This is a genomic window from Pseudonocardia cypriaca (assembly GCF_006717045.1).
In the GTDB taxonomy this organism is placed as follows: domain Bacteria; phylum Actinomycetota; class Actinomycetes; order Mycobacteriales; family Pseudonocardiaceae; genus Pseudonocardia; species Pseudonocardia cypriaca.
This window is the reverse complement of the sequence record NZ_VFPH01000001.1, coordinates 3632045-3688283: the sequence shown is the minus strand read 5'-3', so window position 1 is coordinate 3688283 and position 56239 is coordinate 3632045. Positions and strand designations below refer to the sequence as shown.

Here is a 56239-nt window from a genome sequence, read left to right as displayed (position 1 = left end):
TGCGCGAGCTGACCCGGCATGGCCCGGCGGAGGTCGAGCTGGAGGCCGGTTCCCAGGCGCTCGTCGCGCGCCGCCAGGACCTTCCCGACGGCTGGACGGCCTGGCACCTGCGCGAGGTCAGCGAGCAGCGCGCCCGCGTGGACGCGCTGCTGGCCGAGCGGGCGCGCTCGCGGTTCCTCGCCGCGGCGAGCAGCCGGCTCGGCCTGTCGCTGCACCCCGGGCGCACCGCCCGCGCGGTCGTCGAGCTCGTGGCGGCCGAGCTGGCGGACGCGGCCGTGGTCGTGCTGCCGGTGCGGACCGGAGCGGTGGAGTGGTACCGGCACGAGCGCGGGGGTGTGGTCGCCTCGGGGCGGCTGTCCGCGCGCGGGCTGCCGGAACCGGTGGCCGCGGCGCTGTCCGGGCTGGCCCCCGGCCCGGAACCGTTGCTGGTCACCCGGCTGACCGGCGCCCCGTGGGGCCAGGACGACCGGCGCGGCTCGCAGAGCGCGGCCGTGCGCGCACTGCCCGGGAACGGCATGCCGGCGGGGGCGCTCGTGCTGTTGCGGGACGCGGGATCGCCGGACGATCCGGATGCCGCGCTGGTGGACGAGTTCGCGCAGCGGGCGGGGATCGCGCTCGCCGCGGCCGCACTGTACGCGCAACAGACCCGCACCACGGCCGTGCTGAAGCGCAACCTGCTCGAGCCCGACCTGCCGGCGGTCGACGGCATGGTGTTCGGGGCGAGCTACCGACCCGCCGAGGAGGCGCTGCTGATCGGCGGCGACTTCTTCGACGTCCACGTCGGGGCCGACGGGGACGAGGCGATGTTCCTGCTCGGGGACGTCTGCGGCAAGGGCGTCGACGCCGCCGTCGAGAGCGGCAGGCTGCGTCAGGCCGTGCAGGCGCTGCGCCGGCTCGAGCGCGACCCGGTGCGGCTCCTGGAGCTGCTGAACGAGTCCATGCTCGACGCGGCGCCGCCCGACGCGGGCCCGCGCTTCGCCACCCTCGTGCTCGGCACCGCCGCGCCGCTCCCGGGGGGCGGGCTCAGGGTGCGCCTCGCCGCCGGGGGGCACCCGCCCCCGATGGTGGTGCGCGCCGGCGGGGTCGAACCGGTCGAGATCCCGGGAATGCTGGTGGGCGGCGTGCGGGAGGCGCACTTCGCCACGCGCACCGTCGACCTCGGACCCGGTGAGGCCTGCGTGCTCTACACGGACGGCGTCACCGAGGCCCGCGGCGGTGTTGACGGCGACGAGGAGTTCGGCGAGGACCGGGTGCTCCGGCTGCTCCACGGTTGCCACGTGCTGCCGGCGCCGGGCATCGCCGAGCGCGTCGCCCTGCACGCCACCGCGTGGCGCACCACGGGTCGCGACGACATCGCCGTGCTCGTCGTGCAGGCGCCCCTCTCCGTCGCGCCGGCCAGCCGCCACGCGCACACCGCGCAGCCGAACCCCGAGGAGCAGACCGCGTGACCACCGCACCCCCCGTCCGGCCCGCCGACGCGGCGGTCGCGGAGGCGTTCTTCGACGCACTGGTCCGGGCCGACGAGCAGGCCGCGGTCGACCTCGCCCTCGGGCTCGTCGACGCGGGCACCCCGGCGCAGGACGTGCTGCTGCACCTCGTCGGCCCGGCGCAGGTGCGGGTCGGGCAGCTGTGGGCCGACGGTGACTGGAGCGTTGCGCAGGAGCACGCCGCGACCTGCATCAACGAGCGGGTCGTCGCGGCGGTCGGGGTCCGGAGCCGCGCCCCGGGGCAGCGCGGTCACGTCGTGCTCGGCTGCCTCGACGGCGAGTGGCACTCGCTGCCGGCGCGGATCGCGGGCGAGGTGCTGCGGCTGGCCGGGTGGCGCGTCACCTTCCTCGGCGCGAGTGTGCCGCCCGCGCACCTCATCTCCTACCTGCACGAACACGGCCCGGACCTGGTGGCGGTGAGCTGCGCGTTGCCGATCCACCTGCCGCAGGCCCACCGGACGATCGCGGCGGCGCAGCGCACCGGCACCCCGGTGCTCGCCGGCGGGCCCGGCTTCGGGCCGGACGGCCGGTGGGCGGTGCGCCTCGGCGTCGACGCGTGGGTGCCCACCGCGGCCGACGCCGTCGTGCTGCTCGAGAGCCCGTCGTGGTCGGACCGGGCCGTGCCCGGCCGGACGGCCGACGGGGGTTCCGAGTACGCCGGGCTGCGCGATCGGCGTGCCGAGCTCGTCCGCGCCGCTCTGGACCGGCTGGGCGGCGCGTCCCCGCTCGCCGACCCGGACGGCTCAGGTGGCGGGAACGGGCTCGACGGGCAGGCGCACGACGACGTCGGGCAGCTGGTGGACTACCTCGCGGCCGCGGTCTACCTCTGTGACGCCGACCTGTTCACCGAACACGTCCGGTGGCTCGGCGCGGTGCTGTCCGCGCGGGGCCTGCCGCGCACCGGCGTCGCCGTCGTGCTCGACGTGCTGGCCGCCGAGCTGCACGACTTCCCCGTGGCGCAGCGTTGCCTGCGGGAGGGGTGCGACGTCCTGGCCGCGGTATGAGCAGGGGGCCGGGTTGCGACGCCCGGTAGGCTCCTCGTCACGGGTCGAGAGGCGCTGCAACGGACGCGAGTCCGCCACGCTCGACCCGGTAGACGTGCAGCAAGGGCGCCTCCGATCACTCGGAGGTGCACGCGGATGTCCGATCGTGTGAAGGCCCTGTCCCAGCTGTTCGACCAGCGGATCGCCGTGCTCGACGGCGCGTGGGGCACGATGCTGCAAGGCGCGGGCCTCACTGCGGCCGACTACCGCGGCGACCGGTTCGCCGACCACCCCCACGAGGTGGCGGGCGACCCGGACCTGCTCAACCTGACCCGGCCCGACGTGGTGCTGGACGTCCACCGCCGCTACCTCGCCGCGGGCGCGGACATCACCACCACGAACACCTTCACGGCCACCTCCATCGGCCAGGCCGACTACGGCATGCAGGCCGCCGTGCGGGAGATGAACGTCCGCGGCGCGCAGCTCGCCCGCCAGGCCGCCGACGAGGCGGGCGGGCGGTTCGTCGCCGGCTCGATCGGCCCGCTCAACGTCACCCTGTCGCTCTCGCCGGACGTCAACGACCCGGCCCACCGGGCGGTGAGCTTCGACGAGGTCCGCGCGAGCTACGCCGAGCAGATCGAAGGGCTCGCCGAGGGCGGCGTCGACCTGCTGCTCATCGAGACGATCTTCGACACCCTCAACGCGAAGGCCGCGATCGCCGCGGCCCGCGACGTGGCGCCCGACCTGCCGCTGTGGATCTCGGTGACGATCGTCGACCTCTCCGGCCGCACCCTGTCCGGGCAGACCGTCGAGGCGTTCTGGAACTCGGTCCGCCACGCCGACCCGCTCGTCGTCGGCGTCAACTGCTCGCTCGGCGCCGCCGAGATGCGCCCGCACGTCGCGGAGCTCGCCCGCTTCGCCGACACCTACGTCGCCTGCCACCCCAACGCGGGCCTGCCGAACGCCTTCGGCGGCTACGACCAGACCCCCGACGAGACCGCAGGGCTCCTGCGCGAGTTCGCGGGCGAGGGGATGGTCAACATCGTGGGCGGGTGCTGCGGCACCACCCCCGACCACATCGCGCAGATCGCGTCGGCGGTGGCGGAGCTGGCGCCGCGCACGCTGGCGGCGCCCCCGGAGACGGCGCGGTTCAGCGGCCTCGAGCCGCTCACGATCGGCCCGGACACCGGGTTCCTGATGATCGGTGAGCGCACCAACGTCACCGGCTCCGCGCGGTTCCGCCGGCTCATCGAGGCAGGAGACCACCAGGCCGCCGTCGACGTCGCCCTCGAACAGGTGCGCGGCGGGGCCAACCTCATCGACGTCAACATGGACGCCGACCTGCTCGACAGTGAGCGGGAGATGACCACGTTCCTCAACCTGATCGCCACCGAGCCGGAGGCGGCCCGCGTCCCGGTGATGATCGACAGCTCCCGGTGGAGCGTGCTCGAGGCCGGGCTGAAGTGCGTGCAGGGCAAGGGGATCGTCAACTCGATCAGCCTCAAGGAGGGCGAGGAGGTCTTCCTCGACCACGCCCGCCGCATCCGCGGCTACGGCGCGGGCGTCGTCGTGATGGCGTTCGACGAGAAGGGGCAGGCCGACACCGCCGAGCGCAAGGTCGCGATCTGCGGGCGGGCCTACGACCTGCTCACCCGGGAGGTCGGCTTCCCGCCGGAAGACATCGTGTTCGACCCCAACGTGCTGGCCGTGGCCACCGGGATGGCCGAGCACAACGGCTACGCGAAGGCGTTCCTCGACGCGCTGCCTCTGATCAAGCAGCGTTGCCCGGGGGCGCGGACGTCCGGCGGGATCTCGAACCTGTCGTTCTCCTTCCGGGGCAACGACGTGGTGCGTGAGGCGATCCACTCCGCGTTCCTGTTCCACGCGGTGCAGGCCGGTCTGGACATGGGCATCGTCAACGCCGGCCAGCTCGCGGTCTACCAGGACATCCCCGCCGACCTGCTGGAGCTGGTCGAGGACGTGCTGTTCGACCGGCGCGAGGACGCCACCGACCGGCTGGTCACGTTCGCCGGCACCGTCACCGGGTCCGGGACCAAGCGCGAGGTCGACCTGTCGTGGCGCGAGGCCCCCGTGGCGCAGCGGCTGTCCCACGCGCTCGTGCACGGCATCGTCGACTTCGTGGAGGCCGACACGGAGGAGGCCCGCGCAGAGGCCGCCCGGCCGCTCGACGTGATCGAGGGTCCGCTGATGGACGGCATGAAGGTCGTCGGCGACCTGTTCGGCGCGGGGAAGATGTTCCTCCCGCAGGTGGTGAAGAGCGCGCGGGTGATGAAGCGCGCCGTCGCCTACCTGGAGCCGTTCATGGAGGCGGAGAAGGAGCGGCTGCGGCTCGCCGGACATGTCGACGAGGGGCGCGGACAGGGCAAGGTCGTGCTCGCCACCGTCAAGGGCGACGTGCACGACATCGGCAAGAACATCGTCGGTGTAGTGCTCGCCTGCAACAACTACGAGGTGATCGACCTCGGCGTGATGGTGCCGGCGAGCGTCATCCTGGACACCGCCGTGACCGAGGGCGCCGATGTCGTCGGCCTGTCCGGGCTGATCACGCCCTCGCTGGACGAGATGGTCGGCGTGGCGCAGGAGATGCAACGGCGCGGCCTCAAGCTGCCGCTGCTCATCGGCGGTGCCACCACCTCGCGCCAGCACACCGCCGTGCGGATCGCCCCCGAGTATGCATCGAGCACCGTCCACGTGCTCGACGCGTCCCGGGTGACCGGCGTGGTGTCGCAGCTGCTCGACCCCGAGCGCGCGGAGCTGCTCGACGCCGACAACCGCGTCGAGCAGGAGCGCCTGCGCGTGCAGCACGCGGCCCGCCAGAAGCGACCGATGCTCAACATCGCGCAGGCCCGGGCCAACCGCGAGGAGGTCACGTTCGACGACCTGCCGGTGCCCGCGTTCACCGGTGTCCGCACGGTCACCCCCACGCTCGAGGTCCTGCGGGAGTTCATCGACTGGCAGTTCTTCTTCCTCGCCTGGGAGCTGAAGGGGAAGTTCCCCGCGATCCTCGACGAGCCGGCCGCCCGCGAGCTGTTCGACGACGGCAACCGGCTCCTCGACGAGATCGTCGCGGACGCGTCGCTGCAGGCCAGGGGGGTGTACGGCTTCTGGCCGGCCCACGCCGACGGCGACGACATCGTCGTGGCGGGCCCCGACGAGGTGCGCTTCCCGATGCTGCGCCAGCAGACGGTGAAGCCGAAGGGCCGGGCCAACCGCTGCCTCGCCGACTACGTCGCGCCGGCCGGTGACCACCTCGGCGGCTTCGCCGTCTCCGTGCACGGCGCCGACCAGCTCGCCGCCCGGTTCGAGGCCGAGCACGACGACTACCGGGCGATCATGGTCAAGGCTCTGGCCGACCGGCTGGCCGAGGCGTTCGCCGAGCAGGTGCACCTGGAGGCCCGGCGGGCCTGGTTCGAGCCGGACGCCGACCCGGCCCTCGCCGACCTGCACGCCGAGCGCTTCCGCGGCATCCGGCCCGCGCTCGGCTACCCGGCGAGCCCCGACCACAGCCTCAAGAAGGAGCTGTTCGAGCTGCTCGACGCCGAGCGCGCCGGCATCGGCCTCACCACGTCGTACGCGATGACGCCCGCCGCGAGCGTCAGCGGGCTGATCTTCGCCCACCCCGACTCGCGGTACTTCACCGTCGGCCGGATCGGGGCGGACCAGCTGCGCGACTACGCCGAGCGCCGCATGCTCCCGCAGGCCGAGGTCGAGGACTGGCTGCGGCCGAACCTGGACTAGCACCCACGGACGGGGGCCGGCTACCCCTCCAGGAGGCCGGCCAGCATGCGCGGCAGGATCCGATCGAGGAGGGCGTCCTCGGGCGCCGGCCGCGCGTCGGCCAGCGCCGCAGCCAGGTGCGGGTGGCCCCCCGCTGAGACGACCGCCCCGAGGAACTCGGCCTGGGCGGCGCTCCAGGACGCCGTGGTGCCGCCGACGGCCAGCTCCGTGCGCACCGCGAGCGCGACGATGCCGTTCAGCATCGCCACCGCCTCCAGCTTGAGCCCAGCGGCTACGTCCAGGGCCGCCAGCGCGGCGAGGGCGTGCTCGAGCTGGTCGACGGCTCGTGGGCCGATCCCGACGCGGCCGGGGGTGAGGTCGAGCAGCCAGGGGTGGCGGCGGTAGGCGTCGCGCAGCTGGTGGGCGAGCGCGACGAGGTCGGCCCGCCAGTCCCCGGACGGTGGCCGGCTCAGGTCGAGCTCGCCCGCGACGGCGTCGGCCATCAGCTCCAGCAACTCGTCGCGGGAGTCGACGTAGCGGTACAGCGACGCGGGTCCCGTACCGAGCACCGAGGCGATCCTGCGCATCGAGACGGCCGCGAGGCCGTCCGCGTCGGCCAGCGCGACCGCGGCGGCGGAGATCCGGGCGCGGTCGTGCTCGGGGACGGGGCCCCGACCGGTCCGCTCCGGGCGCAGCCAGATGCTGCGCGGCCGGTCCGGCATGTGACCTCCCTCGTTTTGCGAACAGCGTACCCAGTCACGTAACCTCGTATCTGCGAACGTCGATCGCAGAAGAGGAGAGGGTCGTCGTGAACACGCACTACGCCCGCAACGGCACCGTCCGGATCGCCTACTCCGACCTCGGGGGTGCGGGTGGCGACCCGCTGCTGCTCGTGATGGGCCTCGGCGTCTCCCGGGCGTGGTGGCCGCAGGGTTTCGTGTCCGCGCTGGTCGAGCAGGGGTTCCACGTCGTCGCGTACGACCAGCGCGACTCCGGGGAGTCGACCCGGTTCCCCGACGAGGACCACGTCCACCCGTTCACGGCGCTGTTCCGGCGGCGGTCGGCGCCCTACTCGGCCGAGGACATGACCGACGACGCCGTGGCCGTCCTCGACGCGGTCGGCTGGAGCTCGGCGCACGTGTTCGGCCACTCGCTGGGCGGCCTGCTCGCGCAGCGCATCGCACTGCGCCACCCGGGCCGGGTCCGCAGCATCACGGTGTCCGGCGCGATGCCCAGCGACGCGGCCGGGCTGAGCCAGCTGCGGCACGTCCGGCTCGGCTTCGTGGTTCGGATGTCGCGGCTGAAGTTCCCCGACGGGCCCGAGGGTGACGTCGCGGCCGGGCTCGCGCTGGCCCGTGCCATCGCGTCGCCGGGCTACCCGTTCGACGAGGCAGAGGTGCGCGCCGCGGTCGAGCGCGAGGTCACGAGCGGGATCCGGGACGTGAGGGCGCAGAGCCGCCAGACCGGCGCCCCGTGGCACGGCGGCCGGCTGGCCGGGCTGACCGTTCCCGCACTCGTGCTGCACGGCGAGCAGGACCCGGTGCTGCGGCCGTCGGCGGCACGGGCCACGGCCGCCGCCGTGCCGGGCGCCCGGCTCGTGCTGCTGCCCGGGGTGGGCCACGACCTGCCTCGCGCGGTCTGGCCCCGCATCGCGGGCGACGTGCGGGCGCTCGCCGATTCCGTCAGCACGTGTCCGTCAGGAACTCCCGCACGGCCGGACCTGCGACGTCGCGGTACTCCTCGAAGTAGGCGTGCCGGGCGCCTGCGATCACGTGCAGCCGGGCCCCGGGTATCCGGTCCGCGAGCAGCCGTGCGTTGGCCGTGGGGTTGAGCTCGTCCTCGTCGCCGTGCAGGACGAGGGTGGGGGCGGCGATCCGGGGGAGCACGTCCCACGCGTCGTGGCCGTTGCTCGCCAGCAGGTGCTGGTGGCGGGCGTGCCGGGACATCGTCGGGTCGCCGAGCGTCCAGTACGGCTCGGGGTTCCGCGCGAGCCACTCCGGGGAGTACATGAGGCCGAGCAGGGTCCGCCGGGCGGCCGCGGGGTCGGGCTCGGCGAGCGCCCTGCGTACCGCGGCCGAGCGCTCGACGGCCTGCGGACCGCCGGGTGAGGTGCAGCCGAGCACCAGGCGCCGCACCCGGTGCGGGTGCGTCACGGCGAGCCACTGCGCGACCCGACCGCCCATCGAGGTGCCGTAGACGTCGGCGCATTCGATGTCGAGGTGGTTCAGCACGGCGATCGCGTCCTCGGCGAAGCCCTGGGTGCTGTAGGGGCCGGGTGGCGCGTCGCTGTCGCCGGTGCCGCGGTAGTCGAGCGTGATGACCTGGCGGTAGGCGTCGAAGTCCGGGCGGACCCGGGTCCACCACCGGTGCGAGCTCGCCTGGCCGCTGAGCATCAGGAGCGGCGCTCCCGCGCCGGAGGTCTGGTACGCGATGCGGGTGCCGTCGGAGGTCGCTGCGTGGGTCACGTGGGGATCGTCGCAGGGGGGATGCGCAGCCTGCCGGCGGTCGGGCGTCACTCCAGCCGGTAGACCCGGCGGGCGTTGCCGCCGCCGATCATGTCGACCACCCGCAGGGCGTCGGCCGCCGACCAGTCGCCGTCGTCCACCCAGCGACCGAGGACCCTCCCGACAGCCCGGCGCCACAGCACGGCGCCGAGGTGGTGCAGCTCCGGCGGGCCCCATGCGTCGGAGGAGTAGAGCTGCTTCGCGAACGGCGCCAGCTCGAGGGACTCCGCCACCACCTGGGTGCTGCGCACCCCGATGTGGTTGATCGCGAGACCGACGTCGAAGTGGACGTTCGCGAACGCCTGCGCGAGGTAGCCGGCCTCGCGGTGGTACGGGTAGCAGTGCAGCAGCATGATCGGCACGTCCGCCACGCCCGGCGAGCGCAGGAAGTCCAGCAGGTGGATCGGGTTGGCGCGGTGCAGGTCCAGGTCGCGGTCGCCGAAGCCGGTGTGGATCTGGATCGGCAGGCCGAGGCGCACCGCGGCGTGCAGGCCGTGGCGCAGTAGCACCGGGTCGGCGAGCCGCGTCCCCCCGCTGTCCAGCCAGCGCCCGGCCGCGGTAGCGACCGCCTGCGGGGTGGGCGGCGAGAGGTCGATGTCGAAGCCGCAGCGGTAGGCGAGGATCGACTTGACGCCCACGGCGTGCCGGGCGGCGCGCTCCAGGCGAGCCCCGAACTCGTCGGCGTAGTCCCGCCCGGACACCCCGTCCGCGGCCATCCCCTCGGCGAGCGACTCCAGCCGGACGATCAGGTGGCCGCGTCCGCCCGACGCGGCGGCCATCCCGTCGACGTCGAGGATCGCGTCGGCGCCGTACCCGGTGTCGACCAGCCAGTCCGACACGCCTGCTGCCCGCAGGAACCGCTCGGTGACGGTGCGGACGCCGAGCTCGGCGCGGCGGGCCCAGTACTCGTCCGCGGTCGCGTGCGCCGGGAGGTCGAGCACGGGCGCGCACCAGCGGCGGATCGCGAAGCCGAGCTGCGAGTCGAACTGCGTCATCCACTCGGGGACCGGCTCGGGCGAGCCCTCGTTGAGGTGGGTCTCGAAGTCCGCGCGGTCGAGGTCGGCGGTGAACGCGCCGTGCACGTGGTGGTCGACGAGCCGTACCGCCGAGACGTGTTCGGCGAGCTCGGAGGTCATCAGGCGGACCAGGCGTACCGCAGCGTCTCGGCCACCGCCTCCACGTCCTGCCCGCCGTACGTCTCGACCTCGTGGCGGCGCACGGCGAGGAGCGCTTCGAGCAGCTCCTCCCCGAGCAGCCGGCCGGCGAGCTCCGAGCCCTCCAGCGCGTCCAGCGCGGCGGACTGGTCCGCCGGGAGCCGTACGGCGCCGGTGCGCTCCGACTCCTCGCGGGTCAGCGCCGCGGGCGCCACGGTGACCTCGGGCGGCAGCGGCGCGGCGCCCGCGAGGCCCTCCAGCGCGAGCCCGAGGAACACGGCGGTGGCGAGGTACGGGTTCGTGGACGGGTCGATGCACTTGAGCTCCACGCTCGCGCCGTGCGGATTGCCGGCCGTCGCCGCGCAGAGGCGCACCGCCGCCTCGCGGTTCTCGCACCCCCAGCAGGCGTACGCGCCGGACCAGTGCCCCGGCTGGAGCCGGTGCGCGGACAGCACGGACCCGGCGAACACCGCGGTGAGCTCGGGCAGCCCGGCGACGATCCCGCCGATCGTGGCGCTCCCGTCGTCGGTCAGCCCGTAGGGCCCGCGGCCACCGGAGAGGAGCGGCGCCCCGTTGAGGAACAGCGAGAGGTGCTGGTGCGCCCCGTTCCCGCTGCCGCCCGCGAACGGCAGCGGCGAGAACGACACCGCGACGTCGTGGCTGCGGGCCACGCGGCAGGCGATCAGGCGGGCCAGCACGACGTGGTCGGCCGCCGTGAGCGGATCGGTCGGGCTGATCGAGAGCTCGAGCTGGCTGTCGCCGTACTCGGCGTGGACCTGCTCGATCGGGAGGCCGGCGCGGTCGGCGGCGGCGAGGAGGTCGAGCACGAACGGCTCGACGTCCAGCAGGGCGCCCAGGCCGTATGCGTTCCAGCCCGGACCGCTACGCGGCGTGAGCACCATCTCCAGCTCGCACCCGACCTGCGCGTCGAGGCCCCGCTCGCCGAGCCCGGCCACCGTCCTGCGCAGCAGCCCCCGGGTGCAGACCGGGGCGGGTGTGCCGTCCTGGTCGAACATCTCGGCGGGCGCCCACGCGAGCCCGCCGCCGAGCACGCGGAGGGCGACGAGGTCGGCGCGCAGCCGCAGGTCACCGACCACCCCGAACCGCGGGGTGAACGCGATGGCGTTGTCGACGCAGAACACGTTCCAGCTCGGTGAGGCGCCCATGCCGTTGACGTGGAACGCGTCCGCCCGTGCTGTCGGCACGTGCTTCGCCCGGATCACCCCGGCCGGGTCGACCACCGAGCCGGAGAGCAGCCGGACCTCGGCGTCCACGAGCCGGGCCCGGGCCGCGGCCAGCTCCTCGTCGGCGAGGACCGGCATCGGGTACGTGCTCACGGAGCGCACGCTACAACTCCCGAGGGGAGTGGCGATCACTCCAGCCGGGATTGGTGGACCGGGCAGTCGGGCGCGATCAGCACCCCGAGTCCGGCCCGCGGATCGTTCGGGAGCATCGGGCACAGGCAGCCGCGGGCGGCCGCGGCTGTGCTCCCGGGGCCGTCGGAGTCCCAGACGATGCCCGGGTCGAGATCGTCGGGGAGCACGCTGCCGTCCGGAGGCAGCGGCCAGTCGTCGCCTCCGGGGAGTGGTCCGGTCGGCTCATCGTCACCAGCGCCGTTGTGCCGCACGCGTTCATTCAAGCGGATTACAGCGGGCCGCTGTCCATGACCGTCGGTGACGGCGCCGTCCCGGGAGGGGGAAGCGTTATCTGCTCTTGACGTGCGCCACCCTTGACGGCGGGGCATGTTAGCGCTCACAGTTTCGGCCGGGCGGGACGCGCATCACACTGGTTCGGACGAGCCCGCCATCGAAGACGACGCCTTGGGAGGCGCTGTGCGCACAACGATGACGTTGCCCGCGCTCCGGAAGCGGGTCGCTGCTCTCGCGATCACGGCGGCGGCCGCGCTGGTGCTGGCCGCCTGCGGTGGTGGCGGTGAGGCCGGTGGTGGTGGCGGTGGCTCCGCTCCCGCGGACGGTGGGGAGAAGATCACGCTCGGCTTCTCGCAGGTCGGGGCCGAGAGCGGGTGGCGCACGGCGAACACGAAGTCCGTGCAGGACTCCGCCGCCGCCGCCGGCATCGAGCTCAAGTTCTCCGACGCGCAGCAGAAGCAGGAGAACCAGATCAAGGCGATCCGCTCGTTCATCCAGCAGCGGGTCAACGTGATCGCGTTCAGCCCGGTCGTGGAGTCGGGCTGGGACACGGTGCTGATGGAGGCCAAGCGGGCCAACATCCCGGTGATCCTCACCGACCGTGCGGTCGACTCGCCCGACACCTCGCTCTACAAGACCTTCCTCGGCTCGGACTTCATCGAGGAGGGCAAGAAGGCGGGGGAGTGGCTCCTGAAGAACGTCGACGCGTCCGCCGGGCCGGTGAACATCGTGGAGCTGCAGGGCACCACGGGCTCGGCCCCCGCGATCGACCGGCAGCAGGGCTTCGCCGACGTGATCGCCCAGAACCCGAACTACAAGGTCATCGCGTCGCAGACCGGTGACTTCACACGCTCGGGCGGCAAGCAGGTCATGGAGGCGTTCCTGAAGGCGAACCCGGACATCGACGTCCTGTACGCCCACAACGACGACATGGGCCTGGGCGCGATCGAGGCGATCGAGGCGGCCGGCAAGGTTCCCGGCCAGGACATCAAGATCATCACGGTGGACGCGGTCAAGGACGGCATGCAGGCCCTCGCCGACGGGAAGATCAACTTCATCGTCGAGTGCAACCCGCTGCTCGGCCCGCAGCTGATGGAACTGGTCAAGAAGGTCGTCGCGGGCGAGGAGGTGCCGGCGCGCGTCGTCACCCAGGAGACGACGTTCGACACGGCCGCCGCCAAGGCCGCGCTGCCCGACCGCCAGTACTGATGGAGGCCCCGCGTCCAGTGGTCGGGCGTCCGCTGGTGGAGATGACCGGCATCTCCGTCGCGTTCGGGCCGGTGCAGGCACTCGACTCGGTCGACCTGCGGCTGTACCCGGGTGAGGTGCACGCGCTGATGGGCGAGAACGGCGCCGGCAAGTCGACGCTGATCAAGGCCCTCACCGGCGTGCACCCGGTGGACGCGGGGCAGATCCAGGTTCAGGGCGAACCGGTGGCGTTCAGCGGGCCGGCCGCGGCCCAGGCCGCCGGGATCAGCACGGTCTACCAGGAGGTGAACCTGTGTCCGAACCTGTCGGTCGCGGAGAACCTCCTGCTGGGCCGCGAGCCGCGCCGCGCCGGTCGCATCGACTGGCGCGGTGCCCGGCGACGGGCCACCGAGGTGCTGGGACGGTTGCACCTGGACCTCGACCCGTCCTCCCCGCTCGGCGCGCACCCGATCGCCCAGCAGCAGCTGGTGGCGATCGCGCGCGCCGTCGAGGTGGACGCCCGGGTGCTCGTTCTCGACGAGCCAACGTCCAGCCTGGACGCGAGCGAGGTCGAGGAGCTCTTCCGGGTGGTCCGCCGGCTGCGTGACGACGGCGTGGCGATCCTGTTCGTCTCGCACTTCATCGAGCAGGTCTACGAGATCTCCGACCGGATGACGGTGCTGCGCAACGGCAGGCGCGTCGGCGAGTACCGCACCGCGGAGATCTCGCGCAGGCAACTGGTGTCCGCGATGGTCGGGCGCGAGCTCGAGGTCCTGGAACGCCTCGATCGCGCGCCGGCCGCACCCGCCGACGAGGAGGAGCCGCCCGTCCTCGAGGCCGTCGGGCTGGGGCGCAGGGGAGCGATCGAGCCGGTCGACCTCGTGGTGCGTCCCGGCGAGGTCGTCGGGCTGGCCGGCCTGCTCGGCAGCGGGCGCACCGAGCTGGCCCGGCTGCTGTTCGGCGCCGACCGCGCCGATCACGGCGAGATCGCCGTGGACGGGCGACCGGTCCGGATCCGCAGCCCGCGCGCCGCGATCGACGCCGGCATCGCGTTCAGCTCGGAGGACCGCAAGGCGGGCGGTGTGGTGGGCGACCTGTCGGTGCGCGACAACATCGTGCTCGCCATGCAGGCGTCCCGCGGATGGATGCGCCGCATCCCCGGCCGCAAGCAGGACGAGCTGGCCCGGCGCTGGATCGAGCTGCTCGACATCCGGCCGACCGACCCGGACGCGCTCCTGCGCAACCTGTCGGGCGGCAACCAGCAGAAGGTCCTGCTGGCCAGGTGGCTGATCACCCAGCCGCGCCTGCTCATCCTCGACGAGCCCACCCGCGGCATCGACGTCGGCGCGAAGGCCCAGATCCAGGCGCTCGTGGCCGAGCAGGCCCGCGAGGGCACGGCGGTCGTGTTCATCTCCGCGGAGCTGGACGAGGTGGTCCGCCTGTCCGACCGGGTGCTGGTGCTGCGCGACCGCAGGCCCGTCGCGGAGCTCGCGGGGGAGGACGTCGAGATGGAGCACGTGATGGAGCTGATCGCGACAGGGGGTGAGGCCGGTGCGTGAGCTCCTGCGCAAGCCGATCTGGCCGCTCGTCGCGCTGCTGCTGCTCAACCTGGCGGTGACGCCGAGCTTCTTCGCCGTGCGGGTGCAGGACGGCAGGCTCTACGGGAGCCTCGTGGACATCCTGCACAACGGTGCCCCGCTGGCGCTCACCGCGCTCGGGATGACGCTGGTGATCGCCACCCGCGGGATCGACCTGTCCGTCGGCGCCGTCGTCGCGATCTCCGGGGCCGTGATCTGCACCTGGATCGCGGGCAGCCCCGACCCGGCGAGCCCGGGCGCCGCGCTCGCCGGCATCGGGCTCGCGCTCGCACTGGCGGTCGCGCTCGGGGCGTGGAACGGGTTCCTCGTCGCCCGCCTCGGGATCCAGCCGATCATCGCGACGCTGGTGCTGATGACGGCGGGCCGAGGCCTCGCCCAGCTCGTGACCGACGGCCAGATCGTCACCGTCAACAACGCCACCTTCTCCGGCATCGGCGGGAGCGCACTGCTCACCGTGCCGCTCACGGTGATCGTGGCCGCCGCGGTGTACGCGCTGGTCGCGCTCGTCACCCGGCGCACCGCGCTCGGCACGCTCGTCGAGGCCGTTGGCATCAATCCGGAGGCCAGCCGGCTCGCCGGCGTGCGGTCGCGAAGCATCGTCTGGACCGTCTACGTCTTCGCCGCGTTCTGCGCCGCCGTCGCCGGCCTGATGATCAGCGCGAACGTCCACGCGGCCGACGCCAACAACGCGGGCCTGTGGCTGGAGCTGGACGCGATCCTCGCCGTCGTCATCGGGGGCACCTCGCTCGCCGGCGGCAGGTACTCGATCGCCGGCACCCTGCTCGGCGCGCTCACCATCCAGACGCTCACCACCACGATCTACTCGGTCGGCATCCCGCCGGAGGTCTCCCTCGTGTTCAAGGCGGTCGTCGTGATCCTGGTGTTCCTGGCCCAGGCGCCGAAGGTGCAGGCGCTGCTCACGCGCCGCCGCCGTCGGGACGAGGCCGTGCCGCCGGCAGCGCCGCCCGCCGCCCCGGTGGAGGCCGCCCCCGCCGAGACCAGTGCCGCCGAGACCACGGGGACCTCCCGATGACCGCGCTCGCCGAGCGCGCTCGCGCCGTGAAGAGCATCCCCACCCGCTTCCTCCCCGTGGTGGTCACGTTCGCGCTGTTCGTGCTGATGTTCGCCGGGGGGAGCCTGCGCTACGACTCGTTCGCGTCCGGCCAGGTGCTGCTCAACCTGCTGATCGACAACTCGTTCCTGGTGGTGCTCGCGGTCGGGATGACGTTCGTGATCCTCACCGGGGGCATCGACCTGTCGGTCGGGTCGGTCGTCGCGCTGTCCACGATGGTGGCTTCCGCGCTGCTGCGGGCCGGCTGGTCACCGGTTGTCGTGATGCTCATGGTGCTCCTGGGCGGCGCGATCTTCGGGCTCGCGATGGGCGCGGTGATCCACTACCTGGACATCCAGCCGTTCATCGTCACGCTCGCCGGCATGTTCCTCGCGAGGGGCCTGTGCTACGTGATCGACCTGCAGTCGATCTCGATCAACGACCCGCTGTTCCGGACGATCGCGCAGACCGCGGTGCCGCTGGGCGACGACCTGTTCGTCAGCCCGAGCGCCGTCGTCGCGCTCGTGGTGGTCGCCGTGGCGGTCTACGTCCTGCACATGACCCGCTTCGGGCGCACGGTCTACGCCGTCGGCGGCAGCCAGCAGTCGGCGATGCTCATGGGGTTGCGGGTGGCGCAGGCGCGGGTGGGCGTCTACGTGATCAGCGGGGCGTGCTCGGCGCTCGCCGGCCTGCTCTTCACCTTCTACATGCTCTCCGGCTACAGCCTGCACGCCGTGGGCATGGAGCTGGACGCGATCGCCGCGGTCGTCATCGGCGGCACCCTGCTCACCGGCGGCTCCGGGTTCGTGCTCGGGTCCGTGCTCGGGGTGCTCGTACTCGGCACGATCCAGACGATCCTCTCGTTCGAGGGCACCCTCAGCTCGTGGTGGTCCCGGATCGTGATCGGGCTCCTGCTGCTGGTGTTCGTGGTGCTGCAACGGGTGCTGGCGAGGCGGAGCGCGGCCGCGACCTAGGCCTCCCCGCGTCACCGCGCGGGGTTGAACTTCGAGTACTGCGGCGGTGTCCAGCGCAGCGGCACGGCGCCGTCGATCTGCACGACCCGCTCGACCTCGAAGTCGACGAGGCGCTGGGCGCCCGGCTCGCGAGCGGCGCGCTCCGGGTCCCAGTCGACCGACGCGCGTCCGGTGAGCTGGAGGGACCGACCCTGCTCCCAGTCGAGGAACAGCAGCCCGGCGCGCGGGTCGAGCTCGAGGTTGCCGAGCGTCATGTACATGGAGTTGCCGAAGTAGTCGGGCCAGCTCAGGTTCCGCTCGCCGGCCACCGTCACGAACCCGGGACGGCCGCCGCGGTGCGACGCGTCCGCGCCCAACCCCGGAGCGTGCGTGGCGACGAAGAACGTGTCGGCCGCGGCGATCCAGGCCTGCTGGTCGGGGGACAGCCGGTCGGACTGCACGGCGTCGCCCGGGTCGGTGGCCACGTGCGCCTCGATGTCGCGGGCCTGGATGTACTTCGGGCAGTTCGCGTACACCTGCTCCGTGTGCACGACGAGCAGCCCGTCCACCTGGCGGGCGCGGCCGTTGACCCGCATCCGGCGCCGGCTCGCCGGCTCGATCGCGAGCATGCCGACGTCGTGCTCGGTCGCGAACACGTCCGCGAGTGGGTCGCCGGGCACGGGTGTCCGCCGCGCCGCGACCGTCTGCTCGTCGGGGGCCGTGACGAACCCCGGCGGCCCGGTCAGGGCGCCTGCCCACATCGCCCCGTCCGGTGTCGCGGCGCCGATCACGACCAGCCGCTGCCGGCGCAGGAAGTCGGCCGCCACCGGCGGCACGGGCGCGCCGACCCTGGCCGTGCCCCACGGCCGGTCCGGGAACCCGGCCCGGCGCTGCACCGCCCGCTCGCCCGGATGGTCCACGGTTCTCTCCTCCTCGTCGGCCTGATCAGAAGAACCCGCAGGTGGGAGCGGCGGGTGTGGGTGCGGGCGCGACATCGGCGCCGGTCGGGGCGTAGATCTCGAGCCGGACGCCGTCCGGGTCGCTGAAGAAGACGCCCCCGGACGAGGCGCCCTCGCCGTGCGGGACGATCCCGTCGTAGGCGAACGTGACGTCCAGCCCGCGCAGCACCGCCTCCGCCCGGCGCACGGCCTCGATGTCCGCCACCTCGAACGACAGGTGGTGCAGCCCGGGGCGGTCGGTGGCGAACGTGCCGGCGCTCTGCTGCCAGAGGGCGAGCACGAGCGCGCCGTCCTGGCCCAGGAGTGCGAAACGCTGCTCGCCGTCGGTGCGCTCGCCGAGGACGTCGAACGAGAAGACCGTGCGGTAGAAGGCGGTCGAGCGCGCCAGGTCGGTGACGTTCAGCGCGACGTGCCCGGTCTTGAAGGCCACGGTAGCTCCCTAATGGTTGTAGACCCTGTTGCCGTTAAAGAGCAGATCACGGCGTGGCTAATGCTGTCAAGCGGTCTTTCCATTAGAGTCGCCATGTGTGCTCCGAGATCGCCGACCTGCTGCCGGACGAGCCGCTGCCGGTCCGGCTCATGAACACCGTGTGGGCCGATCGGCACGGCCGCCACGACGACCTGGAGACCGTCGACGGGCTGCGGGAGTGGCTGCGGCGGACCGGACTCGCCGGTGCGGACGAGGCCGGACCCGACGACCTCGCCGCGTTCCGGCGGCTCCGGGACGCGGCGCGCCGGATCGCGGCGCACGTCACCGGGGACGAGCGCCCTGCGGCGACCGCGGGATCAGGCGAGCTCGCCTCCGCGCTCGCCGACCTCAACGCGGACGCCGCGTCCTGCGCACCTGCGCTGGTGCCGGACGGCGGCGGCCTCGCGCTCAGGTGGCACCCCGGCCCGCGGGAGACCGACCGTTCGCGTGCGGAGCTCGCGCTCGCAGCGGCCCGGCTGTTCACCGACGAGGAGGCAGGGCTGCTGCGGGCCTGCGGGGGCCCGGGTTGCGTCCTGTACTACCTGAAGGACCACCCCCGGCGGGGGTGGTGCTCGGCGGGCTGCGGCAACCGGGCGCGGGTGGCCCGCCACTACGACCGGCACCGGGCGCGGCGCGACCGATGAGTTCCGCGGCTCCGGGTGGTCTCATCGGCATGACCGCCACGAGCAGCTCCCCCGCAGCGCACCGCCGCACCTTCCACCACGCACTGGCCAACACGCTCGTGGCGTCCGTCGTCAACGCCACCGTGTGGTTCGCGGTGACGTTCTGGGTCTACCTCGAGACGCGCTCGGTGTTCGCGACCGGCGTCGTCGCCGGCATGTTCCTCGGCCTCACGGCGCTCTCCGGGGTGTGGTTCGGCGGTCTGGTCGACCGCTACCGCAAGCGGAACGTGATGCTCGGCTCGAGCGCGGTGTCGCTGGTGCTGTACGGGGCGAGCCTCGTGGTCTACCTCGCGGCCGGGCCGGAGCCCTTCCGCGACCCGGCGAGCCCCGTGCTGTGGGGCCTCGTGCTCCTGCTGATGAGCGGCGTGATCGTCGGCAACATCCGCGGCATCGCGATGTCCACGGTCGTCACGCTGCTGGTGCCCGAGTCCGGGCGGGACCGCGCCAACGGGATGGTCGGGACCACCACCGGCGTCTCGTTCCTCGTGACCTCGGTGATCAGCGGCCTGCTGATCGGGCTGTCGGGCATGCTGTCGGTGATCCTCGTGGCGCTCGCGCTCACCGCCGCCGTGATCGTGCACCTCACGGCGCTGTCGATCCCCGAGGTGCGCGCCGTCCGGACGGCGGGTGACGACTCGCACCGCACCGACCTGCGCGGCACCATCGCCCTCGTCGCCGCGGTGCCCGGCCTGCTCGCCCTGATCGCGTTCTCGACGATCAACAACTTCCTCGGCGGGATCCTCATGGCGCTGGCGGACCCCTACGGTCTGTCGCTGGTGTCGGTCGAGGTGTGGGGGCTGCTCTTCGGTGTGCTGAGCACGGGGTTCATCATCGGTGGCCTCCTCATCAGCAAGCGAGGGCTCGGCAGCAACCCGGTGCGGACCCTGCTGCTGGCCAACCTCGTGCTCTGGAGCGTCTGCAGCGTCTTCGCGCTGCGGTCCTCGATCGTCCTGCTCGCGGTCGGGTTCTTCATCTACCTGTGCGTCGTGCCCTACGCCGAGGCATCCGAACAGACCGTGCTGCAGAAGGTCGTGCCCTTCGAGCGGCAGGGCCGGGTCTTCGGGTTCGCGCAGAGCGTGGAGCAGGCCGCGTCACCGCTGACCGCGTTCCTGATCAGCCCGATCGCCCAGTTCGTGTTCGTGCCGTTCATGACCACCGGAGCGGGCGCCGAGGTGCTGGGTCCGTGGTTCGGCACCGGACCCGAACGCGGTCTCGCGCTGCTGTTCACGATCGCGGGCATCCTCGGCCTGATCCTCACGCTGGTGGCGTTCGCCTCCCGCCACTACCGGCGCCTGTCGCGCCGCTACCTGGAGGGCGCGGAGCAGGCGGCGCCCGTCGAGCCGGCCGCGGAGCCCGGAGGCCGCGAGCTCGCCGCGGCGTGACCCCTGCGGTCGACACCCCCTGATCTACGGTCAGGGGGTGTCGATCTTGAAATTCCTCGGATGTCCCATGTCGGAAGCTTGATCAGCGATCTTGCCTCGCTTTGACAGCTCAAAATGACAGCAACAGCCCCTCATGAGAGCTGCTCGTCGAGGTGGTCGAGCGCGCTGCGCTGAGCCTCCAGGTTCACGTGGCCGTAGACGTTCATGGTCATCTCCATGGCGCTGTGACCGACGATCTCCATCACGATCCGCGGGTGTACGCCGAGCGCGAGCAACAAGCTCACGCAGGTGTGGCGGAGGCCGTGCAGGGGCACAACGCGGATGCCGTGGTCGGCGCACAGTTCGCTCCACATGCGGGTCAGGTTCCGAGGATCCAGCGGAGTCCCATGGCGTGTACCGAAGACGTACCCCTCTGGTGGCCAAGGTTGACCCGGAGCCCCGTAGTGCTCCTGCAAGTGGCGATGGTGCCGGGCAAGGGCGAAGAGCACTCGCGGTGGCAGGGGCACCGTACGGTTCGAGCGTCGAGGCTTTGTGGGCAACTCCCGGAGCTTTCCGTCCACCCGCTGAACGGTCTGGACGATCTGCAGCGTGCGGGCGACGAAGTCGATGTGCTCCCAGCGCAACCCGCACGCCTCACTACGACGCAGACCGAGCATGAGCAGCAGTACCCACAGCGCGTGCAACCGATCATCAGTCGTGCCGTCGAGGAGCTTGCGTGCCTCTTCGATGGTGAGCGGCTTCTTGGGCGCCGGCTTCGGTCGCTCGACCCGGACGAGCTTGGCTAGTTGCGACTGACCAACTCCTCCCGATAGGCGTGTTCGAGAGCAGCCCGCAAGGTGGCGTGCACATACTGGATCGTGCGGGCCCCAATGCCCTCTGCCCGTAGAGCGTCGATCATCAGCCGCACATCACGCACAGTGAGCCGGGTGAGCTTCTTCCTGCCGATGCGAGGTATGAGGTAGAGCCGAACATTGCGCTCGTACGCCTCCCAGGTCGTCGCCCGCACGTGCTGCCTGACGTGGATCAACCACTCGTCGAGGTAGCCCGCCACAGTCAGGCTCGTGGGAGCCACCGGGATGTGCTTCTCGGCTCGGTCCAGCAGCTCGCTCGCCTCCGCGCGGGTCTTGGCGTAGAGGGCTTGCCGGCGGACGCTCCCACCGACAACGGGCACGTAGGCGGCGGCGACCCACCGTCCATCCTTGCGTTGGTAGACGCTGCCCTCGCCGTTGATGTTGCGGCCGCTCATGCCACGTCGCCTTCCTCGTCGAGCATGCGGCGGGCGTACTCGTGGAGGGCGTCGACGGGGATGCGGCGGAGCTTGCCGATCTTGAAGGATCGGAGTTGTCCGGTGCGGATCAGGTCGTAGACGGTGCAGCGGCCGATGTGGAGGGCTTCGGCGACCTCCTCGGCGGTCAGTAGTACGCGTTCCATGGCTTCCTAGCTCCTGATTCATGGGGGTGGGTGAGGGTCACGCGGGTCGTGCGGTGGTGCGTTCCTGCTTCACCAGCTGCCGGTGCGCACGGGCGCGGTCTGCCGCGTCGGCGGCGAGTTGGGCGTCGCCGGTGGTGTTCCAGCCGATCCCGGCCAGGGTGAGCTGGCAGACGATCAACGTGGTGTCATCGTCGTGTTCGTGTTGGTGCTCGAGGCGGTCGGTGTGGCGGCGGCGCCAGTCGGTGTGCTGGTGGCGGTGCCAGGCCCGGCGCTGCGCGCGGAGGGCTTTGTGGGTGGTGGAGTAGCGGCGGGATTTGGTGGCGAAGTGGCCGCCGAAGCCGAGCATGTGGGTCCAGCGGCGGAGCCGGCCCCAGGTGGCGTGCCATTCCGCTTGTTGTTCGTCGGTGGTCCAGTCCTGGGGCAGGGTGCCGAGCTGGAAGGCGTAGGCGACGAGACGTCCGAGGTGGGTGTGGGCGTCGCTGTAGTGCTCGGCAGCCTCAGCCGTCATGCGGCCGGTGGGCGGGAGGCCGGTGGTTTCGGTGGCCTTGGTCGCGTACTTCGCAAGATAGGCGGCGACGGCCTCTGAGGTGATCTGTCCGGTGCCGAGGTTCCCGACGGGGCGGACGTCGAGTTGGGATCCCCAGTGCATGGGCCAGGTGTGGCCGGTGTCCGCATACGGGATGGTGTCGAACCCGGTGGACTGTGCGGCGGCGGCGACGAGCTCGGCGAGGTCCTGTGCGGTGATGTCCGCTGGCGGGGCGAGTATGGCATCCGGGTCCCCGACCGGGCCGCGCTTCGGGTCGGTGTTCGGGCGGACGTCGAGCCGGATGAGGGCGTGGAAGTGAACGACTCCGCGGCGTTGGTATTCGGCGACCTTGCCGTAGGAGACCCGTAGCCGGATCCCGTAGGCATGCTCGTACGGCCGGAGGTTGCGACCGAGTCGGATCATGGTGCGGCGCCAGAGTTCGCCGGCCCAGGCGTTCCAGACAACGTGGTGAGCGTGGTCGTAGCAGTCCAGGCACAACGGCCGGCCCAACGAGGGGTGGTTGTCGGTGTGGCGGGCGGTGCAGACCAGGAGCCTCCCGTGCGGGCAGCGGGTGGCGGAGCGGCGCATGTGGCAGGGGGCGACCTTGCCCGTCTTGGGATTGACCCGGCGGGAGTGGACCGGCCCGAACGAGGGCGCAGTGAGGGTGGCGAACACGGCCGGATGCCCGGCCACAGATGACGGGACGCCCTTGCCTCCGGTGAGGCCGGCTTTGATGAGTTGGTAGGTGTCGGCGCGGTAGGTCTCGGCGCAGGGTGGGCAGACCGAGGCGCGGCGGTCCCCGCAGGGCACATAGAGCACCCCATCGGGCATGTCCGAGGCGGTGTGGCGGGTGTCGAGGATGCGGCCGGTGGCGCGTTCGACGGTGTCGATGGAGCCGGTGAGGCGGACGGGTCGGCGGCAGCCCCGGGTGCTGGCGGTGTGGGCGAGCCAGCGGTTGAGGTGGTCAGAGCTCGCGCGGCGTAGCAGTTTCCGCTCATGCAGGGACAGAGCTTGAGTGGTGGGCATGGGCGGCTACCAGGGGATGGCGGGGAAGTAGGTGCCGAAGTAGTCACGGGCGATCTGCTCGGCGCGGGCGCGGACGGCGGCCACGTCGGTGGGGGTGCGGCCGCGGGTCCAGGCGGTGAGGTCGCCGTTGAACCGCATGTGCGCGTCGATCGCCGTGAGGGGGTCGACCACCTGGATGGCGAGGGTGTCGCCGAAGTTGGTCAGGTGCGCGGCGAGGGCGTAGACGATCTCGCGGGCGGTCAGGCTGTAGGTCTCGGCGCGCAGGAACGCGGCTTCCCCACGGGCGTTCGGCACCGCGGTGGTGCTTGCGCTGGCGGTGGTCGTGGTCGGGATGGCGGGGGTGTCGAGGGTGGCGGTCATGGGGTTCTCCTTGCTGGTGGTTGGTGGTTGGCGGTCACCACCACCCCCGGACTCCCTGATCACGTGGGCGTGTGGGGTGGGCCGGGGGTGGGGGTCGCCGTCAACGACCGAAGGTGTGTGGCTCTTCGACCGTCGGTAGGTCTGCGAGGGTGGCGGTTTCGTGGTGATCACAGTCGTGGCAGAAGCGGAACAGTCCGCAGCCGTAGAGGGCGTGATCCGGGACGCGCCCTTGGCAGGCGCAGGGATGCCAGGGGCTGTAGTCGTGCCCGTCGCGGGCGCAGTGGATGGCTGCGGTGCAGCGGTGGCAGCGTGGTTCCCCGTCTTCGGTGAGGGTCCAGCCGTGTTCGGTGATGTAGCCGATGGCCTCATCAGGGGTGTCGAAATGGACGACGTAGTCGGCGCCGGTTTCGTCGAACGTGACGTGGCAGGTATCGCAGGTGACGATGTAGCAGCGGCTGTGTTCGATGCTCATGGTCAGGTCTCCACAAGCATGGGTTCGGCCGACCGGTAGCCGGTGCGGGTCATGACCGCACAGAGCGGTTCGCCGTCCCAATGGGAGTGCGGTGGTGGAGATCCCCACGCGGGGGTCCATTCCCGGGGTGGCTTCATGGCTGCAAGTTCGTGGCATGCGGAGCAGACCAGGATGAATCGCTGGGCTTCGGTCGGAAGCTGGGTGTTGGTCATGGGGTGAACTCCGTTTCGAAGAGGGTGGGTTGGTTTTGGCAGGACAGGCAGTACCGGTCACCTTCGGCGGTGTTGGTGATGAGCTGTCGGCAGCTTTCGCAGCGGCGGCGGTGCCCGGTGCGGCAGTTCGGGCAGTGTGGGAGGCCGGTGTGGTCGTCAATGAACGGTTCGGCGCAGTCGGGGCAGCGGCGGATGCCGGGTGCCCGTGATTTGCGGCCGGTTTTGACGAGCATCAGGTTGTGCTGCAGGTAGTCGTCGTGGACGTACTGCGGTGTGGTGGTCATGAGGGTTCGCCTCCCCAGCGTTGCTGGGCGGCTTGGCGGGTGATGCCGAGCCGGGTGGCGATGTCGGCCCAGGAGAAGCCGGCGGCGCGTAGGCCGGTGATGGCCTGCTGGAGGGCGGTGTTGATGTCGTCGGCGAGGCCGGCCAGGGTGGCGAGGCCTTCGATGTCGCCGCGGGCGATGCGTCGACCGTGGGCGGCGATGACGCGGCGGGTGAAGGCGGCGTAGTCGTCGTTCTCCACCACGTTCCGGCGGGCCCGGGTGGTCCGACCAGGACGGGACCGGTTGGGTCGGTTTGGTGTCAAGGCTGGGTTGACGGTCGGGGCGCTCATCGGATGGCCCGCAGGTGAGCGGAGGGCCGGACCGTCACGGAGACTCTGGGAGCCCGTGAGGTGGTCACGGAATCCGTGCTGGTCGCATCGGCGATCCGGACGAGGATTCCGAGCGCGGCCAGGACCACGAGTGCGGTCACGATCAGGGTGAACATGGGCAGACTCCTCCTGTGATCCGAATAGCGGGTGCTATCCGGGATGGTTCTTGCTGGTGTGGGTTATGCGGCGGGGTCGATGCCGCGAATACGCAGTGCGGTGGTGATGACCGCTTCGATCTGTGCGTCGGTCAGGTAGGCGGCCTTGAATCGGCGTGGGAGGCCGCCTTCGGCGAGGATCCATCCGACCCCGATGTCTTCCGGGCGGATGTTCTTAGCGGAATAGCCTTCCTTGGCCCAACCCTGGGACAAGATGATGTCCGAGCTGGAGTCGGTGGTACAGCGGAAGGCGACCCGAAACCCGAACAGGTCCCGCAGCGAGGTCGGGATGATGTCGGCCGACGGCCGCTGGGTGGCACCGACGACGATGATTCCGGCGGCCCGACCCCGGGCGACGAGGTCACGGACCAGGTTGCGGAACTCGTCCTGTTCTTCCTTGGTGCCGATCGTGGCGGTGAAGTAGGCGATCTCGTCGATCACGCACAGGATCGTGTCCAGACCATCGGTGTCGACGATCTTGCGGCGCTTGACGGCGTCGAGCTGCCGGTAGCGCAGGTCCATCTCGGCCTGGAGCTCGCGGAGCTTGTCCAGGGCGTGGCGGATGTTGTTGCCGACGAACACGTCGGCCACCGAACGCCACAAGCCGAGTTCGACGATCTTGCCGTCGAACAGCCACAGCTTCACGTCCGAAGCTAGGGCGGCGTGGGCGATGATGGTGTTGAGCAGGCTGGACTTGCCGGAGCCGGGTTCGCCTCCGATGAGCAGGTTGCGGTACATCAGGGTGACCTCCACGGGGAGGCCGTTCTCGTCAATCCCGAAGTGGATCGGGCTGTAGATCGACAGCGGTTGGCAGGTGCGGCGGGTGCGCCGGCGGCGGTGTGGGCGGGTCATCGTGATCGTGTCCTTCATGCGTGTCGTGGTGTCGTTGGTGTTCTCCTTGCTGGCGGAGAAGCGGGGTGCGAGCGCGGTTCCCCTGTCGGGGTGCGTGGTCCTCGCATCCCGTTCCCCGTCCGATGTGGACGATCAGACGAGTTCTGCCCGTATGGGCGAGTGGTGTGGCTAGACGTAGTCGCTGACGTCCACGCCTCCGAACCCGGTCACGGATGGTTCGGAGTCGCTTGCGCTACCGGCCGGTGTGGTGGCCGGGGTCTTGCCGGTGTTGCGCGGGCCCGAGCCGTTGGTGCTGGTGCCGTTGCGGGTGGCTTGCACGGTCGGGAAGTCCGCGGGTGCGTTGGGCTGCAGGGTGGAGCGGTCCGGGAGCGGCGCAGTGGCACCGTTCCTGGAGCGCGGTGACGTGTCGTCCCCGTCGAGGTCGTCCAGGACGGCGGGGGTGAGCACGGTGCGGGCCGCGAGCGGGTCACGTCGAATCACGTCGACGACCACCAGTGCGGCCTGATGGCGAGTGGGCGCGATGCGGACCTCGTGGGCCCAGCAGGCGGCGGCGAGGCGGAGCGTGTCAGATGGTCTGTGTAACAAGATCCTCTTGAGTTGAGGAGTACACAGATGACCATGACCGGTGAGCCACGGGCTGGCCATCCTCTCGGCGCCGACGATGATGCCGGGCCGGTGACCGCGCGGGACGCGGTGAACAGCATGATCGAGGCCGGCCTGCTGGATCAGCTCATGTCCCAGGTCGATGCGGGCGAGCTCGCCTTGACCGGCGATGGTGGTTTCCTCCCGGAGATGATCAAAGCGGTGCTCGAACGCGGCTTGGCGGTCGAGCAGACCGCGCACCTGGGCTACGAGAAAGGCGACCCGGCCGGGCGTGGGACGCCGAACTCGCGCAACGGCACCAGCCCGAAGACGGTGGCCACCGAGGTCGGCGACGTGGCCCTGGACGTTCCGCGGGACCGGTCTGGCACGTTCGAACCGCGCCTGGTGCCGAAGGGTTCGCGGCGCACCGGCGGCCTGGATGAGATGATCATCTCGCTGTATGCGGGTGGGATGACCGTGCGCGACATCGCCCACCACCTGCAGCGCACGATCGGCACCGAGCTGTCCCACGACACCATCTCCAAGATCACCGACTCGGTGTTGGAGGAGGTGAAGGCCTGGCAGTCCCGCCCGCTGGAGGAGATCTACCCGATCGTCTACCTGGACGCGCTGGTGATCAAAGTGCGGGACGGGCACCAGGTCCGCAACCGGTCCGCGCACCTGGCCGTCGGGGTCGACCTCGACGGCGTCAAGCACGTGCTCGGGATCTGGGTGCAGGCAGCCGAGGGGGCGAAGTTCTGGGCCGGGGTGTGCGCCGAGCTGCGCAACCGCGGCGTGCGGGACGTGCTGATCGTGTGTTGCGACGGGCTGAGCGGATTCCCCGAGGCCATCGAAGCGACCTGGCCGCAGAGCATCGTGCAGACCTGCACGGTGCACCTGCTGCGCGCGGCGATGCGGTTCGTCTCCTACGCCGACCGCAAGAAGGTCGCCGCGGCGCTGCGGCCGATCTACACCGCCCCCACCGACGAGATCGCCCGCACCGAGTTGGACAGCTTCGCCAGCTCCAGCCTCGGCAAGAAGTACCCGGCCGCCGTGGCGACCTGGGTGAACGCCTGGGAGCGGTTCATCCCGTTCCTGGCGTTCCCACCCGAGCTCCGGAAGATCATCTACACGACGAACGCGATCGAGTCGCTGAACTACCAACTTCGGAAGATCATCAAGAACCGGGGGCACTTCCCGAACGACGACGCCGCGATCAAGTTGCTGTGGCTGGCGATCCGCGACATTGAGGACAAACGCGCCCGCGCCCGGGCGAAGGAGAAGGGCCTACCAGCCAACGAACGCAAGGCCCCGGGCCGGCTGGTCGAAGGCGCCGTCGTCCAGGGCTGGAAACAGGCCCTCGGCTCGCTCGCCCTGGCCTACCCCGAGCGCATCAACCCCTACCTGACCTGACCGATTCCTAGATCGACTTACACAGACTTCTTGACAGGCCCGCGAGGCGTTCACCGTCGTCTTCGATGTCCTTGACGGAAAGGCCGGCCGGGAGCCACACTCGGACTCGTTCCCCCACGGGGGAGGGCCGGGACCACAGCAGGAACGGCATTCTGCCGTCGAGGGTCATCGTGCGGGACTGCACAAAGCAGGACCGCATCCGGTGCCGGGTGATGACACACCAGACCCGGCGAATCAGGAACCGGCGGGATGCCGGGATCACGAGCAGAACCGTGAACCCCCCGAGCATGATCAGTAGTGCGAGGTGTGGGGGTTCGAGCCACGGTGGCTCGTCAACCATGACCGGTGCCGCCTCCGGCGGCGTGCCGGTGTCCTCAGGCGTAGGCGTGAGCCAGGCCTGGAGTTGGACGAACACGACCAGCAGGGTCGTGGCGATGATGATTTCCGCGCGGGCGCGGACGAGGAACCCCAGTACCCGCCAGGCCAAGTGCCGTTCGGGTTGGGTGAAGAACTCGATCGCAGGGGTCAGGGCGTGTGCCTTGTTGGTGCGGCCGGAACGACCCGGTCGTGCACTGCCACGCGAGCGTGTACGTGCCATGATGGATGCCTCACTCTCAAAGCCTTGTTGGTGTGGTGAGTGGGAACAGAGGTGGACGCGGGGCCGCACATCGGCCTGGTAACCGGCGGTCCCGTGTCCACCGCTGCCCTACATGCAGGACGATCTGTCAGAACGGAATCGGGCCGTTCTGCTCGTCCTCGATCAGCAGCCGGTAGGACACCGCTGCCTTCAGCTGGCCCAGATGGGTCAGGGCGATCTCCAGACACTCGGCCGCATCGACCAGGTGCCCGTAACGGACCCCGAGGGTCACCTTCTTGTCGTAGAAGTCGAACAAGCTCACGAACTTGTCAGCTTCACGAACCGAGGCGAGCACGACATCACTCAGCGAATGAGCGATCGTGTCATGCACCTTCTGCGTGCTGGCATCAGGCCGGTACTGGTCGGCCTTCCGCTCAGCGGATTCCGGCATGGTCGCCGGCTTGCCATTGGTCTCGGCCATGCGACTACTACCTTCCGTGGACCAGAGGTCCGGTAGATGGTCAGCTGGCCTTCGGAGCCGGAGCGGCCCCGTTGCTGGTCGGAACGATGGAATCGGCACGAAACGCCACCCGAGAGTTTCCGTTCTGCACCCACGGCATCGCCTGCAGACCCTGAACGGACACGTACTGACCCTGGGAAACCTTCGGAGCCTCAGCGAGGGCGACGGTCACCAGAATCGTCTCAACAGTCCCGTCTGACCAGGCCACAAGGTTCGCGGCCCACAGGGGCAGGTTCGTACCACCACTCTTGTCCCGACGCTGGTTACCGTCCTTGTCCAGACGCGGCGTGAACTCGCCACCGAGCTGGAACTTCGTGTTGGACGTGTCGAGGATGAGCTTCATGACTGCTGTGCTCCCTTTGGATCAACTTGCAGGTTGTGCGCCTCCGGTCGGGGACGCACTACAAGGAGACCATCGGAGGACCACGTGCCCCAGGTCGCGAAACCCCAATAGTTACCCCTCGCGCGACCTCAACCAAAACCCCCCGCAGCAACCACTGTCCCCGCTACACTCAGATCACCCGCCCAGGAGCGACCGGAGAGCGACCACATGGCCCGCCCGAAGCGTGTTCCCTTCAGTCCCCACCTGCGTGAATACCGGCTTCAGCATGGCACCCAGGAGGAGGTTGCCGAACGGATCGGCATCACAGCTGAGATGGTCCGTCGACACGAACGTGGCATCTCCCGCCCGAGCCCTGTCTACCAACGCGCGTACAAGGAGCTCTACCTTGCTTCCGAGGTAGAACTCGGTCTACGTCCTGATCCGCACCGTAACGAGCCGGACAGGACAGCCGGCACTGCACCAAATCGCGACCCGGCCACGCTCCGCTCCGGCCCACTTGAACTGCGAATGGCCACGTTCTTGGGCAATGATGACCTGGCCGACATCAAGAGTTCAATGCAGGCAATGGTGTCTCTGGATAACCGCCACGGGGGCGCCGAACTCACACGTCTTGGCGGGCGCCTCTTTCGCTCTCTCCATGAAAGCATCGGCACGGGTGCGCATCAGCCCAGCATTCGCAAAGACCTCATCGCCACGGCCGGTGAACTCGCCGAGATCACTGGATGGCTTGCTTATGATGCGGACGAGCATGATCTTGTTCGCCGCATGAATCAGGAAGCGCTATATTTTACGCGTCTGGCTGGCGATACGAGCATCGAGCTTCTTACTCTGCAGAATGCAAGCATGCATGCTGGGTTCCTCAATCGCCCCCACGAAGCTCTTGATATCGCGAACTCGGTTCTTGACGGTTCATATCATCTGACTCCACGCGTGCGGGCGCTCTTCTTGATCCGCAAGGCGCGTGCCCTGGCGCAGGGCGGCGACGCATCGGCCCTGCAGCTCATCAAAGAGGCTCGTTCCCTGTACGAAGACGGAACCAGCGCCACAGATCCCGCTTGGGCATGGTGGATCGACGAGCGCGAGCTTCAGTGGCACGAGGCAATGTGCCGGCAAGCACTCGGGGATACCGGTCAGGCCTTGGATCACTTTGAACTCTCCGTAGAGGCGACGCCTCCACACGAGACGCGAAGCCAATATCTGCATCGAGCCTATCTGCTCAAAGCTCAGACGCTGTCGCGATCATGGGATGCTGCTGCGGAAACAATTAAACAGCTTCGGCCACTCACTCTGCAGGTCGCATCTAACCGCTCAATGCGCATAATTCGCGACGCATTGTCCACGGCCTCCGAAGTAGACGGAAATCGAATCCCCGGGATCATCCACGATGAAGGCGAGCATCTACGTCGCGTACTTGACGACAGCGCGCTATAATTCCACTCATGAACCAAGAGGCCCTGATGGCACTCGCTGATCCATCAAAGGGTCAGTACTTTCTCACTGCGCCCGACAAGCTTGCGCTTATTATTGATGCAGCCGACATTCGACCCGGCGACAAGGTCGTTGAAATTGGTGCCGGAGTCGGTACGATTGCCCAAGCACTACCACGCTCGGCGAGCTTGACGCTAGTCGAGTTCGACGGACGCCTAATCGATTCATTAAAGCAGAATGTCCCTCACGCGGTCGTGCTCAACGCGGACGGTGTGACACTACTGCGGGACGGGGCATTAACCTGCGATGTGATGCTCAGCAATCTTCCCCACGGGATAACCCCGTCATTGATCGCCCTGCTTCCGCACATCGAATTCCGCACTGCGGTGATATCGATGAGCTCAACTGAACCACTGGACGCGCTAGCGGGCGAACTCGAATACTCCCTGCTGACGTCGACGGAGGGCGACGACTTCACGCCTTCGCAGCCAACCCGGTCCATCCTCGTCCGCGTCAACAAGCGCGCAGCAGGGAGGGCCTCGTAGTCACTGCGGTTGCGTGGTGAGAACTTTCTATACGTCTTCAAGCCGTCCCCTGCCGGGGACGGGCCGGACTGCGCCGGACGGCATGCGCGGCCGCTACCTTGCCGCTCCGCTCACGGGCGGCCGTGCGCCTATGGGCCGCCGGCCATGCGCCGGCGATGGGGGAAAGCTGGACTACGGCGAGTAGTGGCCATCCCCGCTGGCCGCACATCGTCTTCCATGATCGCGAGGAGTCAACCCCGCTGCGCGCCCCGATCCCGCCGGTGGGCCGCGCTGGCAAGACATAGGCCGGTTCGGTCCGTGGTCGGGTCGCGGGATCGGGGGTTCCGGGTTGACACCTCGTGATCATGTGAAGAGCGGGCCACGATCGCGGGGATCGGGCGAAGACTGGAATGAGACCCGGGGGAGCCCCTACTCCCACCCAGTACCCGTCTGCCGTCGCAGCTCCCGCACGGCGTACACCATTGCCGCCATTCCAGTCCGGTCAGCAGTCCATGTCGCGCCAACTAGTCGGTGCGGGAGGTCTTGAGACCCCGACTGCTCAAGCGCTAGAGGAACAGAAGGTGACAGATCATGCCCGGCAACTATAAGCGAAGGGAGGTACTTTTCATTCATATTTCCAAATAACTGCATTTCGCCAGAGCCGTCCGGCAATAGGTGGGATGATACGCAGTTCTGGCTAATATACCGTGGGGCGCGCGAAGCGCATCCCCTGCTCGCCTCGGCCATTCTTCTGCGGAAGCGCTGCAAATCCGAAGTATCTGTAATCGCCCTCTCGAGTTGCGCTCGCTCCTCGGCTGTCATTATCGGTTTAGTGACGGAGGGGCTAACGCGGTACACTTCCGTCCCGGTAACGATACACCTAGGCTCGCGGGGACGAAAATGCGAAACAATAAATCTATCTAGCGGTTCGTCGATGTTTCGTCCAGCTGCCCGCTGAAAGTTGGAAATGACCTGCAGATGCGGTACACCCTTCTGGAAGTAGGTCAATGTAAATGTGTGATACCGATACTTGCGAGGCACTGAACGAAGCCAACTACTACCTTCTTTTGCGAGGATCTTCGTAATACCGTTTGGTGTCCTATGTCTACCATCATCATGAGTCAGCATCTCGATGAGCCACTCCGCAGTCTTATGACTGTCGTGCTCCGCTACTCCAGTGTAGCAAAGGAGTCCGGCCCAAGAGGGATACTTTATGACAACCTGCTTCTGGCTGGAATCGTCATAATCTCTTCGGTTGCCGTTTGACCGAAATAGCTTGAAATCAGAGGTCTGCCCAATCAGCCACGATGACACGACTGTAATATTGAGGGTCACGCCCGGAATCCGCCTCCATCGCTTCCCGAAAGGTAGAGAGAGTCTATGCGAAGCTGCATCGCCACAAGTTCGGGCTGGGGGCGCCGGTGCGCCCAAGATCAAGCCGTCCTCAGGCCCGTGGGACGCCCACGGACCGATCAACGCCGACAGCCAGCGCTAACGTATACGCACGCAGGTCAGCGGATCACACGCAGCGATCATGCCTGGTCAGCCCCCCTACCTGGGCAGACAGTTCGTGATCATCTAAAGGACCCGGCCAGGATCGCGGTGATGAGCCGAGCGGACTGCCTTGCCGACGCATGATAGGTACCTCTGTCACATTGGAACTAATTCGTTGGATCAGTTAGATTGTCGGAATCCGCTGCCTCTCGCACATTCTCGACGAACTTCTCTGCTGCATCCTGTTCGCGCTCCTTGGATCTGCTTCCCCAGACAGCGCGAGTTGGAGCGTACATATTGTTCTCAAGCGACTCAGTTATCTCTTGTTCTCCATAATACGAAATCCTTCCGAAGCGCTTTCGGAAGTATGCATACTTAGCTCGGATAGATCCATCTGAGGTTTCTGCATAAACCTCAAGAGCTTCCAATCGGTCGGGCACCTCGGCCGGTGGAAGTACGACGCCTTGATCATCAAGAGTGACCTTTGATTGCCAGATCTCGCCGATCGTAATGACTCCGTCTGCTCCGGTCATCAGTACGGCCTTCGCGAGATCTCTGGCGTATACATATTTATCCGCCCGGTCCGAAAATAGAGTTTGCCTGACATCGATGAGCTCTGTGCCGCGGTAGAGCATTGTTATGTGGCTGTGGGTCTTGTCTTTCGATAGGACATTCTTCGCTTGCGTAAAGATCGGGTCGACTAGATCGATTACAGACTGCGGCTGCGCCGCATCAATAAGTTCCGGTAGCTGAGTCTTGTATCGGCGGACTGCCGTGCTTCGAAAGTTGCCTATCTCGGCAATTCCTCGGCCCATTACAGTAACTAGAGAGCCATCAGTGACGCGGTAATGTGCCGTACGAACGTCAAGCGTTGTAACCATGCAAGGCAATCGACCCTCGTGCAGAAGGCGTGCAGTGCCTGCGCTTGCACCCCCTTTTCGCTGATGTGCATCGGCCAGAAGATTGGCTAGAACGCCATAGCAATGCGCTAGCGCGTCCAGTAGTTCATAATTCGACAGTGCCTTATCGACCCAGCGCCGTTCAGCAAGTATGAGCTTGCTGGCGAGTGCCCTTTCAGGAAGCCCTGATAGATACGTTGCATACTCACTCGGCATCGTTCTTGGCGGAACAATCTTAACGGTTTCAGCTTCGGTATCCCGACTCAGCATGCTCTCGTCGAACGCGTCGGCCATGTGGTAATAGCTCTCCACTAAGCGGAGACGGGCAGTCGAATGGAGGTCTAGATCTCCAGACTTGACAACACGATTGCGAGATTTGACGAGCCACCTCATCAATGGATCGTCCTTCATCTGTTGCTGCCACGCGGGGTACCACGTGACAAAGTCGGGAACTAGGTCGTGTTCCTTCTGTAGGACCCAGGTTACATTGCGCAAAGCCTGCAAACATGCATTCAAATTGACTTGAAACTCTTGCGGGTTGTCGTAAGAGGAAAGACATCCGTGCCACCAGCGATGGCCTTCATGTAGCCGCTTGTGTGCAGTCGGTGTTGGGCACCCATCCTCTACTGAGGTGTCATTCTCCGGCCGAGACTCGTTCACGGTGAAGACGTCGCGGTGCGGCCGCCAGCGTTACGTCGTCGATGCCGGAGTAGCACTAGACACCGCGTGCGGTCCGCATGCTGTTCGTTGCAACCAACTACTACAGCCAACTGCAGGGGGAGTCGGTCGGCGCGTCGGCTAGACATGGGTGTGGCGCGCAGTCGAGGCCTTACAAGGTGGGGACCAGAGCCGGGGACCACACGTCCTGCACGGGAGCAGACAGTGCCCACCTCGCACGTCCGTCCGAACGGGCATCGCAGCCCGCAGAGCAGCAGTTGCGCCTAGCTCGCCGTCCTGGCAGTCAAGGCCAGCTTCGCCAGATAGATCATCTCGCGGGGCACACGGGGGGCACGGGAGCCCACAACAAGCTGGTGAACACCGCCAACTGCTGAAAGGCGTAGTCGCTGGTCAGGGCGGTGCTGCGACCAATGCCCAGGATCAAGCCATGGTCCGGCTTACAGGCAGCACCGAAGGTCGGGGTTGACAGCTGACAGCGACAGCAACGGTCCCTGGGCAGCGCAAACTCCTACGGGCGTGGGCTGTCGGGCAGTGCGACGTCAGAGCCCTCGGCGGACTGCTGCAGACGGATCAGCGGAGATCTACGGTCAGGGGGTGTCGACCGTGTACGACCTCGTCCTCAGCGGCGGCCGGGTGATCGACCCCGAGTCCGGCCTCGATTCGGTCCGCGACGTCGGGATCTCCGGCGGTGCCGTCCGGGAGGTCAGCGAGCAGCCCCTTCCCGGAGCCACCACCGTCGACGCCACGGGGCTCGTCGTGTGCCCGGGGTTCGTCGACCTGCACAGCCACAGCCAGGACATCCCGGGCCAGCGGCTGCAGGCGCTCGACGGGGTCACCACCGCGCTCGAGCTCGAGGCGGGCGCCCTGCCGGTGGACCAGGCCTACCGCCGGGCCGCCGCCGAGGGGCGGCCGGTCAACTACGGCTTCTCGACGTCGTGGGCGGCCGCCCGCATGCACGTCCTAGCCGGCGCGCCCGCGGTCGGTGACCTCGACCAGCTGCTCGTCCACGTCGCCGACCCGCGCTGGCAGGCCGCGGCCCCGCCCGCGGACGTCGAGCGCATCCTGGCGCTTCTCGAGGCCGACCTGGCGGCGGGCGCGCTCGGGATCGGTGTGCTCGTCGGGTACGCGCCGGGCACCGATCCCGCCGAGTACCTCGCCGTCGCGGCGCTGGCCGCGCGGCACGGCGTGCCGACCTACACCCACGCCCGGGACCTGGTGGAGGCCGACCCGCACGTCGCGGTCGACGGGGCGGAGGAGATCGTGCGCGCGGCGGGCGAGACCGGTGCGCACATGCACTACTGCCACCTCAACAGCACGTCGGGCCGGCACGTGGACCGCGTGCTGGCCCTGGTGGAGCGGGTCCGCGGCGAGGGCTCGGCGGTCACCACGGAGGCCTACCCGTACGGCGCCGGGATGACCGGGATCGGGGCCGCGTTCCTCGCGCCTGCTGCACCGGCGCGGCCTCACCCCGAGCTCCATCGGCCACCTCGCCCTCGGCAGGCGCATCGCCGACGCCGACGAGCTGCGCCGGGTGCGCGCGGAGGATCCGGGCGCGCTCGCCTTCGTGCACCAGGTCGACGAGTCCGACCCGGCCGCGTTCGGCGTCGTGCAGCGGGCGCTCGCCTTCCCGGACGCCGCGGTGGCGAGCGACGCGATCGCGCCCCAGTGGACGGCGGGCCCGCGCGACCCGCTGGCCTGGCCGCTTCCGCCCCGGGTCGCGACCCACCCGCGCACAGCCGGAACGTTCGCCCGCACCCTGCGGCTGCTCGTGCGCGAGCAAGGGGCGCTGAGCCTGCCGGAGGCCGTGCGCCGCTGCACGCTCGTGCCGGCGCGGATCGTGCAGCCGGCGGCGCCCGCGATGCGCCGCAAGGGGCGGCTGCAGCCGGGGAGCGACGCCGACGTCACGATCTTCGACCCGGACACCGTGTCCGACCGGTCGACCTACACCGACACCACCCGCCCGTCGGAGGGCATCCGGCACGTCCTGGTCGGGGGCCGGTTCGTGGTGCGCGACGGCGTGCTCGACACCGGCGCGCTGCCGGGCCGGGCCGTCCGCGGCGCGTGAGGGGAGCTACTGCAGGAGGGGGTGCAGCGCCCAGAACGAGAGTGCGGCGGCCAAGGCGGCCATCGGGATCGTGAGCACCCACGCCACGACGATGTTGCCCGCCACACCCCACCGCACCGCGGAGAGCCGCTTCGTGGCGCCGACGCCGAGGATCGACGAGGTGATGGTCTGCGTGGTCGAGATCGGGGCGGCGAACGCGAAGGCGGTGGTGTAGAGCACCGCCGACGCCGTCATCTCCGCGGCGAACCCGCGAGGCGGGTCGAGGTCGATGATCCGCCGCCCGAGCGTCCGCATGATCCGCCAGCCGCCGGCGTAGGTGCCGGCCGACAGCGCACCCGCCGCGAGCAGGACCACCCACCACGGCACCTCGAAGCCCTGGTGGTAGCCGCCGACGACGAGCGCCAGCACGATCACGCCCATCGTCTTCTGGGCGTCCTGCAGGCCGTGTCCGAGGGCCATCGCGGCGGCCGAGAGGGTTTGGGCGTAGCGGAAGCCGCGGCTGAGCCGCTGCGGGTAGGCCCTCCGGAAGGTCCACAGCAACGCGGTCATCAGCAGCCCGGCGAGCAGGAAGCCCACCATCGGTGACAGCACCATCGGGATGACGACCTTGTCCAGCACGCCGCTCCAGTGCACCGTGCCCGCCGCGGCGAGCGCGGCGCCCACGAGCCCGCCGATCAGCGCGTGCGACGACGAGGACGGCATGCCGAACCACCACGTGATGAGGTTCCACACGATCGCACCGACGAGGGCCGCGAGCACCACGACGAGGCCCGAGATCCCCTGCGGTGGGTCGATGATGCCGCTGCCGACCGTGGAGGCGACCGCGGTGCCGAGGAACGCACCGACCAGGTTCATCAGCGCGGCCATGATCAGCGCGGCGCGGGGGGTGAGGGCCCGCGTGGCGACGGAGGTCGCGATGGCGTTGGCGGCGTCGTGGAAGCCGTTGGTGTAGTCGAACGCGACGGCCATCACGATCACCACGATGATCGTGGCGAGCTCCACTCAGGACTCCTTGACGGCGATGCTCTCGACGGTGTTGGCCACCGTCTCGAACGCGTCGGCCGCTTCCTCGAGGGAGTCGATGACCTCCTTGATCTTGAGGATCGTCAGCACGCCTGCCGCGTCCACGTCGCCGGGCGGGCAGAGCAGCTCCTCGAGGAGGGCGCGGTAGGCGACGTCGCCCTCGTCCTCGAGGGAGTTGACGTGCACCCAGTACTCCTGCAGCTTCGACATCGTCACGAGCTGCGGCATCGCCTCGGCGGTCGCGGCGGCCGCGCGCTGCAGGACGTCGGTCTGGGTCTTCATGCCGGCCGGCAGGTCGCCGAGCCGGTAGAGCACGATCCGGTCGGCGGCCTCCTCCATCGCGTCGATCACGTCGTCGAGCGACGAGGTGAGGCGGTAGATGTCCTCGCGGTCGAACGGGGTCACGAACGTCTTGTTGAGCTTCACCAGGATCTCGTGGGTGAGCGCGTCGCCCGCGTTCTCGGCATCCTTCACCCGCCTGGCGAGCTCGGCCCGCTCGGAGGGCGGCGCGGCCACGAGTGCCGCGAGGTCGTCGGCTGCACGGGCGATGTTCTCCGCGGCCCGGGTGAACAGCGGGTAGAAGCCCCGTTCATGTGGCGTCAACCTGAGTGCCATCCGCAGGTTCTACTCCATCCGGGGCAGATCAGCAGGGTGGCGCGGCCGTACGGGGCAGGACACCATCGGTGTATGACGGTGGTCTTCGTGCACGGCGTCCCCGAGACGAGCGCGGTCTGGACGGGCGTGCGCGCCCACCTCGGCGGCGACACGGTCGCCCTCGACCTGCCCGGCTTCGGCACACCCCGGCCGGCCGGTTTCGGCGCGACGAAGGACGAGTACGCGCGGTGGCTGGCCGACGCGCTGCGCGGGCTCGACGGGCCGCTCGACCTGGTCGGGCACGACTGGGGAGCCGGCTTCGTCGTGCGCGTGGCCACGGCACACGACGTCCCGCTGCGCAGCTGGGCCGTGGACGTGGCCGCGGTGTTCCACCCGGACTACGTCTGGCACGACATCGCGCAGGTGTGGCAGACCCCGGGCGCCGGGGAGGAGTGGACGGGGGCCACGGCGGCCGCCGGACCCGCCGGGCGCACGGGGTTCCTGCAGGGCGCGGGTGTGCCGGAGGCCGATGCCGCCGTGATGGCCGCGGCCTACGACGAGACGATGGGCGGCTGCATCCTCGACCTGTACCGGTCGGCCGTGCCCAACCCGTACGCCGACTGGGGCCGGGAGCTCACCGGGCCCGCCCCGGCGCCGGGTCTCGTCCTGCAACCGACCGCCGACCCGTTCGACGACCCGGACCGGTCCGCGGAGGTCGCCGCCCGGCTCGGTGCTCGCACGGAGCGGCTGGAAGGCCTCGGCCACTGGTGGATGGCGCAGGACCCGGCGGCGGCTGCGGATGCGCTGCGTTCGTTCTGGGGTTCCTTGCGCGCGGCCTAGGAGTACTCCGCTGCCGCGTCGAGCAGCCAGTCCGCCAGGTAGCGCGCGAACGAGGTGCGGACGAGGACCTCGTACTCGGCGTCGTCCAGGGCGAGCAGTACCACCCCGGCCAGTCCGAGCAGGGTCTGCGCAGCCGAGCCCGCCGGGAACGCCCGTGGGTGCAGGTCGAGGGCGCAACCGGTGGCGAGCACGGCGCGTACGTGCTCGCCCGCGAGGTGCAGGGTGGTGCGCTGGCCGGACACGTCGACCACGACGTCCGCGCCCGGCAGGTCCCCGGGCGAACCGGTGACCAGCCACTCGTCCGGCCCCAGCCAGATCGCCCGCCCGCCACCGCGGCCCGCCCAGGTGTTCGGCGTGGTCGGTAGCCCGAGCGCGGCTGCGGTGGCCGCGTCGGCGCGGACGTCGGCCATCGGGACGAACGGGTCGGCCGTGATCCGGATGCCCGCGGGAAGCGCGGCGAACCGGTCGGCCCAGGCGTCCAGGGGGCCGGTGCGGGGGAGCGGGTCAGCCGTCACGGCGGGTTCCCTCCGGGTCGACGAACACCGGCGAGGTGACCTCCACCGGAACGGTCGTGCCGCCGACCGGCACGTGCAGGGTCTGTCCGATCCGGTCGCGGCCCCCGCGCACCAGCGCGAGGGCGAAGGTGCGGCCGAGCTCGGCGCTGCGGTAGCTGGACGTGACGTGGCCCAGCATCGGCACGGGCGGCTCGGGCAGCGTCGGTGTGCCGACGAGCTGCGCCCCTTCCGGCAGGAGGAACGCCGGGTCGCGGGGGAGCAGCCCGACCAGGTGCTTGCGCTGCGGGTCCTGGTCGGACGGGCGGGCGAACGAGCGCTTCCCGACGAAGTCGGGCTTCTTCGCCGACACGATCCACTCCATGCCCAGGTCGTGCGGGGTGACCGTGCCGTCGGTGTCCTGGCCGACGATCGGGTAGCCCTTCTCGGCGCGCAGCACGTGCATCGTCTCGGTGCCGTAGGGGGTGATGCCGTGCGGCTCGCCCGCGGCGATCAGCCGGTCCCACACCGCGCGGGCGTGCCAGGCGTCCACGTTCACCTCGAACGCCAGCTCGCCGGAGAAGCTGATCCGGGCCAGCCGCACCGGCACCCCGCCGAGGCCGGTGTCCCGCCAGGTCATGAACGGGAACCCGGCCGCCGACCCGTCGACGTCCGGGAAGACCGCGCCGATCACGTCCCGGGAGCGCGGGCCGACCACGGGGAAGGTCGCCCAGTGGTCGGTGACCGAGGTGAGGCGCACCCGCAGGTGCGGCCACTCGGTCTGCAGCCACTCCTCCATCCAGTCCAGGACCGCGGCGGCCCCGCCGGTGGTGGTGGAGACCAGGAAGCGGTCCTCGGCAAGCCGCATGACGGTGCCGTCGTCGAACACCATCCCGTCGGCCTTGCACATCACGCCGTAGCGGATCCGGCCGACCCGCAGGCTGCTCATCACGTTGGTGTAGAGCCGGTCGAGCAGCTCACCGGCGTCCGGGCCGGCCACGTCGATCATGCCGAGCGTCGACCCGTCCATGATCCCGACGCCCCGCCGGACGGCCGCGCACTCGCGCAGCACCGCCGCCTCCATGTCCTCGCCGGGAAGCGGGTAGTAGCGGGGCCGCTTCCACTGGCCGACGTCCTCGAACACGGCACCGCGCGCGACGTGCCAGTCGTGCACCGGGGTGGTGCGCTCCGGGTCGTACCGCACGCCGCGGTGGCGGCCGGCCAGCGCGGCGAACGCCACCGGCGTGTAGGGCGCGCGGAACGTCGTGGTGCCGAGCGTCGCGACGGGCACGCCGAGCAGCTCGGCCGTGATCCCGGCGGCGACGATGCCGGACGTCTTGCCCTGGTCGTGCGCGGTGCCGATCGTGGTGTACCGCTTGACGTGCTCGATGCTGCGCATCCCTGCGCCGAGGGCGCGGGCGATGTCGGCGACGGTGGCGTCGCGCTGGACGTCGACGAACTGGGCGTGCTCGTCACCGGGCACCCGCCACAGCACTCGTTGCGCGGTGCGTTGTGGCGCGGGTTCCGTTCGGGGGAGCGGGACCGGGTCGACCCCGAGCGCCGTCGCGGCGGCCCGCGCGCCCTCGGCGAGGCAGCCCGCGAGGTCGAGGGTGCCGTTGGCGGCGCCCGCCACGCTGGTGGCTGGCGGGAGCGTGGCCGGCAGGAAGGCGCCGAGCGGCTCGTCGTAGCGCAGGGTCCCGCCGGCCTGGCTCACCAGGTGCACCGCCGGGTTCCAGCCGCCGCTCACCAGCAGCAGGTCGCAGTGCACCGGCTCGCCGTCCACCAGCGCCGCCCGTACGCGCTCCACGCCTGCGGTGCCGGTCACGACGGCGTCCTCCCGCACGGGGATCCCGCGCTCCGCGCACGCCGCCCGCCACTCCGGCGGGGCCGATGGCCGCGCGTCGACCACGGCGGCGACGCGGGCACCGGCATCGGCGAGGTCGACGGCCGCGGCGTACGCGGCGTCGTCGGTGGTGAACACCACCACCTCCCGGCCGGCCAGCACGCCGTACCGGTGCAGGTAGGTGCGGGACGCCCCGGCGAGCATGATCCCCGGGCGGTCGTTGTCGGTGAACACGACGGGCCGCTCGTGCGCCCCGGCGGCGACGAGCACGTGCCGGGCCCGGATCCGCCAGATCCGCTGCCGGGAGACGTTCCGCGGAACGCGGCTCAGGTGATCCGTCCGCCGCTCCAGGGCGAGCACGAAGCCGTCGTCGTAGTGGCCGAAGGCGGTGGTGCGCTGCAGGTGCAGCACGTCCGGGGCGCTCGCCAGCTCCGCGGTCGTGGCGGCGACCCAGTCCAGCGCGGGACGGTCGGTGGCGGCGAGCAGGGCGCCGCCCGCCTCGGACTGCTCGTCCACCAGCACGACCCGCGCCCCGCCCCGGGCGGCGGTGAGCGCCGCCGCGAGACCGGCGGGGCCGGCGCCGACCACGAGCAGGTCGGCGTGGGCGTGCGAGGCGTCGTAGCGGGCGGGGTCGGAGCCGTGGGCGAGGTGGCCGCGACCGCCGATGCTGCTCGCGACCAGGCCGTCGACCAACTCCACGGTGGCCGCCTGCAGCATCGGCTCCGGGAAGGGCCGCTCGATCTGCACGAGCCCGCCGGGGTCCTCGGCCCACGCCGCGCCGATCCCGCGCGGCCGGGCGTACCGCACGCTCGTGCCGATCTCGTGCACGCCCGCGGCGAGCAGCGCCGAGGCGAGCGTGTCGCCGGGGTGGCCGGTGAGTTCGCGCTCGTCGAACGTGAACCGCAGCGTCGTGATGCGGTCGATCCGGCCGCCGGAGGCGGTGCGGAAGGTCTCGGTCAACTAGATCTCCGGGCGGGGCTCGTCGGGGCGGTAGACCGCCTGGAACCGGTAGGTCGCGGTGTCGCGCACCGCGTTGAACCAGCGGCGGCACCCCGCCGCGTGCTGCCAGCGCTCGGCGAACGTGCCCTTCGGGTTGTCGCGGAAGAAGAGGTAGCGCGCCCACTCCTCGTCGGTGAGCGTGGCCGGGTCGGCGGGGTAGGCGACGTGGGCCTGACCGCCGTAGTGGAACTCGACCTCCTCGCGGGGGCCGCACCACGGGCACTCGATCAGCTGCATGCGCCCTCCCGCTCAGTGCGCCACGGCGGCGGCGCCGTGCTCGTCGATCAGGGCGCCGGTCGTGAAGCGTTCGAGGGTGAACGGCGCGTTGTGCGGGTGCGGCTCGTCGTGGGCGATCGTGTGCGCCATGCACCACCCGACCCCCGGCGTGGCCTTGAACCCGCCGGTGCCCCACCCGCAGTTGAGGTACAGCCCCGCGTAGGGGGTGAGCCCGACGATCGGGGATGCGTCGGGGGAGACGTCGACGATCCCGCCCCACGTGCGCAGCAGGTGCGCCCGGGCGAACACCGGGAACAGCTCCACCGCCGCGGCCATCTGCCGCTCGATGATGTGGAACGCGCCGCGCTGGCCGTAGCCGTTGTAGGAGTCGACGCCCGCACCCATCACCAGCTCGCCCTTGTGCGCCTGCGAGACGTAGACGTGCACGGCGTTGGACATGACGACGGTGGGGTGCACGGGTTCGAGCAGCTCGGAGACCAGCGCCTGCAGCGGGTGGCTCTGCAGCGGCAGGCGCAGGCCCAGCTGGTCGGCGAGCACCGAGGTGTGGCCCGCGGCGCAGAGGGCGACCTTGCCGGCGGCGATGTCGCCCCGGCTGGTGCTCACGCCGGTGACCCGGTCCCCGTCGGTGGTGAAGCCCGTGACCTCGCAGTCCTGGATGAGATCCACGCCCGCGGCGTCGGCCCGCCGCGCGAAGCCCCACGCCACGTAGTCGTGCTTCGCGATGCCTGCCCGCGGCTGGTACGTCGCGCCGAGCACCGGGTAGCGCAGGTCGGGGGAGGTGTTGACGATCGGGCAGACCTCGCGGACCTCGTCCGGGGTGAGCCACTGCGCGTCGACCCCGTTGAGCACGTTGGCCTCGACGCGCCGGACGCCCTCGCGCACGTCCTGCAGGCTGTGCGCCAGGTTGAGCACGCCGCGCTGGTCGAACAGGATCGGCATGCCGAGGTCGTCCTCGAGGCCCTCCCACAGCCGCAGCGCGTGCTCGTAGATGGCGGCGCTCTCGTCCCAGAGGTAGTTGGAGCGGATGATCGTGGTGTTGCGGGCCATGTTGCCGCCGGCGAGCCAGCCCCGTTCGAGCACTGCCACGTTCGTGATTCCGTGGTTCTTCGCGAGGTAGTGGGCGGTGGCCAGGCCGTGCCCGCCCGCACCGACGATCACCACGTCGTAGGAGCGCTTCGGCTCCGGGTTGCGCCACAGGGCGGCCGGGAGCTCCGGGATGCCGGCGTGCGTCACCGCGTCAGCATGCCCGGGGAACGGGTCGGGCCGTCAAGGCCGACCGGGCTCGTCAGGTGGCGGACGGGCGGGGCTGCTCCGGTGGGACCGACCCCTCGGCGGCGTCCATCCACCTGTCCAGGTCGGCCTGCGTGAACTCCTGCCACGGCGGAACGTCCGGGAGCCGCCGGAGCAGGTCGAACGCCTCGTCGACCCGGTGGCCGTTGAGCACGGGCGAGTGGCAGCCGGCGACGACCTCGGCGCCGAGCCGCTGGAAGTCGTCAACGACCGCCCGGAACTTGCCCGCGTCGAGCAGCGTGTACCACGGCGAGACCAGGCGGCCGCCGAAGAACTGGCCGTCCCGGAACTCGTCGTCGGTCAGCTCGCCGATCTCGGGCATCGGAGCGGGCAGGTTCGTCGCGAACGTGTCCACCGACCACACCACGCTCGTCTTCGTGTCGAAGAGGGCGCGGGTCGTCGGGTTGTCGTACAGCGGCGGCCGCTTCGCCACCAGCGTGCGGTCGCCCACGTCGACGGTGTCGCCCTCGATCACGAAACGACACCGGTTGATCGGGGTCTCCCACTCCTCGGCCATCCGGCCGATCGAGAACCAGGTCGTCAGCAGAGTTGCGTTCGGGCAGGCCGCGAGGACCGGCAACAGGTTGCCCGAGTGGTCGCGGTCGTCGTGGGTGAGGAACACCCACTTCACGTCCAGCGGGTCCACCACCGACCACGCGGCTTCCAGCCACTGTGCCCGCACGGCCGGCGAGCCGGTGTCCACGAGCACCGGCTCCGCCCCGCGGATCGCCATCGAGTTCATGGGGAAGTGCCCGACCGGCGGGGCCTCGAGGGCCCACGGGATGACGAACGTCTCCTCTGCGATTCGATAGGGCTCCAGGAGGTTGAACGTCGGGATGGTCGTCATCGTCGACTCCCATTGCTCGGGGGAATCCCTCGACCTCGTCCCGATCAGGGCACGCGTTACCCGGTGCCGAATGCCCCGGGGATCGCCCGACTCGTCGCCGATCAAGGGCAGATGGGCGCCAGTTGATCTCTGGGAGCGACCATCCGCCCTTGGTCGTGGAGCGGCGGGCGGCTCGCGGGCGCCGTGTCCGGCCGCGCACCCGTTCGACGGGTTGCGTAGCCGCACACCACCCGCACGGGCCGACACGAGGTGCGCGGGCATTGGCGGCCCCTGCCGACGCCGAGGGTCCTTCGACCGCGGACCGGCGAGCGTGATCATGGTGTGTCAGGCGCTGTCACCGGGCCCGCGCGGTGGTGGTCCCGGCCACGATCCGTTGTGTCGGTTGTCTATGGCTGTGGCAGCAGCCGTGGACAACCTCTACTCGCGATCTTGGCGTTCATGATCCGGTGTATCGGTTGTCCATGGTTGTGGGGGCAACCACGAACAACCGCTAGTTCGGATCATGGTCGTCCGGGCGGCCCGCCAGCCCGTTCCCTGCACTCTGTTGATCGGTACCCTTCGGGTTGCTCTGGTCAATGATCAGGCCGGTGGGCGCGCCGTCCCGGCTCGGGCCTTCCTGCGCTCGCCTCCGCCCCGGCCTCTCGGGTGCTCCTCTGTTTCTCGTCGCCCCGCGCCCGTGGGGGTGGCTGGGTTGGGTTCACTACCGGGTTCTGTGGTGGCGTGGGCGGCCGTCCCCGACGCGGCGGCACGGCGGTCGGGGACGAGCCTGCTGCGGTTGGCGTGCCACGCAACCTCCGGTGGTGCCGACCCTCGCCTCCAGTCAATTCCGCATGGTCAGGCAAGACCAACACGGGGCCAGGTGTCTGCGCGAATGTCCATGATCGGCAGGAATGGGACATGAGATGCACGGGTGCGGCTCATGTCCCGATTCCGCTGGTCATGGGCGGATCACTTGGGCTGCTGGGGTGGGAACGGGACCACAGCATGTTGCGTGGCACCCAAGCCGGGCGCTCGTCGGGAACCGCCGTGCCCCCGCGTCGGGGACGGCCGCCAGCGCGACCACAGAAGTCGATAGTGAACCCAACGCAGCCATCCCCACAGGTGCGGGGACGAGGCGACCGGATCGACACGCGAACAGCCCGGAGCGGATGGGTGAGGCCGGAAGGCCCGAGTCGGGAACGGCGCGCCCACCGGCACAGCGTCACCGGAACGGCACCGGACTGCGTTCCGCGGAACGCCCCCCCGAGACCGGAACAGCCGCGTCCACGCCCGCCGATCACAGGCCACCGGAGGGAAGACCCGCGGACGACCTGCGGCTGGAGTACTAGCGGAAGGCGTCGGCGTTGGCGCGGGCCCAGTCCGCGAACGTCCGCGGCGGGCGGCCGGTGACCTCCTCCACGGTGGGCAGCACCGCGGACTCGTCGAGCGAGCCGTCGACGTAGAAGTCGAAGAACGCTCGCACGTACGCCTCGGGCATGCGGGCCGTCATGTCGGTCCAGGCCTCGTCGTCGGGCTGGGCCTCGAACCGCAGGTCGCGGCCGAGCACCTCGCCGAGCACGCGGACGCGGTCGGCGGGCAGGAGCGCCTCCGGCCCGGACAGGGCGTGGACGCGCCCGTCGTGGCCGTCCTCGAGGAGGGCGGTGGCGGCGACGGCCGCGATGTCGGCGGGGTCGATCACGGCGATGCGGACCCCGCCGAACGGGGCGCGCACCACGTCGCCCGCTTGCAGCTGCGGCGCCCATTCGAGTGCGTTGGTCATGAACCCGAACGGACGCAGGATCGTCCACGGGATGCCACCCGCCCGCACCGCGTCCTCCGTGCGGATCATGTAGGCCGAGACCGCGTTCCCGGTGTCGCCGCTGCCGGCGGAGCCGCCCGACAGCTGCACCACCCGGGACACCCCGGAGTCGCGGGCCGCGGCGAGCACGCCGGGCATGTCCTTGTAGCCGGGGAGCAGGAAGATGCCCGAGACGCCCTCGAGGGCCGGGCGGAGGCTGTCGGAGTGGTCGAGGTCGCCGACGACGCGCTCCGCACCCTCGACCGGCCCACCGTCGCGGCGGGCCAGTGCCCGCACCGGCTCCCCGCGATCGACCAGGTTCCGCACCAGCTCGCGCCCGACGTTGCCCGTGGCACCGCTCACAAGGATCACGCACCGAACATAGCCGCAGTGACGGGCGCCTCAGATCGGCAAGGGATTAATCCTGCGCGTTCTGTCGGTCCTACTCAATAGATTGCACTTCCGGCGCCCGGGCCCACCGGCCCGCGTCGAACCGAACTTCTCGTGGGGGAAACCGTGAACCAGCAGTCCGACGTGCTCGACGACACGTCGAGCCCACCCGGTACCGCGGGGCAGCTGAGCGCCCGCGACCGCACCGTGATCGGGGTGCTGCTGGTCTCCACGTTCGTCGTCATCCTCAACGAGACGATCATGAGCGTCGCGCTGCCGGTGCTCATGGCCGACCTCGGGGTCGATGCGAGCGTCGGGCAGTGGCTCACCGCCGGGTTCCTGCTCACGATGTCCGTCGTCATCCCGATCACCGGCTTCCTGATCCGGCGGATCCCCACGCGCAGGCTGTTCGGCGTCGCCATGATCCTGTTCAGTGCGGGCACGTTCCTCGCTGCGGTCGCACCGGGCTTCGCGATCCTGCTCGCGGCCCGGGTCATCCAGGCGAGCGGCACCGCGATCATGCTCCCGCTGCTGATGACCATGGTGATGACGCTCGTGCCGCCGACCCGCCGCGGCGCCGTCATGGGCAACATCTCGATCGTCATCTCGGTTGCGCCCGCGATCGGGCCCACCGTGTCGGGCGTCGTGCTGAGCCTGTTCGGCTGGCGCTACATGTTCTGGTTGGTCCTGCCGATCGCGCTCGCGGCACTCCTGATCGGGATGCGGCTGATCACCAACGTGGGCGACTCCACCGACGCGCCGATCGACGTCCCGTCGGTCGTGCTCGCGGCGCTCGGCTTCGGCGGCCTCGTCTACGGCCTGAGCAGCGTCGGCCACTCGACGGGCGGCACCTCGCCCGCGATGCTGTGGGGGGCGTTCGTCGTCGGCGTCGTGGGCCTCGTGGCGTTCGTCGCGCGGCAGCTCGTGCTGCAGCGCACCGACCGCGCGCTGCTCGACCTGCGCACGTTCCGGTCGCAGACGTTCACGGTCGCCAGCGCGATGATGATGCTGATGATGGCCGTGCTGCTGGGCACCATCGTCCTGCTGCCGATCTACCTGCAGAACGTGCTGATGCTCGAGCCGCTCACCACCGGCCTCCTGCTGCTGCCGGGCGGCCTGTTGATGGGGCTGCTCGGCCCGGTCGTCGGGCGCCTGTACGACCGGTTCGGGCCGCGGGCGCTGCTGGTGCCCGGCACGGCCGCCGTCAGCGCGGCGCTCTGGTCCACCACGCTGTTCACGTCGGGCAGCTCGATGCTGCTGGTGCTGGGCTTCCACCTGCTGCTGTCGGTGGGGCTGGCGTTCGTGTTCACGCCGCTGTTCACCTCGGGGCTCGGCGCGGTCGAGCCGCGGCTGTACTCCTACGGCAGCGCGATCTTCGGCACCACCCAGCAGCTCGCGGGCGCCGCGGGCGTGGCGTTGCTGGTGAGCATCCTCTCGGTGCGCTCGGCGGCGCTCGCCGAGGAGGGCGTGTCGCTCCTGGAGCAGACCGCGGGCGGCATCCACGCCGCGTTCCTCGTGGCGGCGTCCCTGTCGGTGCTCGCGATCGTGGGGGCATTCTTCATCCGCAGCGCTCCGGAGAACGGGAAGGCGAACGCGGAGGTACCGGCCGCGCACTGAGCGTGGCGCCCTTTTCCGCACGAACGGCACTTTCGTCCGAAGTGGTCGGACAAAGTGCCGTTCGTGCGTTTGAGTGAGCCCGGGGTCCGGCAGGGCTCCCGCCGATAGCCCAGTAGTGTGATCCAGCCTGTCGTGATCTCCGGGAACCGCAGGCGTTTCCTCGTCACATTTGTCATCTGGGGGTTGACCCGTCCGTGGCTGACACGAACGTGGCTGACGCGATCTATGACTTCGTCATCGTGGGCGGCGGGACGGCCGGATGCATCCTGGCCAACCGCTTGAGCGCCGACCCCGGCACCAGGGTGCTCGTGCTGGAGGCGGGCCAGCCGGACCACGCGTGGGACCTGGCGGTCCAGCTCCCGCTCGCCATGGGCACCCCGGTCGGCAGCCGGTGGCACGACTGGCGCTACACCGGCGAGCCGGAGCCCGGCCTGCAGTCCAGGCGCATCGCGCATCCCCGCGGCAAGGTGCTCGGTGGCTCCAGCAGCATCAACGGCATGCTCTACACCCGCGGTCACCGGGCCGACTTCGACCGGTGGGCCGAGGAGACCGGCAACCCGGAGTGGGACTACGCGCACTGCCTGCCCTACTTCCGCAGGCTCGAGAACTGCGTCGGCGAGATCGACGCCACGCGCGGGCGCGGCGGGCCGCACACGCTGATGCGCAGCCCGGCGGACGGGCCGATCTTCCAGGCGTTCTTCGAGGCGGCGCGGCAGGCCGGCTATGCGGTGCTGCCGGACATCAACGGCCTGGAGCAGGAGGGCTTCGCGCCGTTCGACCAGGGGATCCGCGGCGGTCGCCGCGAGAACGCCGCGCGCGCCTACCTGCACCCCGTGCGGCGGCGCCGCAACCTCGAGGTGCTGACCAAGGTGCTCGTCACCGGCATCGACATCATCGGTGGCCGGGCGGTCGGGGTGCGGTACCGGCGCGGGAAGGGCGGTGACACCGTCGCGCGCGCCCGCGAGGTCGTCCTCGCCGCAGGCGCCGTCGGGTCCCCGCAGCTCCTGCAGCTGTCGGGCGTCGGCAACAAGGCCGAGCTCGAGGCGCTGGGCCTGCCGGTGGTCCACGACCTGCCCGGCGTCGGCGAGTCCCTGCAGGACCACCTGGCCGTGCACATCCAGTGGAGCGGCACCGCGCCGGTGTCGCTCGCGGCCGTGCGGAACAAGGCGAACTGGCCCAAGATCGTCGCGGAGGCCCTTGTGTGCGGCACCGGGCCGGGCGCCTGGAACCCCATGCAGGTCGGCGGCTTCGTGCGCAGCTCGTTCGCCGGTGAGCAGCCCGACGTGTACCTGGTGCTCGCGCCGATGCTGATGCAGAGCGAGGAGCAGTCCTTCCCGGTCGACCAGCACGGGTACCAGCTGCACGTCGAGGTGATGCAGTCCGACGCGCGGGGCAGCGTGAAGATCGTGTCGCCTGACCCGTCGGCCCATCCGGCGCTGCGGCTCAACTACATGTCCGCGCCGGACGACCGGCCGCGGTGGCTGGAGGCCGTGCGGAGGGGGCGGGAGCTGCTGGCGCAGCCGGCCATGGCGGCGCTCGGCGGCTCCGAGTGGCTGCCGGGGCCGACCGTGCGCTCGGACGACGAGGTGCTGGCGTGGGTCACGCGCACCGCGCGGACCGGGCTCCACCTGTCGTGCAGCGCCCGGATGGGTGTCGATGACGGGGCAGTGCTCGACCCTGCCACCATGCGGGTGCACGGGCTCGAGGGTTTGCGCGTCGTGGACGCCGCCGCGTTCCCGTCGATCACGAACGCCAACACCTACGCCCCCACGATGATGCTCGCGGAGAAGGCTGCCGACATGATCCTCGGGAACACGCCGCTGCCGGCCGAGTACCCGGTCTCCGTGCCCGACGGCGCGCTCGATGCGTGACCCGCACATCGGCGACGTCTGGGACGTCGTCACCGAGCCGCTGCCGACCGTCGGTGTCCAGGACAGCGACGTCCAGGGCAGCCCGGCCGACCGGCTGCGCAACCTGCTGCGCGGCTGGCGCGACCCGCAGCACCGCGACGGGCTCGCCCTGGTGCTCTCGTCGGGCATCTCCTCGGTGGTCGGGCTGCTGTACTGGGTGGTGGCGGCGCGCCTGTTCCCGCCGGACGAGGTCGGGGTCAACACCACGCTGATCTCGACGATGACGCTGATCGGCGTCACCTCGCAGCTCAACCTCGGCAGCGCCCTGCTGCGTTTCGTCCCGGTGGCCGGGCGGTCGGCGCGTTCGTTGGTGGCGGCGTGCTACGGCATCGCGATCCTCACGGCGTGCGTGCTGGGCGGCGTGTTCGCCCTCGGCGCGCCGCTGTGGGCCCCCGACCTGGTGGACGCGCTCGGGCACGGGCCGCTCCTCGTGTTCTTCGTGCTGGCCACGCCGGTGTGGGCGGCGTTCGCGATGCACGACTACACGCTCACGGCGATCAAGCGCGCCACTCTCGTGCCGCTGGAGAACCTCGCCTTCTCGCTGCTCAAGGTCGGGTTCCTCGTCGCCGGCACCGTGCTCGTGTTCCGCGGTGTGATCGCCGTGTCGTGGGTGCTGGCCACTGCGGTGATCGTCGTGGTCGTGGCGGCCTTCCTGGCGAAGGTGCTGCGGCCCACCGCCGCCGCCCCGCTGCCCAGGGAGCAGATCCGGCCGCGGAGCATCGCCGGTTACGTGTCGGCCGACTGGGCGGGCGGGCTGTGCACCGACGCGGTCGAGTTCGGGCTCCCGCTGGTGGTCCTGTTCAGCCTCGACGCGGACTCGGCAGGCACGTTCAGCGTGGTCTGGGCGATCGCGTACGCGTTCTACCTGGTGACGCACGGGATGAGCCAGTCGATGGTGACGCACGTGGCGGACCGGCCCCACGAGTCCGAGGCGGCGGTGCGCACCATGGTCAGCAAGGCGCTCACCCTGATCGTGCCGGGCGTGCTGGTGGTCGTCGTCGGCGCCGGCCTGATCCTGTCGATCTTCGGCCGGCACTACGCCGAGAACGGCACGACGCTGCTCGTGCTCTGCGCCCTGTCCGCGGTGCCGAACGTCGTGGTGGGGACGGCGGTGGCGGTCGCGCGGATCCAGCACCGCCCCAGCGTGATCTTCGGGATCCCGGCCACGGTCGCGGTGATCGTCGTCCCGCTGGCACTGGTGCTGATGCCCCACCTCGGGCTCACGGGCGTCGGCATCGCCCTGGTCGCGGGGCAGACGGCGGTGGCGAGCGGGATCCTGCTGAGCCGGTGGACGCGGGCGTAGGCGGGGGAACCGTCCCCGCCGCGTCTCAGCGGACCGAGCGGATCCGGTAGACCAGCACCGCGCCCGCGACCTCGATGGCGGCCGCCACGAGGTAGAGCGCCGTGTACCCGCCCAGGACGGTGACGACCGGGGCGGCGATCACCGGCGCGATCACCTGGGGGAGCGAGCTGGCGATGTTGAGCACGCCCAGGTCCTTGCCCCGGTCGCGCCCGGTGGGGAGCACCTGGGTGAGCAGCGCGAAGTCCACCGCGCTGTAGGCGCCGAACCCGAAGCCCAGCGCCACCGCGCCGGCGACCATGCCCGGCCAGGTCGGCCACACCGAGATCAGCACCGCCGCTGCGGCCATGACCAGCGAGCCGCCGGTGACGAACACGCGCCGCCGCCCCGTGCGGTCCGACAGCGTTCCCGCGACGACGACGGACGCCAGCATGGCCACCGAGTAGATCGCCGTGAGGAGGAGCACGCTGGAGGCCGGCTCGGCGAGCCCCACGACGTCCGACAAGAAGAAGAACAGGTAGAGCAGCACGATCGCGTTGCCGAGGTTCACCAGGAAGCGCGTGAGGAAGCCCCAGCCGAAGTCGCGGTGGCGCACCGGGTTGATCCAGAAGCCGCGCAGGAACTCGCCCCACCGCCAGGTCCGCTCGGGCACCTCGCCGGTGTGCCGCCCCAGCAGGACGTACGGGAGGCTGAAGGCCAGCGCGGCGACCGCGCACAGGAGGTACCCGGTGGTGACGGCACCCGCGAGGACCGCGAGGCCGGTGCCGAGTCCCACCCCGACCACGAACGCGAGGCCGAGGTAGCCGGCGGCCGTGCCCCGCTGCCCGGCCGGCACCTCGTCGGGCACGGCGGCGCTGAGTGCGGCGAACGGGGCGTTCAGCAACGTCTGCACCGCGCACCACCCGATCACCACGAACGGGACGGCGGGCGCCGCGGCGAGCAGCGTGATCGCGACGGCGCCGCCTGCGAACCCGAGCGCGATCCACGGCCTGCGCCTGCCGAACCTGGAGCGGGTGCGGTCCGAGAGCGCCCCGAACAGCGGGTTCGCCACGAGCGAGCACGCCGCGCCCGCCGCGAGCACCAGCGCGAGCGCCGCCTCCTTGTCCTGCGGTGCGAGCACCTCGACCTGCTGGGGCAGCAGCACCTGCAGCGGCCCGAACAGGCCGGCGTAGAGCCCGACCCAGGCCAGCGAGAACCGCACGACCCAGCCCGCCGACACCCGTTGTGCCGGATCGACGAGCATCCGTGAGGTCATCGTCCCCCCTGTACCCGGCGGTACGGGGGAGACACGGCTCAGCTGCCGATCACCGCGGCCCGCAGCGCCTCCGCAGTGTGCGCCACCTCGCGCCCGTTGACGAGCACGGTGGGTGTCCCGGTGACGCCGGCCTGCGAGGCGGCGTCGGTGACCGACCGGCTCCAGCCCGAGTACCTGCCGTCCTGCACGCAGGTGGCGAAGCCGGGCCCGGCCCCGGCCTGCGTGCCGAGCGCGACGAGCTGGTCGTCGGGCAGGCCGTCGCCGCCCTCGGGTGGCTGGTTCGAGTACAGCAGCTGGGCGAAGCGCGGGAGCACGCCCGCGTCGGCGGCGCAGCCCGCGGCCGCGGACGAGCGGCTGGAGTACTGCGTGCTGGAGAAGCGGTTCAGGTACGCGACCGGGTGGTAGACGATCTTGGCCTGCCCCGACGTGACGAGCTGGTCGATCGTGGCGCCCGCCTGCTGCTCGTACTGCGCGCAGGCCGGGCACTGGAAGTCCAGGTAGAGGTCGATCGTGGCGGGCGCGTCGGGGTTGCCGACCGTGACGCCCGCCGCGGTGGCGCCCGCCGGCAGCTCACCCGTGCCGGCCCCGGCGCGGTAGACGCCGAAGCCGACGGCCCCGGCGAACAGCACCAGCACGACGACCGCGACGAGCGTCATCGTCGACGGGCCGCGCCGGACGGTGATGGTGCGAGGCATCAGGAGAACTCCTTCATCAGTGCGAGGCGCCCGGCCGGCCACCGGGCGAGTAGGACGGCAACCACCAGCAGCGCGGCGTCGCGGGCGAGCTCGAGCCCGTACGTCGGGTCCTGCCCGGCGCCGAGCTCGCCGCCGGATCCGAAGCAGCCGCAGTCGATCCGCAGCCCCCGCGCCCACGCCGAGGCGATCCCGACGACGAAAGCGAGCATCAGCACGGCCGAGACCGCCGCGGCCGTCCGCACCCCGGCCCCGACGACGAGCAGCACGCCCAGCAGCAGCTCGACGACCGGCAGGCCGGCGCCGACGACCTGAGCGGCCGTCTCGGGCAGGAGCCGGTAGGCGCGGACCGCGCGCACGGACGCGTCCAGGTCGGTGATCTTCGAGGCACCGGCGACCAGCCAGACGGCGCCGAGCAGCAGCCGCCCCGCCGTGGTGAGCCAGGCGAGCGCGGGGGCGGGTGGGGACGTGGTGGCAGGAGGCATCAACCGGAGTGGTCGTCGCCGCCGCGCCTCCGGTTCCCCGGCAGTTCGATCTGCGTGCGGTGGCGGAAGACCACCTCGGCGACGTATCACCGCGCGGCGGTCCGACCTCGGAACTCCGTGATCGGGGAAAAGCGATGCTGAGTCATGCGGGTGATGCGGCCGAGGTGCTGGTGCTCGACCCGGCACCGGTCGCCGCGGGTACAGCGGCAGTGGCCGTCGAGCGCCGGCGACGCAACCTCCGATGACGCGCCTGGAGGGCCAGTGCCGGGCGCTGCTGTTCCACGGCTCGGCCGGCGCGCTCCTCGGCGAGATCGACGAGGTGGCGCAGCTGCTCGCCCGCACGTGCGAGCTCGCCGCCCGCTCCGGCGATCCCGAGCTGTTCATGACGGCGCACCTCTACCGCGGAACGATCGAGATCCAGTGCGGCCGCGCGCCGGAGGGGCTCGAGGCCCTGGAGGTCGGCCGGCTGGTCGCCGAGAAGAGTTGCGATGTCCGCTTCCTCGGCGCCTTGACCGAGATGACCGGCACGGCGCACCTGTACCTCGGCGACGGCAGGAAGGCGGTGAGGTTGTACGAGGAGGCAGCGGCCATCGGCGATGGGACGCCCCGCCAGCACGTGTTCACTCGCGCCCTGAGCAGGCTCGACCCGCAGGCGGCCACCGAGGCGGTCGAGGGGATCGCGACGTTCGCGGCCGCCGCCAACCTCCGGACGCGCGCCCGCTGGGAGGCGTTGCGCCGCGCGGCGGCCACCGACGCGGACCTCGCCGCGGCGCTGCAGCAGTGCGAGCAGCTCGGCCGGCAGGACCACCGGCAGACCGTCGCGCTCCTCGCCGAACGCGGCGTGCTGCGCACCGACGTGCCCGCCGACGAGCTCGCCGACCAGCTGTGGGTGGTGATGCGGTCCGCGCAGTGCCAGCGCCTCGTCGGCCGGGCCGGCTGGACCGAGGAGCGCTACACCGCCTGGTTGCGCAGGGCGGCCGTGCAGATCCTGCTCCCAGGGCCGCGCCCCGTCGACCACCTCCTCGGCGTCCTCGCGTGACGGCCGGTCCGCTCGGCGGGTGACGGGGCCGGTCAGGCGGCGCGGTGGTGGGCGGAGGGCTGCAGGCCCCCGTCCAGGCCCCCGTCGCCGAGCCGGGGGCCACCGAGCTCCGTGCCGCGGTGGTGGACGCCGCCGTCGCCGCGGGCGTCGGCCGTGGTGTCGCGGCCGTCGCCCCCGAGCCGGGCGTGCACCAAGAGGAGCAGGAGGCCGATGATCACCGGCAGGTGCCCGAGCAGCCGTCCGGCCGTGACGTGCCCGGCGAGCACGTCCAGCGCGCTGAGGGCCACCAGCAGCGCGACGAACGCGCCGATCACCGGCACCAGCCCGCCCGACCGGCGCGCCCCGGTGGCGGCCCAGCCGAACGCGACGCCGAGAGCGAGGTTCCAGGCGGCGCTCTCGTGGGAGAAGTGCGCCATGCTCGCCCCCGCGAACTGATCCGGGCCGGCCCCGGTCGCGCTGATGATCCCGCTGAGCGCGAGCGCCAGCTGCCCGACGGCGAGCGCCGCGAGGGCGGCGCGGACGGCGTCCCGGGCGATCGAGCGCCGCGAACGCGGGGGCGCCGGGCGGGACTCGCCCGCGTCGAGCGCGGCCAGGAGCCCGGGCAGCACGTCGGGGAGCTCCTCGGCGGGCCGGATCCGGGCCAGCCGGGTGACGTGCGCGGCCCGCTCGGCGAAGGCGCGGCAGGCGGCGCAGTCGTCGAGGTGCCGATCCACCGTCCCGGGTTCCACCCCGGGGTCCTCGCCGTCCATCCGCGCGGAGATCGCGTCCCGGCAGTCCTCGCAGCGCATGTGCCTATGGTCGCAACGGCGGCCCGCGGGGTTCCCGGCCCGGCCCTGGTTAGGCTTGGTCCGTGGCCGAACGACCGGACGACGAGCGGATCACCGCCTGGGCGCTCGCCGCCGGGCGCGGTGACCGGGAGGCCCTCTCCGCGTTCGTCCGGGCCACCCAGCGCGACGTGCTGCGGTTCGTGTCGCACCTCTGCGACCCCGGCCAGGCCGAGGACCTCGCGCAGGAGACCTACCTGCGAGCCGTGGCGGCCCTCCCGCGGTTCGAGGCGGCCGCGTCCGCACGCACCTGGCTGCTGTCGATCGCCCGGCGGGTCGCGGCCGACGCGGTGCGCGCCGCGGGCCGCCGTCCCCGCACCACCGCTGTCGCCGACTGGGACGCCGTCGCCGTGCGCGCGGGAGCCACGCGGCGGGCGGGCGACGAGGCGGTGCTGCTCGCGCAGCTGGTGGCCGCGCTCGACCCGGACCGGCACGAGGCGTTCGTGCTCACGCAGGTGCTCGACCTGAGCTACGCCGAGGCGGCGCAGGTCTGCGGCTGCCCGGTGGGCACGATCCGGTCGCGGGTGGCACGGGCCCGGGAGGACCTGGTCAGAGTCCTCGGCGACGGCGCGATCGACACCGCGCGGCGCCGCGAGGCCTGATCTCGGCGGATCTCGCTGGCGCGGCTCGGTACGGTCCCATCCGTGGCGAGGATGACGAGCAGCGACTTCACCGGCACCGACATGACCGCCCGGTTCCGGGCATTGCACGTTCCCGGCGACCCGTTGCTGATGCCCAACCCTTGGGACGAGGGTTCGGCGAAGGCGCTCGCCACCCTC

General features: G+C 70.7%; 54 protein-coding genes, 2 pseudogenes and 1 riboswitch (2 of these 57 cut by a window edge). Of the genes and pseudogenes, 23 read left to right on the top strand and 33 right to left on the bottom strand.

Going from position 1 to position 56239, the window contains the following annotated elements; translation table 11 throughout:
- The 3 genes from FB388_RS17585 to metH form a co-directional block, all read left to right on the top strand.
- A protein-coding gene (locus FB388_RS17585) for a PP2C family protein-serine/threonine phosphatase (protein ID WP_142102271.1) crosses the window boundary here: on the top strand, positions 1 to 1448 show its 3' portion. It extends 247 nt beyond the left edge of the window; 1448 of the gene's 1695 nt are visible here — the last part of the coding sequence; the start codon falls outside the window, past its left edge; it ends in the stop codon at positions 1446 to 1448.
- Positions 1445 to 2491 carry a cobalamin B12-binding domain-containing protein gene (locus tag FB388_RS17580; RefSeq protein ID WP_170225651.1) on the top strand — a complete coding sequence of 349 codons (1047 nt, stop codon included), beginning with the start codon at positions 1445 to 1447 and terminating at the stop codon, positions 2489 to 2491. The genes FB388_RS17585 and FB388_RS17580 overlap by 4 nt, the downstream gene beginning before the upstream one ends.
- Before the next feature lie 40 nt (positions 2492 to 2531).
- Positions 2532 to 2609: riboswitch (S-adenosyl-L-homocysteine riboswitch) on the top strand.
- Between the two features lie 17 nt (positions 2610 to 2626).
- Entirely contained in the window at positions 2627 to 6229 is a 3603-nt protein-coding gene (gene metH, locus FB388_RS17575) for a methionine synthase (RefSeq protein WP_142102267.1), read from the top strand.
- A 20-nt stretch (positions 6230 to 6249) separates the two neighbouring features.
- On the opposite strand, the gene FB388_RS17570 is transcribed toward metH, so the two are convergent.
- A complete protein-coding gene (locus FB388_RS17570) occupies positions 6250 to 6930 on the bottom strand; it encodes a TetR/AcrR family transcriptional regulator (RefSeq protein WP_142102265.1) in 681 nt (226 codons plus the stop codon).
- A gap of 86 nt (positions 6931 to 7016) precedes the next feature.
- On the opposite strand from FB388_RS17570, the pseudogene FB388_RS40455 reads away from it, so the two are divergent.
- A pseudogene (locus tag FB388_RS40455) lies at positions 7017 to 7823 on the top strand (alpha/beta fold hydrolase); the annotation flags it as partial.
- 67 nt (positions 7824 to 7890) lie between these two features.
- On the opposite strand, the gene FB388_RS17560 reads toward FB388_RS40455, so the two are convergent.
- The 4 genes from FB388_RS17560 to FB388_RS17545 are packed head-to-tail and all read right to left on the bottom strand — an operon-like array spanning position 7891 to position 11409.
- Positions 7891 to 8673 (bottom strand): alpha/beta fold hydrolase, encoded by a 783-nt coding sequence (locus FB388_RS17560; protein WP_246122016.1) that lies wholly within the window; start codon positions 8671 to 8673, stop codon positions 7891 to 7893.
- Positions 8674 to 8720: 47 nt separating this feature from the next.
- Complete coding sequence (locus FB388_RS17555; RefSeq protein WP_142102263.1) at positions 8721 to 9848, bottom strand: amidohydrolase family protein; 1128 nt, start codon at positions 9846 to 9848, stop codon at positions 8721 to 8723.
- Positions 9848 to 11203 carry a type I glutamate--ammonia ligase gene (locus tag FB388_RS17550; protein ID WP_246122015.1) on the bottom strand — a complete coding sequence of 452 codons (1356 nt, stop codon included), beginning with the start codon at positions 11201 to 11203 and terminating at the stop codon, positions 9848 to 9850. The genes FB388_RS17555 and FB388_RS17550 overlap by 1 nt, the downstream gene beginning before the upstream one ends.
- A gap of 35 nt (positions 11204 to 11238) precedes the next feature.
- Entirely contained in the window at positions 11239 to 11409 is a 171-nt protein-coding gene (locus FB388_RS17545) for a hypothetical protein (protein WP_170225650.1), read from the bottom strand.
- Positions 11410 to 11710: 301 nt separating this feature from the next.
- Between FB388_RS17545 and FB388_RS17540 the strand changes: the two genes are divergently transcribed.
- From FB388_RS17540 to yjfF, 4 genes are read left to right on the top strand one after another with little or no spacing between them, the layout of a single operon-like run.
- Entirely contained in the window at positions 11711 to 12724 is a 1014-nt protein-coding gene (locus FB388_RS17540; protein WP_170225707.1) for an ABC transporter substrate-binding protein, read from the top strand.
- A 41-nt stretch (positions 12725 to 12765) separates the two neighbouring features.
- Entirely contained in the window at positions 12766 to 14262 is a 1497-nt protein-coding gene (locus tag FB388_RS17535) for a sugar ABC transporter ATP-binding protein (protein ID WP_142102258.1), read from the top strand.
- On the top strand, positions 14255 to 15334 hold the full coding sequence (locus tag FB388_RS17530) for an ABC transporter permease (RefSeq protein ID WP_142102256.1): 1080 nt from the start codon (positions 14255 to 14257) through the stop codon (positions 15332 to 15334). Before FB388_RS17535 ends, FB388_RS17530 begins: the two co-directional genes overlap by 8 nt.
- A complete protein-coding gene (yjfF, locus tag FB388_RS17525; RefSeq protein WP_142102254.1) occupies positions 15331 to 16326 on the top strand; it encodes a galactofuranose ABC transporter, permease protein YjfF in 996 nt (331 codons plus the stop codon). The genes FB388_RS17530 and yjfF overlap by 4 nt, the downstream gene beginning before the upstream one ends.
- 11 nt (positions 16327 to 16337) lie before the next feature.
- Here yjfF and FB388_RS17520 read toward each other — a convergent pair whose 3' ends face one another.
- Together FB388_RS17520 and FB388_RS17515 are read right to left on the bottom strand one after the other, a co-directional pair.
- Entirely contained in the window at positions 16338 to 17225 is an 888-nt protein-coding gene (locus FB388_RS17520; RefSeq protein ID WP_170225649.1) for a pyridoxamine 5'-phosphate oxidase family protein, read from the bottom strand.
- Between the two features lie 25 nt (positions 17226 to 17250).
- Positions 17251 to 17694, bottom strand: a complete 444-nt coding sequence (locus FB388_RS17515; protein ID WP_142102250.1) for a VOC family protein — start codon at positions 17692 to 17694, stop codon at positions 17251 to 17253.
- 95 nt (positions 17695 to 17789) lie between these two features.
- On the opposite strand from FB388_RS17515, the gene FB388_RS40450 reads away from it, so the two are divergent.
- Both FB388_RS40450 and FB388_RS17505 read left to right on the top strand, forming a co-directional pair.
- Positions 17790 to 18377 (top strand): CGNR zinc finger domain-containing protein, encoded by a 588-nt coding sequence (locus tag FB388_RS40450; RefSeq protein WP_142102248.1) that lies wholly within the window; start codon positions 17790 to 17792, stop codon positions 18375 to 18377.
- A gap of 29 nt (positions 18378 to 18406) precedes the next feature.
- Positions 18407 to 19798: an MFS transporter gene (locus FB388_RS17505; protein WP_142102246.1), complete on the top strand. Its 1392-nt coding sequence runs from the start codon at positions 18407 to 18409 to the stop codon at positions 19796 to 19798.
- Positions 19799 to 19929: 131 nt separating this feature from the next.
- Here FB388_RS17505 and FB388_RS39960 read toward each other — a convergent pair whose 3' ends face one another.
- From FB388_RS39960 to FB388_RS17460, 10 genes are all read right to left on the bottom strand, one after another.
- Positions 19930 to 20481, bottom strand: a complete 552-nt coding sequence (locus tag FB388_RS39960) for a site-specific integrase (protein ID WP_246122014.1) — start codon at positions 20479 to 20481, stop codon at positions 19930 to 19932.
- Positions 20482 to 20579: 98 nt separating this feature from the next.
- Positions 20580 to 21044, bottom strand: a complete 465-nt coding sequence (locus tag FB388_RS39955) for an N-terminal phage integrase SAM-like domain-containing protein (RefSeq protein ID WP_211361966.1) — start codon at positions 21042 to 21044, stop codon at positions 20580 to 20582.
- Positions 21041 to 21229, bottom strand: coding sequence for a helix-turn-helix domain-containing protein (locus FB388_RS17495; RefSeq protein ID WP_142102244.1), 189 nt, complete (start codon positions 21227 to 21229; stop codon positions 21041 to 21043). The genes FB388_RS39955 and FB388_RS17495 overlap by 4 nt, the downstream gene beginning before the upstream one ends.
- Before the next feature lie 37 nt (positions 21230 to 21266).
- A complete protein-coding gene (locus FB388_RS17490; RefSeq protein WP_142102242.1) occupies positions 21267 to 22781 on the bottom strand; it encodes a replication initiator in 1515 nt (504 codons plus the stop codon).
- Positions 22782 to 22787: 6 nt separating this feature from the next.
- On the bottom strand, positions 22788 to 23141 hold the full coding sequence (locus FB388_RS17485; RefSeq protein WP_142102240.1) for a hypothetical protein: 354 nt from the start codon (positions 23139 to 23141) through the stop codon (positions 22788 to 22790).
- A 100-nt stretch (positions 23142 to 23241) separates the two neighbouring features.
- Positions 23242 to 23613 carry a hypothetical protein gene (locus FB388_RS17480; protein ID WP_142102238.1) on the bottom strand — a complete coding sequence of 124 codons (372 nt, stop codon included), beginning with the start codon at positions 23611 to 23613 and terminating at the stop codon, positions 23242 to 23244.
- Positions 23614 to 23821: 208 nt separating this feature from the next.
- On the bottom strand, positions 23822 to 24109 hold the full coding sequence (locus tag FB388_RS17475) for a hypothetical protein (RefSeq protein WP_142102236.1): 288 nt from the start codon (positions 24107 to 24109) through the stop codon (positions 23822 to 23824).
- The gene (locus tag FB388_RS17470; protein WP_246122012.1) at positions 24106 to 24348 is read right to left on the bottom strand and encodes a hypothetical protein; all 243 of its coding nucleotides are present in this window, start codon (positions 24346 to 24348) and stop codon (positions 24106 to 24108) included. The genes FB388_RS17475 and FB388_RS17470 overlap by 4 nt, the downstream gene beginning before the upstream one ends.
- A gap of 308 nt (positions 24349 to 24656) precedes the next feature.
- Positions 24657 to 25502 carry an FtsK/SpoIIIE domain-containing protein gene (locus FB388_RS17465; protein WP_342787912.1) on the bottom strand — a complete coding sequence of 282 codons (846 nt, stop codon included), beginning with the start codon at positions 25500 to 25502 and terminating at the stop codon, positions 24657 to 24659.
- Between the two features lie 150 nt (positions 25503 to 25652).
- Positions 25653 to 25964, bottom strand: a complete 312-nt coding sequence (locus FB388_RS17460) for a hypothetical protein (protein WP_142102232.1) — start codon at positions 25962 to 25964, stop codon at positions 25653 to 25655.
- Positions 25965 to 26102: 138 nt separating this feature from the next.
- On the opposite strand from FB388_RS17460, the gene FB388_RS17455 reads away from it, so the two are divergent.
- Positions 26103 to 27479, top strand: coding sequence for an IS256 family transposase (locus tag FB388_RS17455; protein ID WP_142102488.1), 1377 nt, complete (start codon positions 26103 to 26105; stop codon positions 27477 to 27479).
- A gap of 7 nt (positions 27480 to 27486) precedes the next feature.
- Here the strand turns inward: FB388_RS17455 and FB388_RS17450 are convergent, their stop codons facing one another.
- The 3 genes from FB388_RS17450 to FB388_RS17440 all read right to left on the bottom strand — a co-directional run bounded on the left by FB388_RS17450 (position 27487) and on the right by FB388_RS17440 (position 28919).
- Positions 27487 to 28077: a hypothetical protein gene (locus FB388_RS17450; protein ID WP_142102231.1), complete on the bottom strand. Its 591-nt coding sequence runs from the start codon at positions 28075 to 28077 to the stop codon at positions 27487 to 27489.
- A 127-nt stretch (positions 28078 to 28204) separates the two neighbouring features.
- Positions 28205 to 28537 (bottom strand): hypothetical protein, encoded by a 333-nt coding sequence (locus FB388_RS17445; protein WP_142102228.1) that lies wholly within the window; start codon positions 28535 to 28537, stop codon positions 28205 to 28207.
- A gap of 40 nt (positions 28538 to 28577) precedes the next feature.
- On the bottom strand, positions 28578 to 28919 hold the full coding sequence (locus tag FB388_RS17440) for a hypothetical protein (RefSeq protein WP_142102226.1): 342 nt from the start codon (positions 28917 to 28919) through the stop codon (positions 28578 to 28580).
- Between the two features lie 207 nt (positions 28920 to 29126).
- On the opposite strand from FB388_RS17440, the gene FB388_RS17435 reads away from it, so the two are divergent.
- Positions 29127 to 30350, top strand: a complete 1224-nt coding sequence (locus tag FB388_RS17435; RefSeq protein WP_142102224.1) for a helix-turn-helix domain-containing protein — start codon at positions 29127 to 29129, stop codon at positions 30348 to 30350.
- A gap of 8 nt (positions 30351 to 30358) precedes the next feature.
- Positions 30359 to 30892, top strand: a complete 534-nt coding sequence (locus FB388_RS17430; RefSeq protein WP_142102222.1) for an rRNA adenine N-6-methyltransferase family protein — start codon at positions 30359 to 30361, stop codon at positions 30890 to 30892.
- A gap of 1640 nt (positions 30893 to 32532) precedes the next feature.
- On the opposite strand, the gene FB388_RS17425 is transcribed toward FB388_RS17430, so the two are convergent.
- A complete protein-coding gene (locus FB388_RS17425) occupies positions 32533 to 33657 on the bottom strand; it encodes a hypothetical protein (RefSeq protein ID WP_142102220.1) in 1125 nt (374 codons plus the stop codon).
- Positions 33658 to 34458: 801 nt separating this feature from the next.
- Here FB388_RS17425 and FB388_RS41085 point away from each other — a divergent pair.
- Together FB388_RS41085 and FB388_RS41080 are read left to right on the top strand one after the other, a co-directional pair.
- A pseudogene (locus FB388_RS41085) lies at positions 34459 to 35340 on the top strand (amidohydrolase family protein); the annotation flags it as partial.
- 133 nt (positions 35341 to 35473) lie between these two features.
- Positions 35474 to 36007 carry an amidohydrolase family protein gene (locus tag FB388_RS41080; protein WP_342787911.1) on the top strand — a complete coding sequence of 178 codons (534 nt, stop codon included), beginning with the start codon at positions 35474 to 35476 and terminating at the stop codon, positions 36005 to 36007.
- A 6-nt stretch (positions 36008 to 36013) separates the two neighbouring features.
- Here FB388_RS41080 and FB388_RS17415 read toward each other — a convergent pair whose 3' ends face one another.
- Together FB388_RS17415 and FB388_RS17410 are read right to left on the bottom strand one after the other, a co-directional pair.
- Positions 36014 to 37009: an inorganic phosphate transporter gene (locus FB388_RS17415; RefSeq protein WP_142102218.1), complete on the bottom strand. Its 996-nt coding sequence runs from the start codon at positions 37007 to 37009 to the stop codon at positions 36014 to 36016.
- On the bottom strand, positions 37010 to 37645 hold the full coding sequence (locus FB388_RS17410) for a DUF47 domain-containing protein (protein ID WP_142102216.1): 636 nt from the start codon (positions 37643 to 37645) through the stop codon (positions 37010 to 37012). It lies immediately after the preceding gene.
- A 72-nt stretch (positions 37646 to 37717) separates the two neighbouring features.
- On the opposite strand from FB388_RS17410, the gene FB388_RS17405 reads away from it, so the two are divergent.
- Positions 37718 to 38464, top strand: a complete 747-nt coding sequence (locus FB388_RS17405) for an alpha/beta fold hydrolase (protein WP_142102214.1) — start codon at positions 37718 to 37720, stop codon at positions 38462 to 38464.
- Here the strand turns inward: FB388_RS17405 and FB388_RS17400 are convergent.
- From FB388_RS17400 to FB388_RS17375, 6 genes are all read right to left on the bottom strand, one after another.
- Positions 38461 to 38979 carry a sarcosine oxidase subunit gamma gene (locus FB388_RS17400; protein ID WP_211361964.1) on the bottom strand — a complete coding sequence of 173 codons (519 nt, stop codon included), beginning with the start codon at positions 38977 to 38979 and terminating at the stop codon, positions 38461 to 38463. The two genes, FB388_RS17405 and FB388_RS17400, sit on opposite strands and share 4 nt — an antisense overlap.
- Positions 38969 to 41758, bottom strand: coding sequence for a 2Fe-2S iron-sulfur cluster-binding protein (locus FB388_RS17395; RefSeq protein ID WP_142102212.1), 2790 nt, complete (start codon positions 41756 to 41758; stop codon positions 38969 to 38971). The genes FB388_RS17400 and FB388_RS17395 overlap by 11 nt, the downstream gene beginning before the upstream one ends.
- On the bottom strand, positions 41759 to 42034 hold the full coding sequence (locus FB388_RS17390) for a sarcosine oxidase subunit delta (protein ID WP_142102210.1): 276 nt from the start codon (positions 42032 to 42034) through the stop codon (positions 41759 to 41761). It abuts the gene before it with no gap.
- 12 nt (positions 42035 to 42046) lie between these two features.
- Positions 42047 to 43267, bottom strand: coding sequence for a sarcosine oxidase subunit beta family protein (locus tag FB388_RS17385; RefSeq protein ID WP_142102208.1), 1221 nt, complete (start codon positions 43265 to 43267; stop codon positions 42047 to 42049).
- A gap of 52 nt (positions 43268 to 43319) precedes the next feature.
- The gene (locus FB388_RS17380; RefSeq protein WP_142102206.1) at positions 43320 to 44171 is read right to left on the bottom strand and encodes an MBL fold metallo-hydrolase; all 852 of its coding nucleotides are present in this window, start codon (positions 44169 to 44171) and stop codon (positions 43320 to 43322) included.
- A 1324-nt stretch (positions 44172 to 45495) separates the two neighbouring features.
- Positions 45496 to 46320: an NAD(P)H-binding protein gene (locus tag FB388_RS17375; protein ID WP_142102204.1), complete on the bottom strand. Its 825-nt coding sequence runs from the start codon at positions 46318 to 46320 to the stop codon at positions 45496 to 45498.
- Between the two features lie 144 nt (positions 46321 to 46464).
- On the opposite strand from FB388_RS17375, the gene FB388_RS17370 reads away from it, so the two are divergent.
- From FB388_RS17370 to FB388_RS17360, 3 genes are all read left to right on the top strand, one after another.
- Entirely contained in the window at positions 46465 to 47955 is a 1491-nt protein-coding gene (locus FB388_RS17370; protein WP_142102202.1) for a DHA2 family efflux MFS transporter permease subunit, read from the top strand.
- Between the two features lie 209 nt (positions 47956 to 48164).
- Positions 48165 to 49826, top strand: coding sequence for a choline dehydrogenase (locus FB388_RS17365; protein WP_142103270.1), 1662 nt, complete (start codon positions 48165 to 48167; stop codon positions 49824 to 49826).
- The gene (locus FB388_RS17360; RefSeq protein WP_142102200.1) at positions 49819 to 51168 is read left to right on the top strand and encodes a lipopolysaccharide biosynthesis protein; all 1350 of its coding nucleotides are present in this window, start codon (positions 49819 to 49821) and stop codon (positions 51166 to 51168) included. Before FB388_RS17365 ends, FB388_RS17360 begins: the two co-directional genes overlap by 8 nt.
- 25 nt (positions 51169 to 51193) lie before the next feature.
- Here FB388_RS17360 and FB388_RS17355 read toward each other — a convergent pair whose 3' ends face one another.
- Genes FB388_RS17355 through FB388_RS17345 form a run of 3 tightly spaced genes read right to left on the bottom strand, consistent with a single transcriptional unit; the run spans position 51194 to position 53597 of the window.
- Positions 51194 to 52420 carry an MFS transporter gene (locus FB388_RS17355; protein ID WP_142102198.1) on the bottom strand — a complete coding sequence of 409 codons (1227 nt, stop codon included), beginning with the start codon at positions 52418 to 52420 and terminating at the stop codon, positions 51194 to 51196.
- Positions 52421 to 52458: 38 nt separating this feature from the next.
- Positions 52459 to 53115: a DsbA family protein gene (locus FB388_RS17350; protein WP_142102196.1), complete on the bottom strand. Its 657-nt coding sequence runs from the start codon at positions 53113 to 53115 to the stop codon at positions 52459 to 52461.
- On the bottom strand, positions 53115 to 53597 hold the full coding sequence (locus FB388_RS17345) for a MauE/DoxX family redox-associated membrane protein (protein WP_142102194.1): 483 nt from the start codon (positions 53595 to 53597) through the stop codon (positions 53115 to 53117). The genes FB388_RS17350 and FB388_RS17345 overlap by 1 nt, the downstream gene beginning before the upstream one ends.
- A gap of 8 nt (positions 53598 to 53605) precedes the next feature.
- Between FB388_RS17345 and FB388_RS17340 the strand changes: the two genes are divergently transcribed.
- Positions 53606 to 53842, top strand: coding sequence for a hypothetical protein (locus FB388_RS17340; RefSeq protein ID WP_142102191.1), 237 nt, complete (start codon positions 53606 to 53608; stop codon positions 53840 to 53842).
- Entirely contained in the window at positions 53839 to 54636 is a 798-nt protein-coding gene (locus FB388_RS17335; RefSeq protein ID WP_142102189.1) for a hypothetical protein, read from the top strand. The genes FB388_RS17340 and FB388_RS17335 overlap by 4 nt, the downstream gene beginning before the upstream one ends.
- A 32-nt stretch (positions 54637 to 54668) precedes the next feature.
- Here FB388_RS17335 and FB388_RS17330 read toward each other — a convergent pair whose 3' ends face one another.
- Positions 54669 to 55424 (bottom strand): zf-HC2 domain-containing protein, encoded by a 756-nt coding sequence (locus tag FB388_RS17330; protein ID WP_142102187.1) that lies wholly within the window; start codon positions 55422 to 55424, stop codon positions 54669 to 54671.
- A gap of 62 nt (positions 55425 to 55486) precedes the next feature.
- On the opposite strand from FB388_RS17330, the gene FB388_RS17325 reads away from it, so the two are divergent.
- Together FB388_RS17325 and FB388_RS17320 are read left to right on the top strand one after the other, a co-directional pair.
- Complete coding sequence (locus FB388_RS17325) at positions 55487 to 56062, top strand: sigma-70 family RNA polymerase sigma factor (RefSeq protein ID WP_142102185.1); 576 nt, start codon at positions 55487 to 55489, stop codon at positions 56060 to 56062.
- Between the two features lie 51 nt (positions 56063 to 56113).
- Positions 56114 to 56239: the start of an isocitrate lyase/PEP mutase family protein gene (locus FB388_RS17320; protein ID WP_246122126.1), read on the top strand. It continues 705 nt past the right edge of the window; only the first 126 of its 831 coding nucleotides appear in the window; its start codon is at positions 56114 to 56116; the stop codon falls past the right edge of the window.

Coding starts and splice junctions, on each gene's coding strand:
- FB388_RS17480 (WP_142102238.1), bottom strand. CDS start 23,613: ATGAGCATCGAACACAGCCGCTGCTACATCGTCACCTGCGATACCTGC.
- FB388_RS17350 (WP_142102196.1), bottom strand. CDS start 53,115: ATGCCTCGCACCATCACCGTCCGGCGCGGCCCGTCGACGATGACGCTC.
- FB388_RS17355 (WP_142102198.1), bottom strand. CDS start 52,420: ATGACCTCACGGATGCTCGTCGATCCGGCACAACGGGTGTCGGCGGGC.
- FB388_RS17380 (WP_142102206.1), bottom strand. CDS start 44,171: ATGACGACCATCCCGACGTTCAACCTCCTGGAGCCCTATCGAATCGCA.
- FB388_RS17435 (WP_142102224.1), top strand. CDS start 29,127: ATGGCCCGCCCGAAGCGTGTTCCCTTCAGTCCCCACCTGCGTGAATAC.
- FB388_RS17430 (WP_142102222.1), top strand. CDS start 30,359: ATGAACCAAGAGGCCCTGATGGCACTCGCTGATCCATCAAAGGGTCAG.
- FB388_RS17445 (WP_142102228.1), bottom strand. CDS start 28,537: ATGGCCGAGACCAATGGCAAGCCGGCGACCATGCCGGAATCCGCTGAG.
- FB388_RS39955 (WP_211361966.1), bottom strand. CDS start 21,044: ATGAGCGGCCGCAACATCAACGGCGAGGGCAGCGTCTACCAACGCAAG.
- FB388_RS17505 (WP_142102246.1), top strand. CDS start 18,407: ATGACCGCCACGAGCAGCTCCCCCGCAGCGCACCGCCGCACCTTCCAC.
- FB388_RS17330 (WP_142102187.1), bottom strand. CDS start 55,424: ATGCGCTGCGAGGACTGCCGGGACGCGATCTCCGCGCGGATGGACGGC.
- FB388_RS17440 (WP_142102226.1), bottom strand. CDS start 28,919: ATGAAGCTCATCCTCGACACGTCCAACACGAAGTTCCAGCTCGGTGGC.
- FB388_RS17390 (WP_142102210.1), bottom strand. CDS start 42,034: ATGCAGCTGATCGAGTGCCCGTGGTGCGGCCCCCGCGAGGAGGTCGAG.
- FB388_RS17485 (WP_142102240.1), bottom strand. CDS start 23,141: ATGACCGCCACCCTCGACACCCCCGCCATCCCGACCACGACCACCGCC.
- FB388_RS17490 (WP_142102242.1), bottom strand. CDS start 22,781: ATGCCCACCACTCAAGCTCTGTCCCTGCATGAGCGGAAACTGCTACGC.
- FB388_RS17360 (WP_142102200.1), top strand. CDS start 49,819: ATGCGTGACCCGCACATCGGCGACGTCTGGGACGTCGTCACCGAGCCG.
- FB388_RS17465 (WP_342787912.1), bottom strand. CDS start 25,502: ATGAAGGACACGATCACGATGACCCGCCCACACCGCCGCCGGCGCACC.
- FB388_RS17425 (WP_142102220.1), bottom strand. CDS start 33,657: ATGAGGTGGCTCGTCAAATCTCGCAATCGTGTTGTCAAGTCTGGAGAT.
- FB388_RS17455 (WP_142102488.1), top strand. CDS start 26,103: ATGACCGGTGAGCCACGGGCTGGCCATCCTCTCGGCGCCGACGATGAT.
- FB388_RS17570 (WP_142102265.1), bottom strand. CDS start 6,930: ATGCCGGACCGGCCGCGCAGCATCTGGCTGCGCCCGGAGCGGACCGGT.
- FB388_RS17495 (WP_142102244.1), bottom strand. CDS start 21,229: ATGGAACGCGTACTACTGACCGCCGAGGAGGTCGCCGAAGCCCTCCAC.
- FB388_RS17450 (WP_142102231.1), bottom strand. CDS start 28,077: ATGGCACGTACACGCTCGCGTGGCAGTGCACGACCGGGTCGTTCCGGC.
- FB388_RS17335 (WP_142102189.1), top strand. CDS start 53,839: ATGACGCGCCTGGAGGGCCAGTGCCGGGCGCTGCTGTTCCACGGCTCG.
- yjfF (WP_142102254.1), top strand. CDS start 15,331: ATGACCGCGCTCGCCGAGCGCGCTCGCGCCGTGAAGAGCATCCCCACC.
- FB388_RS17555 (WP_142102263.1), bottom strand. CDS start 9,848: ATGACCTCCGAGCTCGCCGAACACGTCTCGGCGGTACGGCTCGTCGAC.
- FB388_RS17345 (WP_142102194.1), bottom strand. CDS start 53,597: ATGCCTCCTGCCACCACGTCCCCACCCGCCCCCGCGCTCGCCTGGCTC.
- metH (WP_142102267.1), top strand. CDS start 2,627: ATGTCCGATCGTGTGAAGGCCCTGTCCCAGCTGTTCGACCAGCGGATC.
- FB388_RS17405 (WP_142102214.1), top strand. CDS start 37,718: ATGACGGTGGTCTTCGTGCACGGCGTCCCCGAGACGAGCGCGGTCTGG.
- FB388_RS17540 (WP_170225707.1), top strand. CDS start 11,711: ATGACGTTGCCCGCGCTCCGGAAGCGGGTCGCTGCTCTCGCGATCACG.
- FB388_RS17535 (WP_142102258.1), top strand. CDS start 12,766: ATGACCGGCATCTCCGTCGCGTTCGGGCCGGTGCAGGCACTCGACTCG.
- FB388_RS17475 (WP_142102236.1), bottom strand. CDS start 24,109: ATGACCACCACACCGCAGTACGTCCACGACGACTACCTGCAGCACAAC.
- FB388_RS17410 (WP_142102216.1), bottom strand. CDS start 37,645: ATGGCACTCAGGTTGACGCCACATGAACGGGGCTTCTACCCGCTGTTC.